This window comes from Curtobacterium sp. BNK-1 (assembly GCF_048685235.1).
GTDB lineage: Bacteria > Pseudomonadota > Gammaproteobacteria > Enterobacterales > Enterobacteriaceae > Pantoea > Pantoea agglomerans.
Genome location: NZ_JBLQTJ010000001.1, coordinates 1 through 57,671, shown reverse-complemented (window position 1 = coordinate 57,671; position 57,671 = coordinate 1). Strand labels below are relative to the sequence as shown.

45 protein-coding genes, 1 tRNA gene, 3 rRNA genes and 1 riboswitch (1 of these 50 running past the window's edge) are annotated in these 57,671 nt (G+C 56.0%); of the genes, 18 read left to right on the top strand and 31 right to left on the bottom strand.

The features are described from left to right. Positions 1-396, bottom strand: partial view of an AraC family transcriptional regulator gene (locus tag ACMGGP_RS00245; RefSeq protein ID WP_010252176.1) — the 5' end (the start) only. It extends 432 nt beyond the left edge of the window; 396 of the gene's 828 nt are visible here — the first part of the coding sequence; it begins with the start codon at positions 394-396; its stop codon lies off the left edge, out of view. 120 nt (positions 397-516) lie between these two features. Between ACMGGP_RS00245 and ACMGGP_RS00240 the strand changes: the two genes are divergently transcribed. Then, entirely contained in the window at positions 517-1,038 is a 522-nt protein-coding gene (locus ACMGGP_RS00240; protein ID WP_033759724.1) for an isochorismatase family protein, read from the top strand. 71 nt (positions 1,039-1,109) lie between these two features. Here the strand turns inward: ACMGGP_RS00240 and ssb1 are convergent, their stop codons facing one another. Beyond that, positions 1,110-1,673, bottom strand: a complete 564-nt coding sequence (ssb1, locus tag ACMGGP_RS00235; RefSeq protein ID WP_010252180.1) for a single-stranded DNA-binding protein SSB1 — start codon at positions 1,671-1,673, stop codon at positions 1,110-1,112. A 224-nt stretch (positions 1,674-1,897) separates the two neighbouring features. Between ssb1 and uvrA the strand changes: the two genes are divergently transcribed. Both uvrA and ACMGGP_RS00225 read left to right on the top strand, forming a co-directional pair. Further along, on the top strand, positions 1,898-4,726 hold the full coding sequence (gene uvrA / locus ACMGGP_RS00230) for an excinuclease ABC subunit UvrA (protein ID WP_010252182.1): 2,829 nt from the start codon (positions 1,898-1,900) through the stop codon (positions 4,724-4,726). Positions 4,727-4,959: 233 nt separating this feature from the next. Beyond that, complete coding sequence (locus tag ACMGGP_RS00225; RefSeq protein ID WP_010252184.1) at positions 4,960-6,024, top strand: NAD(P)-dependent alcohol dehydrogenase; 1,065 nt, start codon at positions 4,960-4,962, stop codon at positions 6,022-6,024. 52 nt (positions 6,025-6,076) lie between these two features. Here the strand turns inward: ACMGGP_RS00225 and ACMGGP_RS00220 are convergent, their stop codons facing one another. The 6 genes from ACMGGP_RS00220 to dnaB all read right to left on the bottom strand — a co-directional run bounded on the left by ACMGGP_RS00220 (position 6,077) and on the right by dnaB (position 11,046). Further along, positions 6,077-6,400 (bottom strand): MmcQ/YjbR family DNA-binding protein, encoded by a 324-nt coding sequence (locus ACMGGP_RS00220; RefSeq protein ID WP_010252186.1) that lies wholly within the window; start codon positions 6,398-6,400, stop codon positions 6,077-6,079. After that, on the bottom strand, positions 6,400-6,819 hold the full coding sequence (locus tag ACMGGP_RS00215) for a secondary thiamine-phosphate synthase enzyme YjbQ (protein ID WP_187495787.1): 420 nt from the start codon (positions 6,817-6,819) through the stop codon (positions 6,400-6,402). Before ACMGGP_RS00215 ends, ACMGGP_RS00220 begins: the two co-directional genes overlap by 1 nt. A gap of 121 nt (positions 6,820-6,940) precedes the next feature. Continuing rightward, the gene (locus ACMGGP_RS00210; protein ID WP_498798707.1) at positions 6,941-8,134 is read right to left on the bottom strand and encodes an amino acid aminotransferase; all 1,194 of its coding nucleotides are present in this window, start codon (positions 8,132-8,134) and stop codon (positions 6,941-6,943) included. 40 nt (positions 8,135-8,174) lie between these two features. Further along, a complete protein-coding gene (locus ACMGGP_RS00205) occupies positions 8,175-8,789 on the bottom strand; it encodes a YitT family protein (protein WP_010672216.1) in 615 nt (204 codons plus the stop codon). A 240-nt stretch (positions 8,790-9,029) separates the two neighbouring features. Next, positions 9,030-9,509: an Lrp/AsnC family transcriptional regulator gene (locus ACMGGP_RS00200; RefSeq protein ID WP_010252196.1), complete on the bottom strand. Its 480-nt coding sequence runs from the start codon at positions 9,507-9,509 to the stop codon at positions 9,030-9,032. Positions 9,510-9,639: 130 nt separating this feature from the next. Beyond that, positions 9,640-11,046 carry a replicative DNA helicase gene (dnaB, locus tag ACMGGP_RS00195; protein WP_010252197.1) on the bottom strand — a complete coding sequence of 469 codons (1,407 nt, stop codon included), beginning with the start codon at positions 11,044-11,046 and terminating at the stop codon, positions 9,640-9,642. 96 nt (positions 11,047-11,142) lie between these two features. Between dnaB and ACMGGP_RS00190 the strand changes: the two genes are divergently transcribed. Continuing rightward, positions 11,143-12,126, top strand: a complete 984-nt coding sequence (locus ACMGGP_RS00190; protein ID WP_033770836.1) for a quinone oxidoreductase — start codon at positions 11,143-11,145, stop codon at positions 12,124-12,126. Positions 12,127-12,336: 210 nt separating this feature from the next. On the opposite strand, the gene pspG is transcribed toward ACMGGP_RS00190, so the two are convergent. From pspG to ACMGGP_RS00175, 3 genes are all read right to left on the bottom strand, one after another. Beyond that, positions 12,337-12,603, bottom strand: a complete 267-nt coding sequence (pspG, locus tag ACMGGP_RS00185; protein ID WP_010252199.1) for an envelope stress response protein PspG — start codon at positions 12,601-12,603, stop codon at positions 12,337-12,339. A 179-nt stretch (positions 12,604-12,782) separates the two neighbouring features. Beyond that, positions 12,783-13,775 carry a tRNA dihydrouridine(20/20a) synthase DusA gene (gene dusA, locus ACMGGP_RS00180; protein ID WP_010252200.1) on the bottom strand — a complete coding sequence of 331 codons (993 nt, stop codon included), beginning with the start codon at positions 13,773-13,775 and terminating at the stop codon, positions 12,783-12,785. A 107-nt stretch (positions 13,776-13,882) separates the two neighbouring features. After that, positions 13,883-15,133 carry a conjugal transfer protein TraF gene (locus ACMGGP_RS00175; protein WP_498798026.1) on the bottom strand — a complete coding sequence of 417 codons (1,251 nt, stop codon included), beginning with the start codon at positions 15,131-15,133 and terminating at the stop codon, positions 13,883-13,885. Between the two features lie 449 nt (positions 15,134-15,582). On the opposite strand from ACMGGP_RS00175, the gene zur reads away from it, so the two are divergent. Beyond that, positions 15,583-16,104 carry a zinc uptake transcriptional repressor Zur gene (gene zur, locus ACMGGP_RS00170; protein ID WP_010252202.1) on the top strand — a complete coding sequence of 174 codons (522 nt, stop codon included), beginning with the start codon at positions 15,583-15,585 and terminating at the stop codon, positions 16,102-16,104. A 73-nt stretch (positions 16,105-16,177) separates the two neighbouring features. On the opposite strand, the gene ACMGGP_RS00165 is transcribed toward zur, so the two are convergent. The 4 genes from ACMGGP_RS00165 to ACMGGP_RS00150 all read right to left on the bottom strand — a co-directional run bounded on the left by ACMGGP_RS00165 (position 16,178) and on the right by ACMGGP_RS00150 (position 19,069). After that, complete coding sequence (locus ACMGGP_RS00165) at positions 16,178-16,390, bottom strand: CsbD family protein (RefSeq protein WP_010672212.1); 213 nt, start codon at positions 16,388-16,390, stop codon at positions 16,178-16,180. Between the two features lie 167 nt (positions 16,391-16,557). Next, positions 16,558-17,880 (bottom strand): MATE family efflux transporter DinF, encoded by a 1,323-nt coding sequence (gene dinF, locus ACMGGP_RS00160; protein ID WP_498798025.1) that lies wholly within the window; start codon positions 17,878-17,880, stop codon positions 16,558-16,560. A 100-nt stretch (positions 17,881-17,980) separates the two neighbouring features. Beyond that, on the bottom strand, positions 17,981-18,595 hold the full coding sequence (lexA, locus tag ACMGGP_RS00155) for a transcriptional repressor LexA (RefSeq protein ID WP_010252231.1): 615 nt from the start codon (positions 18,593-18,595) through the stop codon (positions 17,981-17,983). Between the two features lie 105 nt (positions 18,596-18,700). Then, entirely contained in the window at positions 18,701-19,069 is a 369-nt protein-coding gene (locus ACMGGP_RS00150; protein WP_010252234.1) for a diacylglycerol kinase, read from the bottom strand. 119 nt (positions 19,070-19,188) lie between these two features. Between ACMGGP_RS00150 and plsB the strand changes: the two genes are divergently transcribed. Further along, positions 19,189-21,621, top strand: a complete 2,433-nt coding sequence (gene plsB, locus ACMGGP_RS00145) for a glycerol-3-phosphate 1-O-acyltransferase PlsB (protein ID WP_022625215.1) — start codon at positions 19,189-19,191, stop codon at positions 21,619-21,621. Between the two features lie 63 nt (positions 21,622-21,684). On the opposite strand, the gene ubiA is transcribed toward plsB, so the two are convergent. The 4 genes from ubiA to ACMGGP_RS00125 form a co-directional block, all read right to left on the bottom strand. Continuing rightward, positions 21,685-22,569: a 4-hydroxybenzoate octaprenyltransferase gene (gene ubiA, locus ACMGGP_RS00140; protein ID WP_022625214.1), complete on the bottom strand. Its 885-nt coding sequence runs from the start codon at positions 22,567-22,569 to the stop codon at positions 21,685-21,687. Between the two features lie 10 nt (positions 22,570-22,579). Further along, positions 22,580-23,092 (bottom strand): chorismate lyase, encoded by a 513-nt coding sequence (gene ubiC, locus ACMGGP_RS00135; protein ID WP_010252243.1) that lies wholly within the window; start codon positions 23,090-23,092, stop codon positions 22,580-22,582. Positions 23,093-23,178: 86 nt separating this feature from the next. Continuing rightward, positions 23,179-23,589, bottom strand: a complete 411-nt coding sequence (psiE, locus tag ACMGGP_RS00130) for a phosphate-starvation-inducible protein PsiE (protein WP_010252246.1) — start codon at positions 23,587-23,589, stop codon at positions 23,179-23,181. A gap of 71 nt (positions 23,590-23,660) precedes the next feature. Next, positions 23,661-24,368 (bottom strand): UTRA domain-containing protein, encoded by a 708-nt coding sequence (locus tag ACMGGP_RS00125; RefSeq protein ID WP_022625213.1) that lies wholly within the window; start codon positions 24,366-24,368, stop codon positions 23,661-23,663. A 206-nt stretch (positions 24,369-24,574) separates the two neighbouring features. Here ACMGGP_RS00125 and ACMGGP_RS00120 point away from each other — a divergent pair, with 206 nt between their 5' ends. The 6 genes from ACMGGP_RS00120 (at position 24,575) to ACMGGP_RS00095 (ending at position 30,837) form a co-directional block, all read left to right on the top strand. Then, on the top strand, positions 24,575-25,636 hold the full coding sequence (locus ACMGGP_RS00120) for an ABC transporter substrate-binding protein (RefSeq protein ID WP_010252250.1): 1,062 nt from the start codon (positions 24,575-24,577) through the stop codon (positions 25,634-25,636). A gap of 20 nt (positions 25,637-25,656) precedes the next feature. Beyond that, the gene (locus ACMGGP_RS00115) at positions 25,657-26,469 is read left to right on the top strand and encodes an alkaline phosphatase family protein (RefSeq protein ID WP_498798024.1); all 813 of its coding nucleotides are present in this window, start codon (positions 25,657-25,659) and stop codon (positions 26,467-26,469) included. Continuing rightward, on the top strand, positions 26,466-27,311 hold the full coding sequence (locus tag ACMGGP_RS00110; RefSeq protein WP_498798023.1) for an ABC transporter permease: 846 nt from the start codon (positions 26,466-26,468) through the stop codon (positions 27,309-27,311). Before ACMGGP_RS00115 ends, ACMGGP_RS00110 begins: the two co-directional genes overlap by 4 nt. Before the next feature lie 11 nt (positions 27,312-27,322). Next, on the top strand, positions 27,323-28,108 hold the full coding sequence (locus ACMGGP_RS00105; RefSeq protein ID WP_498798022.1) for an ABC transporter permease: 786 nt from the start codon (positions 27,323-27,325) through the stop codon (positions 28,106-28,108). A 2-nt stretch (positions 28,109-28,110) separates the two neighbouring features. Next, complete coding sequence (locus ACMGGP_RS00100; RefSeq protein WP_498798021.1) at positions 28,111-29,103, top strand: ABC transporter ATP-binding protein; 993 nt, start codon at positions 28,111-28,113, stop codon at positions 29,101-29,103. Positions 29,104-29,211: 108 nt separating this feature from the next. After that, a complete protein-coding gene (locus ACMGGP_RS00095; RefSeq protein ID WP_010672204.1) occupies positions 29,212-30,837 on the top strand; it encodes a Na/Pi cotransporter family protein in 1,626 nt (541 codons plus the stop codon). A 95-nt stretch (positions 30,838-30,932) separates the two neighbouring features. On the opposite strand, the gene panS is transcribed toward ACMGGP_RS00095, so the two are convergent. From panS to lysC, 3 genes are all read right to left on the bottom strand, one after another. Beyond that, positions 30,933-31,850 carry a ketopantoate/pantoate/pantothenate transporter PanS gene (panS, locus tag ACMGGP_RS00090; protein ID WP_010252655.1) on the bottom strand — a complete coding sequence of 306 codons (918 nt, stop codon included), beginning with the start codon at positions 31,848-31,850 and terminating at the stop codon, positions 30,933-30,935. A 183-nt stretch (positions 31,851-32,033) separates the two neighbouring features. Next, the gene (aqpZ, locus tag ACMGGP_RS00085) at positions 32,034-32,726 is read right to left on the bottom strand and encodes an aquaporin Z (protein WP_010672203.1); all 693 of its coding nucleotides are present in this window, start codon (positions 32,724-32,726) and stop codon (positions 32,034-32,036) included. 240 nt (positions 32,727-32,966) lie between these two features. Further along, entirely contained in the window at positions 32,967-34,319 is a 1,353-nt protein-coding gene (lysC, locus tag ACMGGP_RS00080) for a lysine-sensitive aspartokinase 3 (RefSeq protein ID WP_022625207.1), read from the bottom strand. Positions 34,320-34,432: 113 nt separating this feature from the next. Continuing rightward, a riboswitch (Lysine riboswitch) is annotated at positions 34,433-34,625 on the bottom strand. Between the two features lie 391 nt (positions 34,626-35,016). Between lysC and pgi the strand changes: the two genes are divergently transcribed. From pgi to ACMGGP_RS00055, 5 genes are all read left to right on the top strand, one after another. Beyond that, positions 35,017-36,663 (top strand): glucose-6-phosphate isomerase, encoded by a 1,647-nt coding sequence (gene pgi / locus ACMGGP_RS00075; RefSeq protein WP_498798020.1) that lies wholly within the window; start codon positions 35,017-35,019, stop codon positions 36,661-36,663. A gap of 565 nt (positions 36,664-37,228) precedes the next feature. After that, the gene (gene yjbE, locus ACMGGP_RS00070; RefSeq protein WP_010252668.1) at positions 37,229-37,477 is read left to right on the top strand and encodes an exopolysaccharide production protein YjbE; all 249 of its coding nucleotides are present in this window, start codon (positions 37,229-37,231) and stop codon (positions 37,475-37,477) included. 197 nt (positions 37,478-37,674) lie between these two features. Beyond that, entirely contained in the window at positions 37,675-38,322 is a 648-nt protein-coding gene (locus ACMGGP_RS00065) for a YjbF family lipoprotein (protein ID WP_010672200.1), read from the top strand. Further along, positions 38,319-39,062 carry a capsule biosynthesis GfcC family protein gene (locus tag ACMGGP_RS00060; RefSeq protein WP_010252675.1) on the top strand — a complete coding sequence of 248 codons (744 nt, stop codon included), beginning with the start codon at positions 38,319-38,321 and terminating at the stop codon, positions 39,060-39,062. Before ACMGGP_RS00065 ends, ACMGGP_RS00060 begins: the two co-directional genes overlap by 4 nt. Then, positions 39,062-41,152: a YjbH domain-containing protein gene (locus tag ACMGGP_RS00055; RefSeq protein ID WP_498798019.1), complete on the top strand. Its 2,091-nt coding sequence runs from the start codon at positions 39,062-39,064 to the stop codon at positions 41,150-41,152. The genes ACMGGP_RS00060 and ACMGGP_RS00055 overlap by 1 nt, the downstream gene beginning before the upstream one ends. Positions 41,153-41,438: 286 nt before the next feature. On the opposite strand, the gene metH is transcribed toward ACMGGP_RS00055, so the two are convergent. Then, entirely contained in the window at positions 41,439-45,170 is a 3,732-nt protein-coding gene (gene metH, locus ACMGGP_RS00050) for a methionine synthase (RefSeq protein WP_498798018.1), read from the bottom strand. 143 nt (positions 45,171-45,313) lie between these two features. Here metH and iclR point away from each other — a divergent pair, with 143 nt between their 5' ends. After that, a complete protein-coding gene (gene iclR / locus ACMGGP_RS00045; RefSeq protein ID WP_022625201.1) occupies positions 45,314-46,144 on the top strand; it encodes a glyoxylate bypass operon transcriptional repressor IclR in 831 nt (276 codons plus the stop codon). On the opposite strand, the gene aceK is transcribed toward iclR, so the two are convergent. The 8 genes from aceK to ACMGGP_RS00005 form a co-directional block, all read right to left on the bottom strand. After that, the gene (gene aceK, locus ACMGGP_RS00040; protein WP_010252686.1) at positions 46,119-47,867 is read right to left on the bottom strand and encodes a bifunctional isocitrate dehydrogenase kinase/phosphatase; all 1,749 of its coding nucleotides are present in this window, start codon (positions 47,865-47,867) and stop codon (positions 46,119-46,121) included. The genes iclR and aceK overlap by 26 nt on opposite strands. Before the next feature lie 62 nt (positions 47,868-47,929). Further along, positions 47,930-49,231, bottom strand: coding sequence for an isocitrate lyase (gene aceA / locus ACMGGP_RS00035; protein ID WP_346463171.1), 1,302 nt, complete (start codon positions 49,229-49,231; stop codon positions 47,930-47,932). Between the two features lie 17 nt (positions 49,232-49,248). After that, positions 49,249-50,847 (bottom strand): malate synthase A, encoded by a 1,599-nt coding sequence (gene aceB / locus ACMGGP_RS00030; RefSeq protein WP_346445767.1) that lies wholly within the window; start codon positions 50,845-50,847, stop codon positions 49,249-49,251. 263 nt (positions 50,848-51,110) lie between these two features. After that, positions 51,111-52,040, bottom strand: coding sequence for a homoserine O-acetyltransferase MetA (gene metA / locus ACMGGP_RS00025; protein WP_010252696.1), 930 nt, complete (start codon positions 52,038-52,040; stop codon positions 51,111-51,113). A 179-nt stretch (positions 52,041-52,219) separates the two neighbouring features. Continuing rightward, a 5S ribosomal RNA gene (rrf, locus tag ACMGGP_RS00020) occupies positions 52,220-52,335 on the bottom strand. Between the two features lie 211 nt (positions 52,336-52,546). After that, positions 52,547-55,455 (bottom strand): 23S ribosomal RNA (locus tag ACMGGP_RS00015). A gap of 212 nt (positions 55,456-55,667) precedes the next feature. Next, positions 55,668-55,743, bottom strand: a tRNA-Glu gene (locus ACMGGP_RS00010). 86 nt (positions 55,744-55,829) lie between these two features. Next, a 16S ribosomal RNA gene (locus ACMGGP_RS00005) occupies positions 55,830-57,369 on the bottom strand. The 16S, 23S and 5S rRNA genes sit together here with 1 tRNA gene alongside, the layout of an rRNA operon. Between the last annotated feature and the right edge of the window lie 302 nt (positions 57,370-57,671).

Sequence of the window (57,671 nt, the reverse complement as noted above, 5' to 3'; positions counted from 1 at the left end):
CAGCGTGCGGGAGAGCGGCCGCGCCACGCGCGGATCGGTCAACAGCGCCTCGTTGAACCACCAGCCGCGATCGCCGGTCAGTTCATCCATCAGCTGCGGCTGAATGTAGATCATCTGGTAGCGCCAGCCCTCTTCACACGCTGACTCACCGGTATGCAGCTCATCCGGATTCATCATGACCAGCGAGTTCTCCGGCGCAGTATATTCGGTGCCGCGGTAGCGAAAGCGTTGCGCGCCCGCTTCAATGGTGCCGATACCAAAGGCTTCATGGGTATGGGGTTCAAATGCGTAGCGGGAGATGTGGGCCTGATAGAGTTCCACACCGGGCAGCTCGGCGAGTTGCTGAAACCGGGCGCGGTCTTTCTCACAGGGAAAACTCGCCGGAACACCTTCCACTTCTCTCTCCTTATTTAACCAGTCGGTTTAGCATGCCTGTGACAGGGGGGAAAATGCAAAAGATTGCTTTCCGCAATGCCTCAGGTAACACTGCTTTTTTCAAACCAGATGGGATTAAGCATGGCACAGCGGGTAGTCGTGGTCATTGATATGCAGAATGGCGTCTTCAGCACGCCACGCTTCGACACAGCGGGAAGGATTGCACAGATTAACCGGCTGACCGAACGCGCCGATATCACAATATTTATCCAGCACCGCGAAGGCGAGATGTGCGAGGGTAATGCGGCTTTCGAGCTGCTGCCAGAAATCGCTCAGCCTGCTGGCGCACACTATGTGACCAAAACTGCCTGCGACAGCTTCTGGCACACCGACCTGGCCACGCTGTTAAAGAGGCTGGCGGTAGAGGAATTTGTGGTGTGCGGTTGTGCCACTGACTACTGCCTGGATACCACAATAAAAGTCGGTGCCAGTGCGGGCTATGCGATTACCGTTGCCGCCGATGCGCACACCACGGCAGATCGCCGCTGGGTCAGCGCCGAAGCACTGATTAACCAGCACAATGATGTGTGGGCCTCACTGCTGATCCCCGGCAACGTGCCACGTGTGCTGAGCACGGAGGCGATTCTGGCGGAATGGTCGTAGCTGGCCGCCAGACGCCGCGCATAAAAAAAGCCCGCAAAGCGGGCTTTTTTTGTACTCTCTGGCCAACGGAATCAGAACGGAATATCGTCGTCGAAATCCATTGGTGGTTCGTTGTTGTTGCTGGCCGGCGCGCTCTGTGGCTGCGGCTGCGGACGGGACTGCGCGCCACCACTGAACTGGTTATTGTTGCCCTGCGGCTGCTGCGGCTGACCCCAGCCATTGTTGTTGCCACCGCCCTGCGCGCCACCACCGGCTGGAGCGCCTGCACCGGCATTACCGCCCTGCTGACGGCCACCCAGCATCTGCATGGTACCACCAACGTTAACCACGACTTCGGTGGTGTAACGTTCCTGGCCACCCTGATCCTGCCATTTACGGGTGCGCAGCTGGCCTTCGATATAGACCTGCGACCCTTTTTTCAGGTATTCACCCGCGACTTCAGCCAGTTTGCCAAACAGCACCACACGGTGCCACTCAGTGATCTCTTTGTTTTCACCGGTCTGCTTGTCGCGCCAGCTTTCCGACGTAGCCAGCGTAATGTTGGCAACAGCGCCACCATTTGGCATATAACGTACTTCCGGATCCTGACCCAGATTCCCGACAAGAATCACTTTGTTAACGCCACGACTGGCCATGTTGCTGTCTCCCGATGAGTTAATGCATACAGTCTAATCTATCAATTCTAACACGTCCTGCGGTCTGTTTCCCACTTTCGAGCGGGGTTCCAGTTTTAATACTCTGCGCGCCAGAGGCTAAGAGTACTGGATATTTATTCAGTCTATTTTTTGTGCCATAATGACACGTTTATTCTGGCCGTGTCGGCAAGGCGCGGTGAGTGCTGCTAATCCGGGAAAGGTGAATGGATAAGATCGAAGTTCGTGGTGCCCGCACCCATAATTTGAAAAACATCAACCTGACCATCCCACGCGACAAACTCATTGTGGTAACCGGCCTGTCAGGTTCCGGTAAATCCTCACTGGCGTTTGATACGCTGTATGCGGAAGGTCAGCGCCGCTATGTGGAGTCGCTCTCTGCGTATGCGCGCCAGTTTCTTTCGTTAATGGAGAAGCCGGACGTCGATCATATCGAAGGTTTGTCGCCCGCCATTTCCATTGAACAAAAATCCACCTCGCACAACCCACGCTCGACCGTGGGAACCATCACCGAGATCCATGATTACCTGCGTCTGCTGTTTGCCCGCGTTGGCGAACCGCGCTGCCCGGATCATGATGTGCCGCTGGCGGCGCAGACCGTCAGCCAGATGGTCGATCAGGTGCTCTCCCAGCCGGAAGGCCGTCGCCTGATGCTGCTGGCGCCGGTGGTGAAAGATCGTAAGGGTGAGCACACCAAAACGCTGGAGAATCTGGCGACGCAAGGTTATATCCGTGCGCGTATTGATGGCGAAGTGTGTGACCTCTCCGATCCGCCAAAACTCGAGCTGCAGAAGAAGCACACCATTGAAGTGGTGATTGACCGCTTTAAAGTGCGTGAAGATCTCGCGACCCGCCTGGCGGAATCGTTTGAGACCACGCTGGAGCTCTCCGGCGGGACGGCCATCGTGGCGGACATGGATGACAGCGCCGCAGAAGAGCTGCTCTTCTCGGCTAACTTCGCCTGCCCGATCTGTGGTTACAGCATGAGCGAGCTGGAGCCGCGCCTGTTCTCGTTTAACAACCCGGCGGGCGCCTGTCCGACCTGTGACGGCCTTGGCGTACAGCAATATTTTGATCCTGACCGCGTGGTGCAGAATCCTGAACTCTCGCTGGCGGGCGGTGCAATCCGCGGCTGGGATCGCCGCAATTTCTACTACTTCCAGATGCTGCGTTCGCTGGCGGAACACCTCGATTTTGATATCGAAGCGTCGTTCGGCAGCCTGCCAGAAAACGTACAGAAAGTGATTCTGTACGGATCAGGCAAAGAGAGCATCGAATTCAAGTACATCAACGATCGCGGCGACACCTCGGTACGCCGTCATCCGTTTGAAGGCGTACTCAATAACATGGAGCGCCGCTATAAAGAGACCGAGTCTTCAGCGGTACGCGAAGAGCTGGCGAAATTTATCAGCAACCGCGCCTGTGCCAGCTGTGAAGGAACCCGTCTGCGTCGTGAAGCGCGTCATGTCTTCGTGGAGAACACCACGCTGCCGACCATCTCTGAGATGAGCATCGGCCATGCGATGTCCTTCTTTGAAAACATGAAACTCAGCGGCCAGCGTGCGCAGATCGCCGAGAAAATTTTGAAAGAGATTGGCGATCGCCTGAGCTTCCTGGTCAACGTCGGCCTGAACTATCTTTCGATGTCGCGTTCCGCCGAGACCCTGTCCGGTGGTGAAGCACAGCGTATCCGTCTGGCCAGCCAGATCGGTGCCGGTCTGGTCGGCGTGATGTATGTGCTGGATGAGCCTTCAATCGGCCTGCACCAGCGCGACAACGAACGCCTGCTCGGCACCCTGATTCATCTGCGCGACCTCGGTAACACGGTGATCGTGGTTGAGCATGATGAAGATGCGATTCGTGCCGCTGACCATGTGATCGATATCGGTCCGGGTGCGGGCGTACATGGCGGCCAGGTGGTGGCTGAAGGCACGGTTGATCAGATCATGGCGCAGGAAGCGTCACTGACCGGCCAGTTCCTGAGCGGCAAGCGTGGCATTGCAGTGCCAGAGGAGCGCGTCAAAGGCGACCCGGCCAAAGTCCTGAAGATTACTGGCGCACGCGGCAACAACCTCAAGGATGTCACGCTGACGCTGCCGGTCGGGCTGTTCACCTGTATTACCGGTGTTTCCGGCTCGGGTAAATCGACCCTGATCAACGATACGCTCTTCCCGATTGCCCAGCGGGCACTGAACGGCGCGACCATCGCCGAACCGGCACCTTACCGTGACGTGGCGGGACTGGAGCACTTCGACAAAGTAATCGACATCGACCAGAGCCCGATTGGTCGTACACCGCGCTCCAACCCGGCCACCTACACCGGCATCTTCACTCCGGTGCGTGAACTGTTTGCGGGCGTGCCGGAAGCGCGTTCGCGCGGCTACAATCCGGGCCGCTTCAGCTTTAACGTGCGTGGCGGACGCTGTGAAGCCTGTCAGGGCGATGGCGTGCTGAAAGTCGAAATGCACTTCCTGCCGGACATTTATGTGCCGTGCGATCAGTGCAAAGGCAAACGCTATAACCGTGAAACGCTGGAAGTGAAGTACAAAGGCAAGAGCATTCACGAAGTGCTGGAAATGACCATCGAAGAGGCACGTGAGTTCTTCGATGCGGTGCCGGCGCTGGCGCGTAAGTTGCAGACGCTGATCGATGTGGGTCTCACCTACATCCGCCTCGGTCAGTCCGCGACCACTCTTTCCGGCGGTGAAGCCCAGCGCGTGAAGCTGGCGCGTGAGCTGTCGAAGCGTGGCACCGGTCAGACACTCTACATTCTGGATGAGCCGACCACCGGCCTGCACTTTGCCGATATCCAGCAGCTGCTGGAAGTGCTGCATAAGCTGCGCGATCAGGGCAACACCATCGTGGTGATTGAGCACAACCTGGATGTGGTCAAAACTGCAGACTGGATTGTCGACCTGGGTCCGGAAGGCGGCAGCGGCGGCGGTGAAATCCTGGTGGCTGGTACGCCAGAAACCGTGGCGGAGTGTGAGAAATCACATACCGCGCGCTTCCTGAAGCCACTGTTACAGAAGTAATTCTGTCAGGCCCGCCGCGTGCGGGCCTTTTACTCTCCCCTGTCGATTCAGCCAGAAAATTGCAGAATCAGGCAAGATTCAGACATGTATAGGCGTATACGCTTTTCCCCACGCTGACTATCCTTAAGCGGTTCCTCTTTGGCACGCCCCTGGCGTCGCCCTGTTTTCGCAGCACATCAACGCTGCTGCACTTCATCGAATAACACTCACGACACATCGAAACTGGAGACACCATGAATATTACGCATGCGTATGCTGCTCAGGATGCAAAATCCAAACTGGCACCGTTCGATTTTAAGCCGCGTGAGCTGCGCGCCCATGACGTTCAGCTTGAGGTGCTGTTCTGTGGCGTTTGCCACTCAGACCTGCATCAGGCCCGTAATGAGTGGAAAAACACCATTTTTCCCGTGGTTCCGGGTCATGAAATTGTCGGTCGCGTCACGGCCGTTGGCCCGCAGACGCAGAAATACAAAGTCGGCGATCTGGTCGGCGTAGGCTGCATGGTCGATTCGTGCCGCAGCTGTCCGAGCTGTCAGCAGGGTCTGGAACAGTATTGTGAAAACGGCTTTGTTGGCACCTATAACGGTGAAGATCGTGAAACCGGCGCCATTACCTACGGCGGTTACTCAACGTCGATGGTGGTTGATGAGAGCTTTGTGCTGCGCATTCCCGAGAACCTCGAGCTGGCGGGCGTGGCACCGCTGCTGTGTGCCGGTATCACCACTTACTCGCCGCTGCGCCACTGGAATGTCGGCCCGGGCAAGAAAGTGGGTATCGTAGGCTTAGGCGGCCTGGGCCATATGGGCGTGAAAATCGCCCATGCCATGGGCGCACATGTGGTGCTGTTCACCACCTCGCCTTCCAAAATTGAAGATGGCAAACGTCTGGGTGCCGATGAAGTCGTGATCTCCAAAGATGCGGAGCAGATGGCGCAGCACGCCAACAGCTTCGACTTCATTCTGAATACCGTGGCGGCTCAGCACGATCTCAACCCCTTCATCACCCTGCTGAAGCTGGATGGCAACATGACGCTGGTGGGTGCACCGGAGCACGATCACCCGGCACCACAGGTATTTAACCTGATCTTCAAGCGTCGCAGCATCGCCGGTTCACTGATCGGCGGTATCGCAGAGACCCAGGAGATGCTCGATTTCTGTGGTGAGCACGGCATTACGTCAGACATTGAACTGATCGCGATGGACCAGATCAATGAAGCCTATGAGCGCATGCTGAAAAGCGATGTGAAATACCGCTTCGTTATCGACATCAATACCCTGCGCGAACAGCCTGCCGCGTAACCCGCTGCCTCTGAAACCCTCTTGCTCAGGTAAGAGGGTTTTTTATTGCCGTTTAGCGGGCCGTTGCAACCTGCTGGAATGAGGCATCGACCAGATAGTAGATCTGCGAATCTTTCAGCGAACCGTCCAGGAACAGCGTGCTCCAGTGTGACTTGTTCAGATGCTCGCTGGGAATAATATCGCTATGCTCTTCGCGCAGTAATTCGGCCAGCGCAGGCGTCGATTTCAGCGAGACCGCTGGCCGCCCTTTCGCCTCATGTACCATCGCAAACAGCACGCCGTTGCTTTTAATCTGCGTGGCTTTCCAGTCACTGTGGACGCTCTGCTCCGCGCCCGGCTTACTCATGCAATAGGTCAGTAAGTCTGAGTTATTCATTACGATTCCCCTTGTAAAGTGGCGACAATCCGCCTGGCACCGCCCTCAATGCGATGCTCGCCCAGCCAGATACCCTGCCAGGTGCCCAGCACCAGACGTCCCCGCTGAACCGGTAATAACAACGAAACCCCTAAGATCGACGATTTGATGTGCGCCGGCATATCATCACGCCCTTCGTAATCGTGCTGATAAGGCGCATTCTCCGGCACGTGCCGCATGAAATGCTGCTCCATGTCGCTGCGCACCGTCGGGTCGCAATTCTCATTTAAGGTTAACGACGCCGAAGTGTGCTGCAACAGCAGATGCAGCACACCGGTTTTGATATCACGCAGTCCGGAGAGCGAGTTCACGATCTCATCGGTGACCAGATGAAACCCGCGCGGCTTCGCGCTCAGCGTAATAGTTTGTTGATGCCACATAGCTTATTCCTGAAACGGTTACCCCGTTTAAGTGTGCAGCATGTCGCCGAAAGGTAAACCCTGACCCATAAAAAAACCGCCAGAGAGCACCCTGGCGGTTTTTTTTACAGCCTGGCGGCCGTTACATCACGGCAGCAAACGCTTCAGCCACCTGATGCACATTTTTGCTGTTCAGACCGGCCACACACATGCGGCCGCTGCCCACCAGATAGATGCCAAATTCGTTGCGCAGACGATCGACCTGCTGTGCACTCAGGCCGGTGTAGCTGAACATGCCACGCTGCTTCAGCAGGTAGTCGAAGTTGTTACCTGGCAGAGCGGTGCTCAGCACGTCCACCAGCGACTGACGCATGTCCAGAATGCGTAAGCGCATCGCTTCCACTTCAGCCAGCCAGCTGGCTTTCAACTCGTCATCGTTGAGTACGCGCGCGACAACCTGCGCACCGAAATTCGGCGGGCTGGAGTAGTTGCGGCGAACCGTGGCTTTTAACTGGCCCAGCACACGCGCTGACTCTTCGGCGCTGTCACAGACGATAGAGAGACCGCCCACGCGCTCGCCATAGAGCGAGAAAATTTTGGAGAAGGAGTTGCTCACCAGGGCTGGCAGGCCCGCCGCCGCGACCGCGCGCAGCGCATAGGCATCCTGCTGCATGCCGGCACCAAAGCCCTGATAGGCGATATCCAGGAAAGGAATCAGCTGCTGTGCTTTCAGCACCTCAACGGTCTGATCCCACTGCGCATCAGTCAGGTCAGCACCGGTCGGGTTATGACAGCAGGGATGCAGCAGCACGACGCTCTGCGCTGGCAGGGTTTTCAGGGTGCTGATAAAGGCATCAAACCGCACGCCGTGGGTCTCTGCGTCATACCAGGGATAGGTATTTACCTCAAAACCTGCACCATTAAAAATCGCGACGTGGTTCTCCCAGGTCGGATCGCTGACCCAGACCGCAGACTGCGGGAAGTAGCCCTTAAGGAAATCCGCGCCCACTTTCAGCGCGCCAGAACCGCCCAGCGTCTGAATAGAGGCGATACGGCCCGCGTTTAACACCGGATGATCGGCACCAAACAGCAGCGGTGCAATCGCACTACGGTAGCTGTTCAGCCCTTCCATTGGCAGATAGAGCGATGCCTGATGCGGCTCAGCATAGATCTGCTCTTCGGCAGCGGCTACAGCCTTCAGCTGCGGGATGATGCCCTTTTCGTCGTAATAGAGGCCGATACTCAGGTTAACTTTGTGTTCGCGTGGGTCTTGTTTGAAGGCTTCCATCAACGACAGAATCGGATCGCCAGCATAGGCATCAACGTTTTGAAACACGGTGTAGGTCTCCATGATTGGTCCAGAGGGAAGATGCGGATTAAACCCGATAGCGTCCCGGACGGTGGTTCATTGCAATAATCAGATTCAGGATCACCGCACCCGCAATCGACGCGAGCAGGATGGGGCCACTCACCACAAACAGTGACGCCAGCACGACGCAGGTATCGACCACCATTTGCAGCTTCCCCGCGCGGATCCCAAAGCGATCCTGTAGCCACAGCGCCAGAATATTGATGCCGCCCAGGCTCGCCTTATGACGAAATAACACTATAAACCCGATTCCCATGATGACGTTACCGAACAGTGTCGCATAGAAGGGGTTAAGGTCAGAAAAGTGGACGAACAGCGGGTGCAGCTGGGTAAACAGCGACACCAGACCGACGGCGCAGAAGGTTTTCAGCGTAAATTCCCAGCCCATGCGTTTTACCGCCAGCCAGTAAAAAGGGATATTGATCAGGAAGAACGCGCTGCCGAACGAAAGCGGCGACAGGTAGCTGATCAGAAAGGCGATGCCTGCGGTGCTGCCGGTCAGCGCCCCCGCCTGTTTCAGCATAATGACGCCGAACGAGACCATCAGGGTGCCAAGCACCATCGCCAGCGCATCTTCAATGCGCGAATGCGGGACGCGGGAGGGTTCTGCGATGTTATCCATGGGGTTTTCTCAGGGCAAATGATGCGGTTTCGATGCAAAAAACGCACCATCGCCACAGCACTGAACTGCTGTAAACCGGGTGCCAGCGATATCCCATTGATATCTAAGGCGCTTTAAAACAGAACTTTGTGCATAAATGCCGGCTGATACCGTCAACCTATGCGTTAAAGTCCGTTTCTATGCACACTCTTCGCATTAATTGCCGCAAGTGTGCACCAAAATCGCACAGCGCGCACCTTTTTAGCGCGTCTTCTGCTCAGGCAGCATCATCAGCCCGTTCTCTTTCATGCGTCCCAGCACTACCGAGGTTTTCACATGGGAAACGCTCTGGTGGCCCGCGACTAACTGGCTGATTAACGCACTAAGGGAATTGAGATCGGCCACCGCCACTTTAAGCAGATAGTCCGCATCGCCGGTGGTTTTATAGGCATCCACGATCGCCTGCTCCTGCTCCACCATCCGGTGAAAGCTCTCGACATATTCTGCGGTGTGGTTAATTAAGCGCACCTCAATCAATCCCACCATACCAAGCCCGATGGCATCGGGCGACAGCCGGGCATGATAACCCAGGATCAGATTAGCCTGTTCCAAATTGATACGACGGCGGGAACATTGTGAGGCGGAAAGGCCGACCAGATCGCTGAGTTCCTGATTGGTCAGACGGCCGTTGGATTGTAATAAAGTCAGGATTTTAAGGTCGTAATCGTCTACGTGAGTCATTCCGTTTCCACATCGGTGCCAGGCGTCGCTTTGTTACAGATAACCCGATAACCCGAGAGGTTGTCCAACACTATTTTGTGATGATGGGGGCTGTCATGCACAGATCGTGCATGACAGCACAAACCGGGGATCATTCGTCGTCGTATTGCGGGCCAGCGTAGTTGTCGAAGCGTGACCACTGACCGTTAAAGGTCAGGCGTACCGTACCGATCGGGCCGTTACGCTGTTTACCCAGAATGATCTCCGCGATCCCTTTAAGATCGCTGTTTTCGTGGTAAACCTCATCGCGATAGATAAACATGATCAAATCCGCATCCTGCTCGATCGAGCCCGATTCACGCAGATCCGAGTTGACCGGACGTTTATCGGCTCGCTGCTCCAGCGAGCGGTTAAGCTGCGACAGCGCCACAACCGGCACGTTCAACTCTTTGGCCAGCGCTTTCAGCGAGCGGGAGATCTCAGCAATTTCCAGCGTACGGTTGTCCGACAGCGACGGCACGCGCATCAGCTGCAAATAGTCGATCATGATCATGCTTAATCCACCGTTTTCACGGTAGATACGCCGGGCGCGCGAACGCACTTCGGTGGGCGTCAGGCCGGAAGAGTCATCAATGTACATGTTCTTCTTCTCCAGCAGGATGCCCATGGTGCCGGAAATACGCGCCCAGTCCTCATCATCCAGCTGCCCGGTACGAATGCGGGTCTGATCGACGCGGGAGAGTGACGCCAGCATACGCATCATGATCTGCTCGCTGGGCATCTCCAGACTGAAGATCAGCACTGGTTTTTCCTGCAGCATGGCGGCGTTTTCGCACAGGTTCATCGCAAAGGTGGTTTTACCCATCGAAGGACGTGCTGCGACAATAATCAGATCAGAACCCTGCAGGCCCGCGGTCTTTTTATTCAGATCCTGATAGCCGGTATCGACGCCGGTGACGCCATCGTGCGGTGTCTGATAGAGCGATTCGATACGGGAAACGGTCGATTCCAGAATCTGCTCAATGTTTTTCGGGCCAGCATCCTTATCCGCGCGCGCTTCCGCAATTTTAAAGACGTTCGACTCCGCGAAGTCGAGCAGCTCTTCGCTGTTACGCCCCTGCGGATCATAACCGGCATCTGCAATCTGGTTAGCGACGGCGATCATCTCACGCACCACCGCGCGTTCGCGCACGATGTCAGCATAGGCGCCGATGTTCGCCGCGCTCGGGGTGTTTTTCGCCAGTTCCGCCAGATAGGCGAAGCCGCCCGCCATCTCCAGTTCGCCACGGGTTTCCAGCGATTCGGAGAGCGTAATCAGGTCAATAGGTTTGCTGTTTTCCAGCAGCCGCTGCATCTCTGAAAAAATCAGCCGATGCGAGCGGTTGAAAAAATCATTCGCGACGACGCGCTCAGAGACATTGTCCCAGCGCTCGTTATCCAGCATTAACCCACCGAGCACCGACTGCTCCGCTTCCAGCGAATGCGGGGGCATTTTCACGCCTGCGAGCTGGCGATCCTGCGTTTCGTTCGATTTGTTGGTGGGTTTATTTCCTGCCATAGTGAATGCATTACCGATCTTCTGTGGGGACGCGCAAGTATACCTTAGTTGGGGTGCGTGCCTCACCCTCATGATGAAACAATCACAGGAGTCAGAATGGCAAAGCGTATTCAGTTCAGCGCACATGGCGGCCCGGACGTTTTAGAGTGGACAGATTTTGAACCTGCTGACCCGGCCGAACATGAAGTGCAGGTAGAACATCGCGCTATCGGGATTAATTACATCGATACCTATGTTCGCAGCGGGCTTTATCCGGTCGCCGCTTTTCCCTCTGGCCTGGGTACAGAAGCCGCAGGCGTGGTGTCGCGGGTTGGACGTGGCGTGACATTATTTAAGCCCGGCGATCGCGTGGTCTACTGTCTGGCGTCGATGGGGGCCTATAGCGAAGTGCACAACGTGGCGGAAGATCGCCTGATGCATCTCCCGGAGGCGATCAGCTTTGAGCAGGGCGCAGCCAGCTACCTGAAAGGGCTGACCACACAATATCTGCTGCGCCAGACCTATAAAATCAGCGCCGGTGAGACCTTCCTGTTTCATGCCGCAGCGGGCGGCGTCGGGTTAATTGCCTGTCAGTGGGCAAAAGCGCTGGGTGCCCATTTGATTGGCACAGTCGGGTCAGCAGAAAAGGCAGCGATGGCGAAAAAGGCCGGCGCCTGGGCGACGGTTAACTACCGCGAAGAGAATATTGCGCAACGCGTCAGCGAACTGACCGACGGGAAAAAAGTGGGCGTAGTTTATGACTCAGTGGGCAAAGATACCTGGGAAGCATCGCTGGACTCATTGCGCCGTCATGGGCTGATGGTCAGTTTTGGCAATGCTTCGGGTCCGGTGACCGGGATTGATCTCGGCATTCTGAATAAGAAAGGCTCGCTGTTTGTGACCCGCCCTTCACTGTTTGGCTATATCACCAACCGCCAGGAGCTGGAAACCGCCAGTGCCGAGCTTTTCTCGCTGCTGGCGAGTGGCGCAATTAAAGTTGATGTGCCGGAGCAGCAGAAGTTTGCGCTGAAAGAGGCCAGCAAAGCGCACCAGATGCTGGAGAGCCGCGCCACGCAGGGATCCTGTCTCTTAATTCCATAGTAGTGAGCAACAAAAAGGGCCTCCCGCGGGAAGCCCTTCTCTTTTTTTATTTTTTGTTCGCGCTGGTGTAGGGACAGCGGCGATGAATTAGTGTCGAGTCGATGGCACATCGATTTGACGACAGGCATCCTGCCAGAAAACATAAGTAAAAAATATGTTTAATTGCAGATCAGCCCCGACCAATCTCTCACACTGTGATCTTCACCGCATTTAGCGCCAGCCTTTGCGGTCTAACCTGTTGATCTTACGCCGCAGCTTGCGACGTGCTCGCTCATCGCTGTCGCCAAAAAAGGCACGATGCAGCCAGACCGCAATCACCGCCAGCACCAGCCACGGCAACACTTTAATAACAATTGCAAACAGTCCACCGACAAACATCACGATGGTTGCGACCACCAGTGCCGCCAGCACGCCTAACAGCGAAACGCCGGTCAGCAACAGCATCAGGAAAAACCCTAATACGAATAAAATTTCCACGTCAGCGCTCCTTTTTGAGATTGATTGTTATAGCTATTACAAAAAACGTGCCAACAGTTAACTCATTGATTTTATTCTGATAAGAGATAAACAGAAGAGCGCAACCTGGTGAGAAAAACCACATAGTGGCGTAAAAAAACCAGCAAACAGAGCTGGTTTTTTCGGGTTCAGATGAGGCGTCAGGCTTCCTGCGGGATTTTATCGGCGACCAGCGCAAGCGCCGCCTCCAGCACACGGACATCGGCACCGGGTTTGTGGGCATTTTCACTCAGGTGGCGTCGCCACTGGCGGGCGCCCGGAATCCCCTGGAACAGACCCAGCATATGGCGCGTGACATGTCCCAGATACGTCCCCTTTGCCAGTTCCGCTTCAATATAGGGATACATGGCGCGCACCACTTCAACCGGGTTCGCCGCCGGATGCTGACGACCAAACAATGTCTGATCGACCTGCGCCAGAATGCCGGGGTTTTGGTAGGCTTCACGTCCCATCATCACGCCGTCAAGGTGTTGCAGATGGGTCAGTGCCTCTTCCAGGGTTTTCACGCCGCCATTGAGGGCGATGGTCAGTTGCGGAAAATCGCGTTTCAGCTGATAGACGCGGGGATAGTCCAGCGGTGGAATCTCGCGGTTCTCTTTCGGGCTGAGGCCGGAGAGCCAGGCTTTACGCGCATGAATGATAAATGTCTCACACTCACCGCGTCCCGCCACGGTGCCGATAAAATCGGTCAGGAATTCATAGCTGTCCAGCTCATCGATACCAATGCGGGTTTTCACCGTGACCGGAATTGAAACCACGTCGCGCATCGCTTTAACGGCATCTGCGACCAGATTCGCCTCGGCCATCAGGCAGGCGCCGAAACGGCCATTCTGCACCCGATCAGAGGGACAGCCGACATTAAGATTCACTTCATCGTAGCCGCGCTGCTCTGCCAGCTTCGCGCACTGCGCCAGTGCCGCCGGATCGCTACCGCCAAGCTGCAACGCGACCGGATGCTCAGCCTCACTGTAAGCCAGGTAATCCCCTTTGCCATGAATGATTGCACCCGTGGTCACCATTTCGGTGTAGAGCAGCGTGTCACCGGTCAACTGGCGATGAAAATAGCGACAGTGACGATCGGTCCAGTCGAGCATAGGGGCGATAGAGAAACGTTGCGAAGAGAAATTAGGCATGAAGCGCAGACAATCCGGTAATTAAGGGGTGATGGAATTCTGTGCAAGGATAACACAAGGGCGGGCGATAGTGCATCGCCCGCCCCCGAACAGTCTGAATAACGCGCTTAGAAGTTAAAGCCCAGCTGCATCATCGCGCCCCAGGTGTTGTTAGCACCTACAGAGCCCGCCAGATCCAGATGGACGGCTTTGTTAAACGGTGACAGACCAAAACCGGCCGTAGCGACATTTTCGTCATTAGAACGCATGTCCGCACGATAACCTGCACGCAGCTGCAGCCAGTCAAGTACGCGGTATTCCGCGCCCACTGCCGCATACTGGCTGTTATCCTGAGTTTTGAAGCGTTTGGTTTCAGTCAGATCCACATCGCCCGTCACGGTAAACGGACCTTTATCCCAGGCCAGACCGGTGGTGACCAGCGGGCGAATCTGGTAGGTGTCGCGGAAACCATTGACCTCTTTGGTCTGCAGATCGCGAGAAACCAGGTTCTGTCCGGTTACACCCAGCGTCCAGTTTTCAGCAAAGGTGGTCGCCAGACCGGCATCAACGTTAAAGCCGGTGTCGGTGCTGCGATACTGGCTGTTATTGATGTCACTTTTGTCGTAGTTGTAAATGCTGGCGGTGTAGTTATAGAGCCAGGTTTTCTGCACTTTCGGTGTGACGCCTACCGATACTGGCTGACCAGCGATGGTGAACTCATGCGCCACTGCAACACCATAATCGGTGACCAGCGCCGCCAAGCCATTCGCGCTGGAGCGCAGGTTATTTTGATCGCCAGGACGAGGAAGCACTGTGCCGTTAGCCACACCGCGCAGATAGTCGATATCGCTCTGGACCACATTGGCACGCACGTGCGCTGAGCCATAGGCTTTGGTGATAAAGGCGAAAGGCAGCGTCTCGTCAGGGATAGTGACGGCCAGGGCAACCCCGGCGTTACCGTCCGCTTTGTTGCCGCGTAAATCACTTAGCTGGTTGGCGACATCGCCTGAGGCGGCGCGCACTTCAGGATAGCCACGCAGATAATCAGCGAAGGTTAAATTACTGAGCACGTCGCGGTAGCGATCAACGGTATCGGTGATGTCATCCACTTTGTCGATCAGATGATCTTTGTCGGTGACCTGAATACCGGCTGAAGGGAAAATAATGCTGACGCTATCGTCGGGTTTGGCACGCGTCATTAATGCCGGGTTCGCCAGCACTGCGGAGCCATAAAGAGAAGATGCTACGCCGGTGCCGCCCATGGCGTCATTACGTGCATCATACCAGGTCCCTGCCGCCATGGCGGAAGAAGAAAGGAAAAGCGCGGTCGTTACAGCTGTGTAGATTAGCGCTGAACGTTGAGCGGATTTTTTCACCATTTGCCTGCCATCACCTGAGAAATTGCCATTGAAACATTCAATGACTGAATAGTTTGTTAGCCCTATTGTGAACCCTGGCTAACGCGTTATTGCTGTGAATTCAAAGGAAACAGTGTCTTAATTCAAAGGATTGGACGTTTTCCAATCAAAAAACCGTTGTAATTGTTCAAACTGCATTGGGATATTTCAAATAATGCCAGACTTTTCTTAAGTCTTTCTGAACATTACTTCTTAACTCAGTGAGATGCAAAGCAAAATGCCAACAAATTCCGCTTCAGGTTGATTCGGAATGGATCTGATTTGTCGTCAGATTTGAGATAGAAGACGGCTTAAATTCTGATTCTGCTGCTTTATCAGGCAAATGATGCTGTTTTTCAGACGAAAACCAACCTCAGCGCCGCGAAACTATGTGTGATAAAATAACATCACTTATCCAGCGGAGAATTTTCATGACAAACATGACGTCGCAGCAAATTTTGATTCAGGCCGAAAAGATGTGCCTGCAGCGCGGTGTGCGTCTGACTTCGCAGCGTGCTGAAGTGTTGCGCCTGATGGCCGAGCAGCCTGGCTCGATCAGCGCCTACGATCTGCTGGATCAACTCCGGGTCAGCGAGCCGCAGGCCAAGCCTCCCACGGTTTACCGGGCGCTCGATTTCCTGCTGGAGCAGGGTTTCATTCATCGGGTGGAATCCAACAACAGCTACGTCATGTGTCATCATTTTGAGGCACCAGCACATACATCGGTGATGCTGGTCTGTGACCGCTGTGCCGCCGTTACAGAGAAACAGGCGCAGGGCGTAGAGAAGATTATTGCTGGTCTGGCAGGTGAAGCGCAGTTTGCATTACGCCACAGCGTGATTGAAGCGCATGGTTTATGTGAAAATTGTGCTGCGGTTGAAGCCTGTACGCACCATGAAAGCTGCGAGCATGACCATCAGGATGAGGGTAAAAAGCGGGGGAAACGCGGGTAATCGGCACATCCTTGTGCTGTTCCGGTGAGGGCCCACCGGAACGCATTCAGCTGATTATCAACCTATTGTCTGATTACCAGCGGTGATCTTTGTTCTGACCTTCCCAGGCGGTTACTTCGCGCTCGGCTTCATCTTTGGTAGAGCCGTAACGCTCCTGGATTTTACCGACCAGCTGATCGCGTTTACCTTCGATAACCTGCATATCATCGTCGGTCAGCTTGCCCCATTTCTCTTTCATTTTGCCTTTGAACTGCTTCCAGTTGCCGCTTGCTTCGTCTTTATTCATGGCAGACCTCCAATCCTCGGGTTTTAATGATTATCTTGCTACTTAACAAAATAACGATACAAAGCGCTGGTTAACTGCGCTGCATAGAGTTAATTGTAGTAGCCAATTTATTAACCGTGGAATAATACAGAATAATCCGTATCGGCTTGCGTGCAGCCACGGCTGACTCAGGCATCAAACCAGCTGTTCTGACGCCAGTGCTTACGCCAGATGAGCCACAGCGACAGGCCGCGCAGCGCCAGGAAAACTGTGACTGCCAGCCAAAGACCATGGTTACCCAGTACCGGTACGCTAAGCAGCGTCAGAAAATAGCCTGCTGCGGCAACTACCATGCTGTTACGCATCTCACGCCCGCGCGTCGCCCCGATGAACATGCCATCCAGCAGATAACACCAGACACCGATCAGCGGCATAATCATCTGCCAGACCAGATAGCGGTCCGCTGTCTGCTGGAGTGACTGAAGAGAGGTCAGCAGGGTAACGATCTGCGGGCCAAAAATGGCATAGATCAGCGAAAAGAACAGCGCCACCACCACCGCCTGCCGACAGGCAGAGTGCCAGACGCGCAGGAGCTTGCTGCCATCTTTTGCACCATGCGCCTCACCCGCAAAAACTTCAACCGCATAGGCAAAGCCATCCAGCGCGTAGGCAGTAAAAGTGATGAACATCAGTAATACTGCGTTAACCGCTACTACATCCGGACCCAGCCGGGCACCCAGTACGGTCAGCGAGGCGAAACAGAGCTGCAGCATCAGAGATCGCAGCATGATGTCCCGGTTCAGTCGCAGCAGTCGGCCGCTGTCACCGCGCCAGCTCTGCTTCAGCAGGCTAAGCGTAATTCCGCGCAGTTTTAACACCCGCCAGACCATGATGCTGCCGACACCCAGCGTAATGTATTCCGCCAGCGCCGTGGCGGTTGCCGCCCCCGCGACCCCCCAGTGCAGCCCCATCACCAGCCAGAGATCGAGCACGATGTTAACCAGGTTGCCCACGACCAGCAGGATCACCGGCGCGCGTGCATACTGCACGCCCAGCAGCCAGCCCAGAATGACCAGGTTTGCCAGCGTGGCAGGCGCACTGAGCCAGCGAATCTGAATAAACAGTGCCGCCTGTTCGAGTACATCTGGATTGCCGCCAACCAGATGGGTCGACAGCTGAATAATCGGATAACGCAAAGCGATGAACAGTACGCCCGCCAGCAGCGCAATGATCAGCGGCTGAGTCAGCGCGCGTGCCAGCGCCATTTTATCGCCCGCGCCAAATGCCTGCGCCGTAAGGCCAGTGGTACTCATTCGAAGGAAAAGCAGCAGCATAAAGAGGAAGCTGGTCACTGTAGTCCCGACCGCAACCCCGCCAAGATAGACAGGGCTGTCGAGATGACCAATTACTGCAGTATCGACCACTCCCAGTAAGGGAACGGTGATATTTGAAAGGATCATCGGCAGCGCAAGCCGCCAGAGATTTTTATCGGTTGCCGTAATAAAGCGCATTCGCCGTTCCGTGCTCAGTGTCGCTGCGCAAAAGAGGCAGCGACAAAATTAGGGCAGACAGAATAGCATCAGAGAAGGCGAATGCACGCTGGCAGAAGAATCAGAGCCACTCGCCGTTGCGCACCACGCCAACAGCCAGACCTTCTATGGTCAGTGACTGCGCACGGGTATCGACAACAATCGGGTCAAAATCGCTGTTTTCCGGCAGCAGATGCACGATAGCACCCTGCTTTTTCCAGCGCTTAACGGTGACTTCATCATCAATGCGGGCAACCACAACCTGGCCGTTACGCACATCCTGGGTTTTATGCACCGCGAGCAGGTCGCCATCCATAATCCCGATATCTTTCATCGACATTCCGCTGACGCGCAGCAGGAAGTCAGCAGACGGCTTAAACAGGCCCGGATCGACCTTGTAGTGGGTTTCGATATGTTCCTGCGCCATGATCGGCTCACCGGCAGCAACCCGGCCAATCAGCGGTAGCCCTTCTGAGGCTTCTTCTTCCATTAACAGTCGAATGCCGCGCGATGCACCGGAAACGATCTCGATGACGCCTTTGCGCGCCAGCGCTTTCAGATGCTCTTCTGCCGCGTTCGGCGAACGGAAGCCCAGCTGCGCGGCGATCTCGGCACGCGTAGGCGGCATGCCCGTTGAAGAAATATGGTCGCGAATCAGGTCATAGACCTGCTGCTGCCTGCTGGTTAATGCTTTCATCCCGCCCCCTGGTTGTTTATACAGTCGCTGTGAGTATATACAGGTATTGGTGAAATGGAAACCGATTGTCAGGGAAAACGCGCCCTCAGACGCGTTATGGAAGGCTTATCGCAAATGTGTCCAGAGCAGCGCGATCCAGACGAAGAGTGCCAGTAAGATGCTGATCAGCACCGCCGCCGAGCCCATGTCTTTTGCCCGGCCCGCCAGCGGATGATGCTCCTGACCGATGCGGTCGACCACTGCTTCAATGGCGCTATTGAGGATTTCAACAATGACCACCAGCACCACCGCCCCAATCATGAGGATGCGGGAGACCACATCGACATCCAGCCAGCACGCGATAACAATAGCGGCCAGCGCAGCCAGCGCTTCCTGCCGAAACGCCGCTTCATGTTGCCAGGCGGCACGCAGTCCCTGCCATGAGTAACCTGCAGCTTTTACTATTCTGATAAGTCCGGTGGCATTATTTGCCATGATGTGGGAACCCTTTCATCGGATTGACGTCAATGTCTGGGCTGCGTGCAATTGGCACCACCACAGATCTTCGCTGCGCTTTCTGGTATGCTTGCGGCGCTTTGCTAACAAGAGGCTTCATGTTGTCTATGTCAGGTTGGCGTAAACTCTATTACAAACTGCTTAATTTACCACTGTCGTTTTTGGTAAAAAGTAAGGCCATTCCGGCCGATCCCGTGTCTGAACATGGTCTGGATCCGACCCGACCTATTATGTATGTTTTGCCTTACGATTCGAAGGCCGACTTACTGACTTTACGCGCACAGTGTCTGCGGCATCATCTGCCCGACCCGCTCACTCCGCTGGAGATTGATGGTTCTCTGCTGCCGCGCCACGTCTTTATCCACAATGGCCCTCGCGTCTTCCCCTATTTTGTGCCCAGCGTTGAATCCGTGAAAATTTTTCACGATTACCTGGACCTGCATCGCAATAACCCTAAGCTGGATATTCAGATGCTGCCGGTCACGGTGATGTTTGGCCGCGCACCAGGACGTGAAGTCCAGGGCGAAGCAACGCCACACCTGCGGGTGCTGAACGGGGTGCAGAAGTTTTTTGCGGTGATCTGGCACGGGCGCGACAGTTTTGTCCGCTTCTCGCCGACGGTGTCGCTGCGCCGCATGGCAACTGAACACGGTACGGATCAGTCGATCGCCCAGAAGCTGGCTCGTGTGGCGCGCATTCATTTTGCCCGCCAGCGGCTGGCGGCGATTGGCCCGCGCTTGCCGGCGCGTCAGGATCTGTTTACTCGTCTGCTGCAATCCAAAGCGATTGAAAAAGCAGTAGAAGATGAAGCTCGCAGCAAAAAAATCTCCCATGAGAAAGCGCAGCAGAATGCCGTCGAGATGATGGAGGAGATTGCGGCAAACTTCTCCTATGAAGCCATCCGCGTAACTGACCGCGTGATGGGCTGGCTCTGGAGTCGGCTCTATCAGGGCATCAACGTCAATGGCGGAGAAAAAGTTCGCCAGCTGGCGCAGGATGGCCACGAGATTGTCTATGTGCCGTGCCATCGCAGCCACATGGATTATCTGCTGCTCTCCTATGTGCTCTATCATCAGGGTCTGGTGCCGCCGCACATCGCAGCCGGTATCAATCTCAACTTCTGGCCAGCCGGCCCGATTTTCCGTCGCCTGGGCGCTTTCTTTATTCGTCGTACCTTTAAAGGCAACAAGCTCTACGCCACGGTATTCCGCGAATATCTCGGCGAGCTATTCACCCGCGGCTATTCGGTTGAGTACTTTGTCGAAGGTGGCCGTTCACGAACCGGTCGCCTGCTGGACCCTAAAACGGGCACCTTAGCCATGACGCTGCAGGCGATGCTGCGCGGCGGAAATCGCCCCATCACGCTGGTGCCGATCTATATCGGCTATGAGCACGTGATGGAAGTGGGCACTTACGCTAAAGAGCTGCGCGGCGCGGCGAAAGAGAAAGAGGGCTTCATGCAGATGGTGCGCGGCTTACGCAAGCTGCGCAATCTCGGTCAGGGTTACGTGAACTTTGGCGAACCCCTGCCGCTGGTCAACTATCTCAATAAGCGGGTGCCGGAATGGCGCGATGCCATCGATCCGATTGAGCCACAGCGTCCCAGCTGGTTAACCCCAACCGTCAACGATATTGCTGCCAGCCTGATGGTGCGTATCAATGAAGCGGGCGCGGCTAACGCCATGAACCTCTGTGTCACCGCCCTGCTGGCGTCACGTCAGCGCTCACTAACCCGTGAACAGCTGATTGAACAACTGGAGTGCTATACCCAGTTGCTGCGCAACGTGCCTTACTCGCCAAATGCGACCGTACCCGATCTTTCAGCGGAAGCGCTGCTGGATCACGCCATGGGTATGAATAAGTTTGAGAGTGAAAAGGATAGCATTGGCGACATCATCATTCTGCCGCGTGAGCAGGCGGTGCTGATGACCTACTATCGCAACAATATTCATCATATGCTGGTGATGCCGTCGCTGATTGCCGCCATTGTTCAGCAACATCAGACGCTGAGCGAAGCAGAACTGCTGCGTCAGGTGAGCCTGATCTACCCGATGCTGAAGAGTGAGCTGTTCCTGCGCTGGCAGACCGATGAGCTGCCGCAACTGCTGACCGAACTGAGTCAGGAGCTGGCGCGTCAGGGCCTGATTACGCTCGAAGCTGGCGAATTGCGCTTTTCCTCAGCGCGCTATCGCACGCTGCAACTGCTGGCCGCCGGTGTGCGTGAAACACTGCAGCGCTATGCTATTACGTTCTCCATTCTCAGCGCCAAGCCGACGATTAACCGCGGCACGCTGGAAAAAGAGAGCCGGACGCTGGCACAGCGTCTGTCGGTGCTGCACGGTATCAATGCTCCGGAATTCTTCGACAAAGCGGTCTTTACCTCACTGGTTCTGACCCTGCGCGATGAAGGGTATATCAGCGACAGCGGTGATGCCGATGTTGCGCAGACTCTGGCGACCTGGCATATGCTGGCAGACCTGGTCACCAGCGATGTCCGTATGACGATTGAAACCGCTGTGGCGCACGACTGACCCCAGCGCGCATAGTAAAAAGGCGACCTCATGAGGTCGCCTTTTTTGTGCCTGAATCCCCTGTCAGAACAGCTGGCTGAACGGCGGGGTATTCATCAGTACACCGAGGAACAGCACCATCCCAACATAGTTATTATTGAGAAAAGCCTGGAAACAGGGTTGCCGCTCGCGTCCGGCGATCAGCTTCTGTTGATAAACAAACAGCGCGGCGGCCAGTAATAGCGTCCAGTAGAAGGCGCTGTTCAGATGTAGCATGAGGCCAACCAGCGCCATCAGCAGCAGCGTCGCCAGTTGCAGCAGACCAATGATTAGCTTGTCGAAACGGCCAAAGAGAATCGCGGTCGACTTCACGCCAATCTTCAGGTCATCATCCCGATCCACCATCGCATACTGAGTGTCATAGGCGACCGTCCAGCAGATGTTGGCGATGAATACCAGCCAGCAGACCAGAGGTAAGGACTCACTAACTGCGGACCATGCCATGGGAATGGCCCAGCCAAAGGCGGCACCCAGCACTACCTGCGGCAGGTGGGTATAACGCTTCATAAAGGGATAGACCCAGGCCAGCGCCAGCCCCACCACGGAGAGCATAATCGTCATCATGTTCATGGTCAGTACCAGCGCAAAAGCCGCCAGAGCCAGTATCACGAACAGCAGCTTAGCCTCTTTTGCACTCACCGCGCCGCTGGCCAGTGGCCGATGCTTCGTACGTTCGACATGACCGTCTACTTTGCGATCGGCGTAGTCATTGATCACACAACCGGCTGCACGCATCACGATGACCCCGGCAACAAACACCGCCAGCACCGGCAGCGGCGGAATCGCCATGTCAGCCAGCCATAATGCCCAGAGCGTTGGCCACATCAGCAGCAGCGTACCGATCGGCTTATCGATACGCATCAGGCGCGTGTAGGCCCGCCATTTATTTATACTTAAGCTATTTTGCACCACAGGATCCTCAGACCAGATCGCGATAGAGCGGCGATGCCGGTAAAAATAGTTCAGTCAGCAGCAGCGGTTTGCCGGAGAGACGCAGGCGTGAACGTCGTCCCCACAATCCCTCCACCTGCCCCGGCTCAATAAAATCGCGGGTCAGCGTTGAAGAGGAGAAGAGATAGCGACCCAGCGGCCGGGTGCCCAGCTGCTGCAGCATCGCTTCTGGCCCGTTAAGGGTGCTTTCCGGCACCAGCGTACGGCCAGCCAGCCAGGGCTGATCGTCGCCGAACAGCAACACTTCACGCAGCCAGAAGCGTTGATCGTCTGGCAACAAGCCCTTTTCATCACCCAACTCGCTGGCGTCGATAAAGCCTTCACGCAGCGGCTGAACCGTGACCCGCTGACAATGTTGTTCAAAACGGCGCGTCATTGAATCCTCCTCCATCAGCCAGTCGAGCAATGGCGGCGCAAGGGTTGCCTGCGACGGAGAAAGCCAGTTGAGCGCACGTAATAAGCTGAGCGCGTCTTGCGACATAGCACCACTCCCAATAATTTTCAGGACGCTAGTTTAGCGCAGAGACGCGATGCGAACACCTGCCGTCATGACAGACGGCAGGGAGATTACTCGCGTTTCAGGCGGTTGCTGTTTGCCAGCCACAGAGTGATTACCAGAATCAGAATCGCCGCAGAGTAACAGAGCGTATCGAAGGGATTTTTATGGTCGACGATAATCAGGCGGATAATTGCCGTGATACCGATATAGACAAAATAGCGCAGCGGAAAGTGATATCCCGACTGAAAGTACTTAACAATCAAAGCAATAAATTCGAAGTAGAGGAAATAAATGACAATCCCCTCAATCAACAGATAGGAGGATGACTGCTCGCTGGTGTTAAACAGCACGTTTGCCAGATGGATAGTTTCTTTGCCTAAAAAGACGATCAGGATGATCGCCAGACTCAGCAGACCCAGATTCAGCACCCATTGCAGTACCGTTGCAAGGTGGCGGGCCAAAGGATTTTTGTCACTCATGTTGCGCCTTAAAAAAGGAGTTGTTAGCGCGCGGTATCATGCGCGAGTGTGACGCAAATCACAATAACTCCTCAGGCCTCCACATCAACACAGAGCGCATCGTAACGCCAGTATTCACAGTCGCAATCAATCACCTCTTTTTGCTGGTTGCGATTGATGCGGGTGATCAACAAACCGGGGCTGCCCGGTGCCACATTCAGCATGGGTGCGGCGACCTCCGGCAGCGGGCCGGGCAGGATGGTGAAGCGCGCGCCGCCGTAACGAATGCCGTAGCGCTGGTCATAGAGATCGGTCAGTGAGCGGGTCAAATCTTCATCAAGCAGACCAGGAAAAAAACGCGGATTGAGGTAGTGTTCAACATAGAGCACCGCGCGCCCGTCGATGCGCCGCAGGCGGCGGATGCAGTAAACCGACGAACCGGAGGCCAGCCGCAGCGCTGTCGCCACGCTGTCGTGTGCCGCGACCTGTTCGGCGGCGATGACCTCGGTAGCCGCCTGCCGTCCCTGCTCCATTGCCATGGCATGAAAGTGGCTGTGATGCAGCGGGTTATAGATCAGCCGCGGCGGTGCGATAAACCAGCCGCGACGCAGTTCCCGGTAGATCATCCCCTGGGCTTCCAGCTTGCCCAATGCTTCCCGAAGGGTAATCCGGGTCGTGCTGAACGCTTCGCTTAAGGCACGCTCCGCCGGCAGTCGCCCGGCGCTGAACTCTCCGGCCTGAATACGCGTCAGCAGGACGCTGGCGATCGCATCCGCCGTTTTGAGTGCTATCGACTCCACAACAGTAGCCTCATTTTGGTGCGACTCCGCACTCTTACTGTTCAGGTAAACGCGCCTGTGACAGGCGAACGGGTCACATCTTTCATCGCCCATCCCCCGCACAGCGCCGCCCTGTCATAAATCGTTCATATACAGGGGCTACATTGGCTCGGTTCTTGCTGGACTAGACCAGCCAGGCCCATCAACTTACACCCGGAGCAACTGAGATGAAAGCGTTTATCGCCTCTGTAGTAGCCAGTGCTGTAGTGCTCACCCTGCCCGTTGCGCAGGCCGCCGATAACGACCTTGCCGCACTGGAAAAAGCGGCACGCAGTGAAGGCCAGGTCAACAGCGTCGGGATGCCGGATAGCTGGGCTAACTGGAAAGATACCTGGAACGACATCAGCAGCAAATATGGCCTTAAGCACAGCGATACCGATATGTCATCGGCGCAGGAGCTGGCGAAATTCGATGCAGAAAAAGAGAACGCCAGCGCTGACATCGGTGACGTGGGTGCCGCCTTTGGCCCGATCGCTGTCGCTAAAGGTGTGACCCAGCCCTATAAACCCACTCACTGGGATCAGATTCCGGCCTGGGCTAAAGATAAAGATGGCCACTGGGCGCTGGCCTATACCGGCACCATCGCCTTCCTGATCGACAAGCAGCAGGTTAAAGATATCCCCCACAGCTGGGCCGATCTGAAAAAAGGTAAGTATGTGGTTACTATCGGTGACGTCGGCGTGGCAGCTCAGGCGGCTAACGGCGTACTGGCGGCAAACTACGCCTTAGGTGGCGATGAGAAGAACCTGAAACCGGCGCTGGCTTTCTTTGCCGATCTGGCCAAACAGGGTCGTCTTGGCGTTACCGATCCGGTGATTGCCAATATCGAAAAAGGCGAAGTGCAGATGGCGGTGGTGTGGGACTTTAACGCCCTTAACTACCGGGACCAGATCGACAAAAACCGCTACGAAGTGGTGATCCCGTCTGATGGCTCCGTGACCTCCGGCTACACCACCGTCATCAACAAATATGCGAAACACCCTAACGCCGCAAAACTGACGCGCGAATATATCTTCTCAGACCAGGGACAGATCAATCTGGCGAAAGGCTATGCCCGTCCGATTCGTGCCGAGCATCTGACGCTGCCAGCGGACGTCCAGGCTCGCCTGCTGCCGCAATCTGAATATAAAAATGCCCGTCCGGTGAAGGATCAGGCTGCCTGGGATAAATCGTCGAAAATGCTGCCGCGCCTGTGGCAGGAAAACGTCATCATCAACATGCAGCAGTAATTCGCGGCAGGGAGAACGGAATGAAGACCATTTTGGTAGTGCTGGACGGCCTGAGCAATCAGGTCGCACAACATGCAATGGGTTACCTGCATGCCGAATGTTCGCAGGGCAACGGATTTTATTACCGTATGACCTGTGAGTTACCCTCGCTGTCACGCCCGCTTTATGAGTGCATTCTGACCGGTGTTCCGCCGGTCAGAAGCGGCATTATTCATAATGGCGTCAGCCGGTTAAGCCGCGAGCGTAGCATCTTTCACTTTGCGCGAGCGGCGGGACTGACGACTGCGGCGGCGGCCTACCACTGGGTGAGTGAGCTTTATAACCAAACGCCGTTCGTTCCGGCGCGCGATCGTCACACTGACGCGCCGGACCTGCCCATTCAGTATGGCCATTTTTATTCTGACGATAGCTATCCCGACTCGCATCTGTTTGAAGATGCAGAAAGCCTGCGGCTGCGTCACGATCCCGATTTTCTGCTAATCCACCCGATGAATATCGACGATGCCGGTCATAAATCGGGCCTCTCCTCGCCACAGTACCGCAACCGGGCACGCATCGCCGACGGCCTGCTGTCGCAGTGGATGCCCTTGTGGCTGGCTGAGGGCTATCAGGTGATGGTGACCGCCGATCACGGCATGAATGACGATCGCTCCCACGGCGGCATTCTGCCGGAAGAGACCACGGTGCCGCTGTTTGTCTTTGGCCGGGCTTTCTCGCTGCAGCCTGACCTGGCACCGCAGCAGACCGATCTGTGCGGCACGCTGTGTGAACTGCTTGAGGTGGCGCATGACAAGCCGGTCTGTCGCGGCCTGCTGGCGGAGTCGAAGAGATGAGAGGAAAAGGAGTCGCGCTGCTGCTGCTGTTACCGTTCACCCTGTTCTGGGTCGCCTTTCAGCTGGCACCGCTGTTGTGGATCGCCATTAGCAGCTTCTGGAGTGAGATGAACAGCCAGTGGGGCTGGGATAACTATCAGGACATTCTCACCTCGCCCTTCTACCAGCAGGCGTTTCGTTTTTCGCTGGATATCTCACTCTGGTCAAGCGTCTACGGCTTACTGATTGCACTGGTCACCGGCTATTCACTGCATCAGCTCGGCGGCGGGCGACTGCAGCGCTTTCTCATCGCTTTTACCAACATGACCAGCAACTTTGCCGGTGTCCCGCTGGCGTTTGCCTTTGTGATTCTGCTGGGGCTGAACGGCTGCCTGACATTGCTGTTGCGCCATTATGGTCTGATTGAGAGCTTCAGACTCTTCTCGCGCAACGGCATGGTGCTGGTCTACACCTGGTTCCAGATCCCGCTGGGCGTGCTGCTGCTCTACCCGGCGTTCGACGGGCTGAAAAAAGAGTGGCAGGAGTCCGCTGCGCTGCTGGGTGCCAGCCGCTGGCACTACTGGTGGCATATCGGCCTGCCGATTCTGTTTCCGGCGCTGCTCGGGACCTTTGTGATCCTGCTGGCGAATGCGCTGGGCGCTTACGCCACGATTTATGCCCTGACCACGGGTAATTTCAACGTGGTGCCGGTGCGTATTGCCGCGCTGGTCTCCGGCGATATCTCGCTGGATCCCAACACCGGTAGCGCGCTGGCGATGCTGCTGGTGGCGATTATGGCGCTGATCACCCTGGTGCAGCAGTATCTGGTGCGCCGTAGCTATCTCAATGCGAAACAGCCATGAAAGGAGCCGCCATGTCACGTGCTGAGCACCTCTATCACCGGATAATGGTCGGGTTACTCTTTACCCTGCTGGCACTGCCTTTACTGGCCACACTGCTTTATGCACTGTCGTCCGACTGGAGTAACACCATTCTGCCACAGGGCTATAGCCTGAAGTGGTTCATCCAGCTCTGGAGCGACCCGCGATTTCTGACGGCGCTGGGCCATTCGCTGCTGATTTGCCTGGGTTCGCTTCTGTTCTCGCTGGTGCTGGTGCTGCCTGCCATGTTTGTAATCGCTTACTATTTTCCTCGACTGGATGCGGTGATGAACGTCCTGATCCTGATGCCTTTCGCCGTGCCGCCGGTGGTGTCGTCAGTGGGATTACTGCAACTCTACTCTTCGTCACCGCTGATGCTGACCGGCACGCCGTGGATCTTAATCGGCTGTTATTTCACTATCGCGTTGCCCTTTATCTACCGGGCGCTGGCGAACAATATGCAGGCGATCAACCTCAAAGAGCTGATTGATGCCGCGCAGTTGCTGGGTGCCAGCACCTGGCAGGCGGCGCTGTGGGTCGTGCTGCCCAACCTGCGCAAAGGGATGCTGATTGCCGTGCTGCTCTCTTTCTCCTTCCTGATTGGCGAATTTGTCTTCGCTAACCTGCTGGTCGGCAACCGCTATGAAACCCTGCAGGTTTACCTCTTCAACATGCGTAACGGCAGCGGTCACTTCACCAGCGCGCTGGTGATCTCCTACTTCTTTGTGGTGCTGCTGGTTACCTGGCTGGCCAACGCCCTGAATCCCGAACGAGGCTGAATATGAGTTACCTTGAGGTCAGAGAGCTGAACAAGTCCTATGGACCCACGCCCATTTTTGAGCAAATCGATTTCAGCGCCGCTGAAGGGGAATTTGTCACCCTGCTCGGCCCCAGCGGCTGCGGTAAATCGACGCTGCTGCGTTGTCTGGCGGGATTAACCGGCGTCGACAGCGGTGAAATCAGGCTGGAGGGCAAAGATATCGTACCGCTGACCCCACAGAAGCGCGCCATCGGTATGGTGTTTCAGAGCTATGCGCTGTTTCCCAACATGACGGTAGAGAAGAACGTCGCATTTGGCCTGAAGATGCAGAAACTGCCCGAAGCGCAGATTCGCCAGCGGGTGCTGGAGGTGCTGGAGCTGGTTGAACTCAATGATTACGCGCGCCGTTATCCGCACCAGTTGTCAGGCGGGCAGTGCCAGCGCGTAGCACTGGCTCGTTCGCTGGTGACGCGTCCGCGTCTGCTGCTGCTGGATGAACCGCTGTCGGCGCTGGATGCGCGTATTCGCCGCCATCTGCGCGATCAAATCCGGCGCATCCAGCGCGAGCTGAATCTCACCACCCTGTTCGTCACCCACGATCAGGAGGAAGCGCTGACGCTCTCCGATCGTATCGTGCTGATGAACCGGGGCAAAATCGTGCAGAATGGCGATGCCGAAGCGCTCTATACCCAACCGGTCGATCTCTTCGCCGCCGGATTTATTGGCAACTACAACCTGCTGAGCGCTGAGCAGGCGACGCGACTGACCGGTCAGCCTTTCCACAGCCAGGTGGCCATTCGCCCGGAATCAATGCTGTTCACCGCGCCGGGCCAGGGCATTCCTGCGGAAATCCTCAGCCACAGCCTGCTGGGCAACGTGATCCGCTATCGTATCCGGGCGCATGATGTGGAACTTTCGGTTGATGTGCTTAACCGATCGGCGGCGGATTTGCATCCCGCTGGCAGGAAGATTGGTCTACAATTGGAGATGTCGACTTTGCGCCAGGTGGCTTAAAACACAGGAAAAAATCACGCATAGCACGGCAATCCCCTTCACAGATTGCTCTCTTCCGTCAGGCTGGCAGTCTGTGCTTTGAGCCTGACATTCGAGGAGCGACACCACGTGTTAACCCTGCTTAATTTACTCTCTGCGGTGGCCCTGCTGGTCTGGGGCACGCATATCGTACGAACCGGCATCATGCGGGTCTACGGTGCCGATCTGCGCCGCGTCCTGAGCCGCAGCATAGAAAAAAAACCGATGGCGTTTCTGGCGGGCATTGGCGTGACCACGCTGGTGCAGAGCAGCAACGCCACCACGCTGCTGGTGACCTCTTTTGTGGCGCAGAATCTGGTCAGCCTGACGCCCGCGCTGGTGGTGATTCTTGGCGCGGATGTCGGCACCGCGATTATGGCGCGTATCCTGACGTTTGATCTCTCCTGGCTCTCACCGCTGTTTATCTTCTTTGGCGTGGTGTTCTTCCTCAGCCGCAAGCAGACCCGTGCGGGTCAGTTAGGCCGGGCCAGTATTGGCCTGGGCCTGATATTGCTGGCGCTGCAGCTGATTGTCGAAGCGGCTCGCCCGATTACCCAGGCTGCCGGTGTCCAGGTGCTTTTCTCCAGCCTGACCGGCGACGTGATGCTCGATGCGCTGCTGGGTGCGGTGTTCGCCATCATCAGCTACTCCAGCCTGGCCGCGGTGCTGATCACCGCGACGCTCACCGCCACCGGCGTGATTTCATTCAAGGTGGCGCTCTGTCTGGTGATTGGTGCCAATCTCGGTAGCGGCCTGCTGGCGATGATCAACGCCAGCGGCTCGAATGCTGCGGGCAAGCGCGTGGCGCTCGGCAGCCTGCTGTTCAAGCTGATCGGCTGTGTGTTCATCCTGCCGTTTGTCGATATTGTGGCGGAGTGGCTGGATAAGCTGCCGGTCAACGATGAAGAGTTAGTGATTTTCTTCCATGTGTTTTACAACCTGATCCGCTGCGTGGCGATGGTGCCGTTTGCTGACCTGATGGCGCGCCTCTGTCGCCGTATGATCGCCGACGACGTGGATAACGCGCTGCACCTCAAGCCGAAGCACCTCGATCGCAGCGCGCTGGATACGCCGGCGCTGGCGCTGGTGAATGCCGCCCGCGAAGCGTTACGCATGGGCGACGTGCTGGAGCAGATGCTGGAGGCGTTTAATAAGGTGGTACATGGCGAATCCCGCGAGGAACGCACGGTGCGCAGGCTGGATGATGATGTCGATGTGCTCTATACCGCCATCAAACTCTATCTGGCGCGGATGCCAAAAGAGGACCTCCCCGAAGAGGACTCACGTCGCTGGGGCGAAATCATTGAAATGTCACTAAATCTGGAGCAGGCCGGGGACATCATTGAGCGGATGAGCGGCGATGTCGCTGACAAGTCACTGGCAGCGGGCCGCGCGTTCTCTGCCGAGGGATTAAAAGAGCTGCAGGAGCTGCATGAGCTGCTGATCGCTAACCTCAGAATGAGTCTGTCGGTGTTTCTGTCACACGATATCACCAGTGCTAAACGTCTGCGCCGCGCTAAACATCGCTTCCGTCTGATGATCCGCCGCTACTCTCATGCGCATGTTGACCGCCTGCACCAGAAGAACGTGCAGAGTATTGAGACCAGTTCGCTGCATCTCGGTTTACTGGGCGACATGAAGCGCCTGAATTCACTGTTTTGTAGTGTGGCCTACACGGTGCTGGAACAGCCCGACGATGAACGTGACTATGAATAAAACTGAGTGGAGTGAATAACCTGCCGCGCCGGAACGACGATCGTCCGGCGCGGCAGCAGTGAGATGCGGCGCAGTGCAATAATGCGCCGCCACTGTTACTTCTTCTTAATCGGCTTCCCTGACCAGTAACCCGCCAGCAGTGAACCTGACAGGTTGTGCCACACCGAGAACAGCGCGCCTGGCAATGCCGCCAGTGGTGAGAAGTAGAGTTTTCCCAGCGTCGCCGCCAGACCGGAGTTTTGCATGCCGACCTCAAGCGCCAGGGTACGGCAGGTTGACTCATCGAAGCCAAACAGCTTACCGCCCCAGTAGCCGCCAAGCAGGCCAATCGCGTTATGCAGGATCACCGCCGCGATCACCATCAGACCCACCGATCCAATAAAGGCCTGACTGCCCGCCACCACCGCACTGATGATCAGCAGAATACAGACCATCGAAAACGCAGGCAGCCAGGGTTCCACCCGGCGAACCACGCTGTTCATGCTGTGATGAATGATCAGTCCCAGGGAGATGGGGATCACGACGATCTTCACGATGCTCAGCAGCATGCCAGCCACATCAACCTGAATGTGGGTATCAACATAAAAGCGGGTTAACAGCGGCGTGGCGAATACACCCACCAGCGCAGAGACTGACGAGATCGTCACCGACAGCGCCACATCCCCCTTCGCCAGATAGATCATGACGTTGCTGGCGGTGCCGCTGGCAACTGAGCCGACCAGAATCATACCGGCAGCCAGATCGGGCGGCATATGAAACAGTTTTGCCAGTCCCCAGGCGGCTAACGGCATCACCAGATAGTGCAGAAAGGTTCCGGCAATCACCGGCGCAGGTCGGGTCAGGACCCGTTTAAAATCGTCGATATTCAGGGTCACACCCATGCCGAACATAATCAGCATCAGCAGATAAGTGACCCAGGGTCCGATGCCGAGAAACGTACCTGGAGAGTAATAAGCGGCGACAGACAACAGCACGGCCCAGAGCGGGAACAGGCGGGTTAACGTGGCGAGCATAGCCAGACTTCCTTATAAGAATGTTATGTTTTATGCAGATTTGCCATAGAGAGTCATCATGCAGGAACGACTGCCGTGACGAAGGCGGGATCATAACATTTCATTATCATGGCGTAAGGCGAAGATGGGGCGAGGCGGCAAAATGCGGATCGACTGCTGCCGATCCGCTGCATATCGAAGAAATTACGCTGCTTTTTCCTCTAAACCGCGGTAGATCAAACCACCAATCACGGCACCGATAATCGGCATTAACCAGAACATCCACAGCTGAGAGATCGCCCAGTCACCCTGGAACAGGGCTGCCGCGGTGCTGCGTGCCGGGTTAACCGAGGTATTGGTTACCGGAATGCTGATCAGGTGGATCAGGGTTAACGCCAGGCCGATCGCAATAGGTGCAAAGCCTTTCGGCGCGCGCTCGCTGGTGGCACCCATAATCACAATCAGGAAGATAGCGGTCATCACCCCTTCGGCGATCATACCTGACTGCAGGCTGAAGCCGCCCGGCGAGTGTTCACCGTAGCCATTCGCCGCAAAGCCGCTGGCCGCTGCACTGAAGTCGCCTTTACCGCTGGCGATCAGATAGAGCACCGCGCCAGCGGCAATGCCGCCAGCCAGTTGCGCGATGATGTAAGGGATAGCCTGAGACGCGGGAAAACGTCCGCCTGCCACTAATCCCAGGGTCACCGCCGGGTTAAAGTGCCCGCCTGAGATGTGACCGACCGCATACGCCATGACCAGCACGCTCAGCCCGAAAGCCAGCGCCACGCCCATGAAGCCAATGCCCAGCTCCGGGAACGCAGCTGACAGCACGGCACTTCCACAACCGCCGGCCACCAGCACGAAGGTACCCAGCGCCTCTGCGACTAACCTTTTCATGATATTTCCTAAATTTGGGTGAATTAATTCAGCGGCGGGATTATAAATCTGCGGAAAGGGAGCGCAATGCAGGTGCACGAAATGCGCAGAGAAAGGGGTTGCCATTTGGCAATAACAGAATGTAACTTTCTGTATTAAGGGGATTTATCGGAAGTCGCGTGCCGGGGAGTAATGAGGGAGATATGAACCATTCTTGCCGTTTTTCAGGCCGCACTGACGCGGCCTGAATGGCAGAGAAGTTTACTCGAACAGATTACGATGCAGCGTACGTACCACGCTTTCCGCATCGTTGCCCGGTACCAGGAAGCAGAGGTTGTAGCTGCTGGCACCGTAGCAAATCATCCGCAGGTTGAACGGGTCGAGCACACCAAACACCTCTTTGCCGACGCCGCACGCTTTTGACAGCTGGTTGCCGATAATCGCCACCAGCGCCAGATCTTCTTCCACTTCAACCCGGCACAGCGACGAGAGTTCAGTCAGTAAAGCCTGGGTCAGCAGGCTGGCACTGGTTGAGGTCGATCCGGTGGTGTCGAGCGTCAGTGCCACGCTCACTTCGGAGGTGGTGATCAGGTCAACCGAGACGTTATGACGCGCCAGAATATTGAAGAGTTCGGCAAGGAAACCAAACGTATGCAGCATGTTAAGGCTGTGCAGCGTTAACAGCGTCTGCTTACGGCGTAGCGCAAGCGCCCGAAACAGCGGCGGGTTGCGGGTTTCATTGCAGACGCGGGTCCCACCGGCTGCCGGATCCTTACTGGAACCGACAAATACCGGAATACCCCGGCGTACAGCGGGAAGCAGCGTCGCCGGGTGCAGCACTTTCGCACCGAACGTCGCCATTTCAGCGGCTTCTTCAAAAGTAATTTCATCAATACGCTTCGCCGTCGGCACCACGCGCGGGTCGGTGGTGTAGATGCCCGGTACATCCGTCCAGATATCCACACGCGCCGCGTTCAGCGCTTCGCCCAGCAGCGCGGCGGTGTAATCACTGCCGCCGCGACCCAGGGTGGTGGTGCGCCCTTCGCTTTCACTGCCGATGAAACCCTGAGTAATGACCAATGCCTGCTCAATGCGCGGCTGTAACTGCGCCGTCGCCTGCTCCGCCAGCACCTGTACATCCGGTACTGCCCGGCCAAAATGATCGTCGGTACGCATTACCTTGCGGACATCGAACCACTCCGCATTAACCTGGCGTTCACGCAGAATTTCCACAAACAGCAGTGATGACATCAGCTCACCGTGGCTGACCAGTTCATCGGTCAGGGCATTCGAGGTGGCCAGTGAGGCGGCTTCGGAAAGCATGCTGATATTGTCGATCATCCGATCGATTTCATCGCGGATCACTTCCGGACGCTGCAGGCGATCAACAATGGCGTACTGGATACGGCGGATATCATCAAGCAGCACAGCGCGCTGGGGAGCCTGCTGGCCTTCAGCCAGCGCAACCAGCAGATTAGTAATGCCCGCCGAAGCAGAGAGCACCACCAGACGCGTGCTGGCGTCCTGCAACACCACATCGGCGCTGCGGTTCATCGCTTCAAAATCGGCTACGCTGGTGCCGCCGAATTTTGCCACTATCAGTGTTTGAGACATGTAGGACCTCGTGTCAGGTTATCTTGTTCTCGCCGATGAAAGGGTCGAGAAACATTCTTTCAGCCAGGCACAAGGAAAGAGCAGAAACGGGCGGACAAGATCGGATAGACGAGTCACCCAGAAGCGCCCCACCTTGCGAAACGTCGACTGCAGACGTTTCTGGTGACAACCCAGAGGATTCAGCCCCTGTAGCCGACAGGCAGCACACCGCGTGCTGACCCACCTCGGCGTCGCTCCCCATCATGTGTTTTCACCGGATACGGTTCCTCCAACACACTGCCTGGGCGACGCGCCTCTTCTGGCTTGCGCACAGGTGCGCAAGTAGGCGCATAGATCTAGCCTTTTCTGGACCTGCTGTCAATGTCAGCGATGCCCGGAGCGCCGCATCAGAAAACAAATGACTCTGCGTCGCAGCGGCTACAGTGCTTAATGGGTTCAGCCCATGCAGCAATCCCTGATACGGCACAACGTTTTGCGCAGACTTTCGCGTCACACTTTACCGCGCGTTGCCTCTGCGGTCCGCTGGCTGTTCGCGCCAGTGAATGCTGGCGATAAACAGCGGCGTTCAGATCGCCTGTCCGGCGCGCGCTGACAAAATTTTTCCTTTCAGTTACAACTGTGGTCATACTGAAACGCTAAACGGGCATGATGTGCCTCCGATGGAATGACGGTTCTTAATATCAACAAGAGTGTTGCCATGAAAAATATCAATCCGACACAAACCGCAGCCTGGAAAGCGCTGCAACAGCATTTTGAGCAGATGAAGTCGGTAGAAATTGCCGATCTGTTCGCCCAGGATGCCGATCGTTTTGCCAAATTCTCTGCCACCTTTGATGATCAGATGCTGGTGGATTTCTCCAAAAACCGCATCACCCAGGAAACCCTCGATAAGTTACAGGCGCTGGCCAAAGAGACCGACCTGAGCGGTGCCATTAAGTCTATGTTCTCGGGTGAGAAGATTAACCGCACCGAAGATCGTGCGGTGCTGCACGTCGCGCTGCGTAACCGGAGTAACACGCCGATTCTGGTGGATGGCAAAGATGTGATGCCAGAGGTCAACGCGGTGCTGGATAAGATGAAAGGGTTCTCTGAGCGCATCATCAGCGGCGAATGGAAAGGCTATACCGGTAAAGCGATCACCGACGTGGTGAATATCGGTATCGGCGGCTCTGACCTCGGCCCGTTTATGGTGACTGAAGCGCTGCGCCCGTACAAAAACCATCTGAACATGCATTTTGTCTCTAACGTTGACGGCACCCACATCGCCGAAACGCTGAAAGACCTCAGCCCGGAAACCACCCTGTTCCTGGTGGCATCGAAAACCTTCACCACCCAGGAAACCATGACCAACGCCCACAGCGCGCGCGACTGGTTCCTGAAAACGGCAGGCGACCAGCAGCACGTAGCGAAACACTTTGCTGCGCTGTCGACCAACGCCAAAGCGGTGGGCGAATTTGGTATCGACACCAACAACATGTTTGAATTCTGGGACTGGGTTGGCGGCCGCTATTCACTGTGGTCAGCGATCGGCCTGTCGATCATTCTCTCGATTGGTTTCGATAACTTCGAGCAGCTGCTGAGCGGCGCACATGCCATGGACCAGCACTTCGCCTCTGCGCCGGCTGAGCAGAACCTGCCGGTGCTGCTGGCACTGATTGGCATCTGGTACAACAATTTCTTTGGTGCTGAAACCGAAGCGATTCTGCCTTACGACCAGTACATGCACCGCTTTGCCGCCTATTTCCAGCAGGGCAATATGGAGTCAAACGGCAAGTATGTGGATCGTGCCGGTCATCCGGTGGACTACCAGACTGGCCCCATCATCTGGGGCGAACCTGGCACCAACGGTCAGCACGCGTTTTATCAGCTGATCCACCAGGGTACCAAGCTGGTTCCGTGCGACTTTATTGCGCCGGCCATTACCCATAATGCGCTCGCGGATCACCATCCGAAGCTGCTCTCTAACTTCTTTGCCCAGACTGAAGCGCTGGCGTTTGGTAAGTCATGGGACGTTGTAGAGAAAGAGTTTACCGATGCCGGTAAATCTGCAGAGTCTGTAGCCCATATCGTGCCGTTCAAGGTGTTTGAAGGTAACCGCCCGACTAACTCCATCCTGCTGCGTGAGATTACCCCTTACAGCCTGGGCGCGCTGATTGCCCTGTATGAGCACAAAATCTTCACTCAGGGTGCCATCCTGAATATCTTCACTTTCGATCAGTGGGGTGTGGAATTAGGTAAGCAGCTGGCGAACCGTATTCTGCCGGAACTGGAAAACGAGGACGAAGTTACCACTCACGACAGCTCCACTAATGCCTTAATTAACCGCTATAAATCCTGGCGTTAATCGGCGTTAATTTCATCGGGCGGCCACTTTGCCGCCCTTTTTTTGACTGTTTTTACATCTGAATGGGCTGTTTATATCGTTGGAGAGCATGGGTTGTCAGGGAAAAGTCTTAAAATAACCTAAGATAATTCTGAACATCGATGCGCTGAACGGGCCAGCATAAAGTATAAAATGGTCCTGAAATCGGGTAATCTCTATTGTTAGCTATTGATTCATAATCATATTCAGTTTCAGCAATCCTGAGTAAATTCTGATTATTCTTATTCCGTACCAGATATTAATAAAAAAGAACATTACGCTTTGCAATTGATTCGCCAGCAGCGAAATATCTGGCATCAGCCCGAAATATTCCGATATAAAAAGTAGTTATCCCCAATCCAGCTAATTAAATCACGCGCCCACCCCGCTATTCACCCTGGTTTTTCCGGTGCTGAACTCTGGTATTTTGTTGCCCTATACTGAACGCGCCCGCAATGGGACTGTCTGTCGATTTTGCCGCAGTCTGACTGCGTTGCAACCTCAGCGGACAGAGATCCTTCATTCACTCAATGCAGGAAACGCTGTTATGAAAAAAACTATGGTTGCCGGTGCAGCCTTGATCTTCGTTGCCGTCTCTTCCAGCGCATTTGCTGCGCCGGAAGAAGCTGGTACCGCAGCTGGCGCGCAGGCGGGAGCAATCTCTGCTGGCACGTCGACCGCTGTGGGTATCGGTGCACTTGGCGCGCTGGTCGGGCTCGGCATTGCCGCTTCTGGCGGTGGTGACGGTGCAAATACCGGTACAACAACCACGACCACGACGAGCACCACTCGTTGATGGATGCCCGACCCCCGTCTGATTGCTGATCTGCAGCAAACGGGCAGAGGCTGAACCACTGACTTCGGTGAGTGAGGACGCTGAGCCACGTAACCTGTATTTCTGCAGCCGGAACGGGACGGGCAGAGCACCTTTAAACATAACCACACGCCTGTGTGGTTATTTTTTACTTTGGCATGACTTATCAGGGACACACAGTGCGCCAACTTCCTCTGCTGCTCGCTTGCCTGCTGCTGCAGGCCTGTACACAAACGCAAAAAGGTCTTGAACAGACTCTGCTGCTTGCGGTTAACGGTCCGGACGACGTGACCGTTACCGATCAACAGGTCAACAATCTTCCCTATGCCAGTCTCTATGCTCGCCTGAATGAAGGTCCGCGCATTTTTGTAGTGCTCGGCTACAACGAGAAAGGTCAGCAGAAATGGGTGACACAGGATCAGGCGATGCTGGTGACACAGCATGGCCGCCTGGTTAAAACCCTGGGCTTGCCGGATAACCTGCTGAGCGTCAGCAATCTGCAACAGGATCCGCTCGCTGACAGCCTGCATATCAGCAACGGTGCAGGCTGGACCCGCATCGTGCAGTGGACCGAACAGGGCAAGGTTCGCGGCGCGACTGTGCGTTCAACCTTCCAGCGCGGCACCGACGAAGTCCTGACCGTGGCGGGCAACCGCATTCCGTGCCGCGTCTGGCATGAGCAGGTGAGCATCGACAGCAGTAACCGCGAGTGGGAAAACACCTTCTGGATCGATAACAGCAGCGGCGATGTGGTGCAGGCCCATCAGATGCTGGCGGCAGACGCCTTCCCTGTAGATATCACTATTCTGAAGCCGGCGAAATCATGAAAAAAATCACTTTTTTGCTGGCCGGGCTGAGCCTGTTCAGCGCCGCAGAAGCGCAGGCAACTGCGCAGGTTATCGTTCATGCACCGCACAACGGCGGTCAGGCTGAGCTGAGCCAGGTCGCGGATCTCTCCCAGCTGGTGACTCTGCCTCCACTGCAGGTCAACACTGACTGGCGTGCGACCTTTATTGCCGAGCGCGGCGCCAGCGCAGTGGCACAGCAGCACTATCAACAGACGCTGGGCGCGTTACGTGCCTGGCGTGCCGACAGCAGCGGCGATCGGGCGGCGGCCATTGATGAAGTGATCCGCCAGCTGAGCGCCATCAAAGTAGCAGGTCGCCAGTTCACGTCGCTCGACCCGGACTGGATCCGTCTGCATCCGGCTGACAACCGTCGGCTGGAAGGCAGCTATGACCTCTATCTGCAGGCCCCCTCAGATTCTGTACTGCTGCTCGGCGCGCTGAGCGGCGCAGGCAAAGTGAGCTGGCAGCCGGGTAAATCAGTACGCGACTATCTGGATGGTCATGACGCACTCTCCGGGGCAGAACGCAATTTTGTCACCGTGATTGCACCTTCAGGCGCCACACAGCAGGTGCCGGTTGCCTACTGGAATCATCGCCACGCGGAAGTGGAGCCAGGCAGCATTATCTGGCTCGGCTTTTCGTCATGGAGCCTGCCAGGCAGCTATGAAGATCTTAATGAACGCATCCTTTCCGTACTGACTCACCGGATACCAGACTGATGAAAAAACGTTATCTCTTCAACCTGTTGGCTGTTTCCGTGGCGGCAGCCTGTCAGGCGCAGGCTGACACCTGGCCCGAGCCGGTGGGCCCTTCACAATCCGATTTCGGCGGCGTGGGTCTGATGCAGGTGCCGACGGCGCGCATGGCCAAAGAGGGCGAGTTCAGCCTCAACGCACGCGACAACGATCAGTACCGATACTACTCCGCGTCACTGCAGCTCTTTCCCTGGCTGGAGACCACGGTGCGGTATACCGACGTGCGTACCCGTCAGTACAGTGCGGTCTCAGAATTCAGCGGCACGCAGAGCTATAAAGATAAAGCCTTCGACCTGAAACTCCGTCTGTGGCAGGAGGGCTTCTGGCTGCCGGAAGTGGCGGTGGGCACCCGCGATCTGGGCGGTACCGGTCTGTTCGACAGCGAATACCTGGTGGCGACCAAAGCATGGGGACCGTTCGACTTTACCCTGGGGCTTGGCTGGGGCTATCTCGGCAACAGCGGCACCGTGAAGAACCCCTTCTGCTCATACAGCGACAGCTATTGCCAGCGTCCGCAGGTGGGCGAAGCGGGTTCAATCAACGGCTCGCAGATGTTCCACGGCCCGACGGCGCTGTTTGGCGGCGTGGAGTATCAGACGCCCTGGCAGCCGCTGCGCCTTAAAATGGAGTATGAGGGCAACGACTACCAGAATGACTTTGCTGGTCGCCTTGAGCAGCGCAGCAAGCTCAACGTCGGCGCGATTTATCGCGTGACCGACTGGGCTGACATCAACGCCAGCTACGAACGCGGTAACACCTTTATGTTTGGTGTCACCATTCGCACCAACTTCAACGATCTGCGTCAGGCGCACATCGACAGTGAGAAGCCTTCCTACAATCCGCAGCCGCAACCTAAGTTGCTGGAGCCGACGGTGGTGGGCACTCAGTTGACCGATCTGAAATACAATGCCGGTCTCGATGGTCCGCGTATTCAGACTCAGGGTCACACGATCTATGTGTCAGGCGAGCAGACGAAGTATCGCGATACCCGTGAAGGGGTAGATCGTGCGAACCGCATCATCATGAACCACCTGCCTGACGGTATCGACACCATCAATGTCACCGAGTCGCGCTTTAACATGCCACAGGTGACGACTGAGACGCAGGTCGCCAGCCTGCGTAACAATCTGGAAGGCTATCCGCTGGGCCATGAGCAGCCACTGCAACAGACCCGCAAAGAACCGGTCGATCCGGGTAGCACCGAGCAGGGTATGTTTATCCGTCAGGATCGCCTGAACTACAGCCTCTCTCCGGTACTGAATCAGTCGGTGGGCGGCCCGGAAAGCTTCTACATGTATCAGGTCGGCGTAATGGCTAACGCTGATTACTGGCTGACGGATCACCTGCTGGTGGGCGGTAGTCTGTTTGGTAACCTCGCCAACAACTACGACAAGTTCAACTACAACGGCGCACCGGCGGACTCTTCGCTGCCGCGCGTGCGTACCCATATCCGCGACTACGTTGAGAACAACGTCTACGTTAACGATCTGCAGGCGAACTATATGGGCCACCTCGGTAACGGCTTCTATGGTCAGGTTTACGGCGGGTACCTGGAGACGATGTATGGCGGCGTGGGCGGCGAGCTGCTCTATCGTCCGGTCGATGCGAACTGGGCGGTGGGCGTCGATGCCAACTATGTCCGTCAGCGTGACTGGGACAACATGATGCAGTTTAACCGCTATAAAGCCTCAACCGGCAACCTGACGGGTTACTGGCGTCCATGGTTCATGCAGGATGTACTGGTGAAAACCAGCGTCGGTCAGTATCTGGCGAAAGATAAAGGTGTGACGGTCGATGTGTCGAAGCGCTTCGACAGCGGCGTGATGGTGGGTGTCTATGCCACCAAAACCAACGTCTCGTCTGAAGAGTATGGCGAAGGCGACTTCACCAAAGGCTTCTATATTTCTATCCCAATGGATCTGTTCACCGTGACGCCAACGCGCGGTCGCGCGCAGGTGAACTGGGTGCCGCTGACGCGTGATGGCGGTCAGATGCTGGGTCGCAAGTACCAGCTGTATGATCTGACGTCCGATCGCGACGCGCGCTTTAACTAAGCAGATGGCGGCCTCAGGGCCGTTTCATGCGGTTAACAGAAAGCAGGCTCAGGGAGCATACGCCTGAAGCAAAGCATAGCAATGAGATCGCGCCTGCTCAGGGAACCCGGTCAGATCGGAAAGGCGCTAATGCCATCCCTGGCCGCTCGGCCCGCGCCGTCCCTGGCGCGGGACGCTTTCCTCCTCTGACCGGGTTCCCTGCGCGTTGAGTTTCTTCATTGCTGCCAGATTTAACCGGAGCTGGATTTGTCAGCAGTCTGAAGCGGCCCTCAGGCCGCTTTTTTATTTAGTCCGCGTCGTAGCCGAGATTCGGCGCCAGCCAGCGCTCAACTTCCGTTAACGACATCCCTTTGCGTACCGCATAATCTTCCACCTGGTCACGCTGGATCTGCGCTACGGCGAAATAGCGGCTGTCAGGATGGCTGAAGTACCAGCCAGAGACTGACGCGCCCGGCCACATGGCAAAGGATTCGGTGAGCTTCATGCCGGTCTGTTCTTCCACCGCCAGCAGACGCCAGATGGCGGCTTTCTCAGTGTGCTCCGGGCAGGCCGGATAGCCTGGCGCCGGACGTATCCCCTGATAATTTTCCCGAATCAGCTCTTCATTGCTGAGATTTTCGTTGGGCGCGAAGCCCCAGATCACCTTACGTACCCGCTCGTGCAGATATTCGGCAAAGGCTTCCGCCAGACGGTCAGCCAGCGCTTTCACCATGATCTTGTTGTAGTCGTCATGCTGACGATCGTACGCCTCCGCCAGCGCATCCTCTTCCAGCCCGCCGGTCACCGCGAAGGCACCGAGATAGTCCGCTTTGCCGCTCGATTTCGGGGCCACAAAATCCGCCAGACAGTAGTTGGCGAAGTCGGTTTTTTCGGTCTGCTGGCGTAAGTGATGACTCACACACAAAATCTCATCACGCCGCTCATCACTGTAGAGATGAATATCATCGCCGACACGGTTAGCCGGAAAAATACCGACCACGCCACGTGGCTTCAGCAGCGACTGCTGGCTTAATCTGTCGAGCATCGCATTGGCATCGGCAAACAGACGCTGCGCCTCTTCACCCACCACCTCATCCTCCATGATGCGGGGATATTTGCCCGCCAGCGACCAGGTCATAAAGAATGGCGTCCAGTCGATGTAGTTGCGCAGCGTTTCAATGCTGGCCTCCACCTGGCTGACCCCGGGACGATGCGGCACGGGTGGCGTGTAACTCTCCCAGTCAATTGAGGTGGCGTTATCGCGCGCCGCCTGCAGCGAGACCGGCGGCGTGCGCGGCTTTTTGCGTGCATGCTGAATGCGCACGGTCTCGTACTCTTTGCGGGTTCGGGCGACGAAATCCTCTTTTAAGGTAGCGGAAAGCAGCGACGACACCACGCCAACGGTACGTGAGGCGTTCTGCACGTAGACCGTCGGGCCGCTGTAATGCTGCTCAATTTTGACAGCGGTATGCGCCTTCGAGGTGGTCGCGCCGCCAATCAGCAGCGGTAAGGTAAAGCCCTGACGCTCCATCTCTTTCGCCATGTTGACCATCTCATCCAGCGACGGCGTAATCAGGCCTGATAAGCCGATGATGTCCGCATTCACTTCGCGCGCCGTTTTGAGAATTTTTTCACCCGGCACCATCACGCCAAGGTCAATGATTTCGTAGTTATTACACTGCAGCACCACGCCGACAATATTTTTCCCGATGTCGTGCACGTCGCCTTTGACCGTGGCCAGCACGATTTTACCGTTGCTGCGCCCCGCCTCTTTGCTGGCTTCGATAAAGGGTTCCAGATACGCCACCGCCTGCTTCATCACGCGCGCCGATTTCACCACCTGCGGCAGGAACATCTTGCCCTCACCGAACAGGTCACCGACCACGTTCATGCCGGACATCAGCGGGCCTTCAATCACCTCTATCGGCCGTGGTACCTGCTGGCGCGCCTCTTCGGTATCCTGCTCGATAAACTCGGTGATCCCCTTGACCAGCGAATACTCCAGCCGTTTCACCACGTCCCAGCTGCGCCATTCCGCGAGCTGTTTTTCCTGCGAGCCATCGCTTTTGCCGCCACGGTATTTCTCCGCCAGCGCCAGCAGCCGCTCGGTGCCATCATCCCGCCGGTTAAGAATCACATCCTCTACCGCCTCGCGCAGTTCTGCCGGCAAATCATCATAAATCGCCAGCTGGCCTGCGTTGACGATGCCCATATCCATGCCTTTACGGATGGCGTAATAGAGAAAGACGGCATGTATCGCTTCACGCACCGGATCGTTGCCACGGAATGAAAACGATACGTTGGAGACGCCGCCGGAGATCATCGCATGGGGCAGCTCGCGCTTGATATCTTCGCAGGCACCAATGAAATCCATGGCGTAGTTGTTGTGTTCGTCGATGCCGGTGGCGACCGCAAAGATGTTGGGGTCGAAGATTATATCTTCCGGCGGGAAGCCGACCTGTTCGGTGAGGATCCGGTAAGCACGGCGGCAGATCTCAATTTTTCGGGCGCGGGTATCCGCCTGACCCACTTCGTCAAACGCCATGACCACCATCGCCGCGCCGTAACGCCGGACCTGACGGGCATGATGGATAAAGGCCGCTTCACCCTCTTTCATCGAAATTGAGTTCACGATCCCTTTGCCCTGAATGCACTGCAACCCTTTCTCAATCACCTCCCATTTTGAGGAGTCGATCATGATCGGCACGCGGGCAATATCGGGTTCGCCAGCAATCAGATTCAGAAAGCGTACCATCGCCGCCTCGGCGTCGAGCATGCCTTCATCCATGTTGATATCGATGATCTGCGCGCCGCTCTGCACCTGCTGCAGCGCCACTTCCAGCGCTTCGTTATACTTCTCTTCTTTGATCAGCCGTTTAAATTTTGCCGAGCCGGTGACGTTGGTGCGCTCACCGACGTTAACAAACAGTGACTCTGCGGTGATGTTAAGCGGCTCCAGACCGGAGAGACGGCAGGCCACCGGGATCGTCGGCAACTGACGCGGTGCGACGCCTTCAACCGCCGCCACCATGGCAGCGATATGTTGCGGTGTGGTGCCACAGCAGCCGCCAATAATGTTCAGGAATCCGGCGGTGGCCCATTCACCAATCTGCTGCGCCATCAGTTCCGCATCCAGATCGTATTCGCCAAAGGCATTGGGCAGACCGGCGTTGGGATGGGCGGTCACGTAGCCTTCAGCGATGCGCGACAGTTCCGCCACATACTGACGAAGTTCGTCGGGTCCCAGTGCGCAGTTCAGGCCAAAAGAGAGCGGTTCGGCGTGACGCAGCGAGTTGTAAAAAGCTTCGGTGGTCTGGCCGGAGAGCGTTCGGCCGGAGGCGTCGGTGATAGTGCCGGAGATCATCAGCGGCAGCGCCACGCCAAGCGCTTCCATCTCGGTCTGCACCGCATAGATAGCCGCCTTGGCATTCAGCGTATCGAACACCGTTTCAATCATGATGATGTCGGAACCGCCCTCCACCAGCGCGCGGGTCGATTCGCGGTACGCCTCCACCAGCTGATTAAAAGTAACGTTACGGTAGGCAGGATCGTTGACGTCGGGTGAGATCGAGCAGGTGCGGTTGGTCGGGCCGAGCACACCCGCAACATAACGCGGACGATCCGGCGTTTTCGCCGTCCACGCATCGGCGCAGGCTCGCGCCAGGCGGGCCGCTTCAAAATTGATCTCCGCCGATAAACTTTCCATCTGGTAATCCACCATCGCAATCGACGTGGCGTTAAAGGTGTTGGTTTCGAGGATATCCGCACCCGCCGCCAGATAGGCGTCGTGGATCTCGCGGATCACCGCCGGTTTACTCAGCACCAGCAGATCGTTGTTGCCTTTGAGATCGCAAGGCCAGTCAGCAAAACGGCTGCCGCGATAATCCTCTTCTTCCAGCTTATAGCTCTGGATCATGGTGCCCATACCACCATCCAGCACCATAATGCGTTGTGCGAGCTGCTGTTTTAACGCGTCGATTTTATTGCTCACTGTTGCCCCATTCACGTCAGTCTGCTGGCGGAAAAGCCCGTTTTTCATTCTGGCACAAGCTGGTCAGGCGACAAAGTAACCTCGACTGAGAGATTTTCAGCTCACGGCTGTACAGGTCTGACCAGAAAACCAGCGTTTGCAATGCGTGTGATTAAAACGAAAATGATTTCCACAATGTAAAAGGAGAAACAATGATGGCAACCCCGGTTCCTGTTAAGCGCGGCAAGAAACCCCGTGGCACCCCTGTCGCCGCACCCGCGGGCGGTCAGGTGCAATCGCTGACCCGCGGCCTGACGCTGCTGGAGCTGATTGCTGACTCACATGGCAGCGTAGCGCTGACCGAGCTGGCTCAGCAGGCGGGTTTGCCTAACTCCACCACGCATCGCCTGCTCAGCACCATGCAGCAGCAGGGTTTTGTCCGGCAGGTGGGCGATCTCGGGCTGTGGACGATCGGCGCACACGCCTTCGTGGTCGGCAGCAGTTTCCTGCAGAGCCGTAACCTGCTGGCGCTGGTACACCCGGTGCTGCGTAGCCTGATGGAGCAGTCCGGTGAAACGGTGAATCTGGCGGTGCTGGATCTCAGCGATCACCAGGCGGTGATCATTGATCAGGTGCAGTGTACCCAGCTGATGCGAATGTCCGCGCCGATTGGCGGCAAGCTGCCGATGCATGCGTCTGGCGCAGGTAAAGCGTTTCTGGCCCACCTGGGCGATGAGCAGGTCACCGCCCTGCTCCATCAGAAAGGATTACATTACTACACGCCGAAAACCCTGATGTCGCCGCAGAGTCTGAAAGAGAATCTGGCGCTGGTGCGCAAAGCGGGCTTCTCGTTTGATGATGAAGAGCATGCGCTTGGACTACGCTGTGTCGCCGCGCCGATCTATGACGAACATGGCGAGGCGTTTGCCGCGCTCTCCATCTCCGGCCCCATCGCCCGCATGACAGACGATCGGATTACTGAATTAGGTGCACTGGTCATCCGCGAAGCGCGCCAGGTTACGCTGGCGTACAGCGGTCGTTAACTTTATCTGCGCCGTAGCAGACGCTGAAACGCTGCGTCTGCCGCCAGGCGATCACCTCTTCCACATGACCCTGGGCGATGCGCTGCTGCTGCGCGCGCCACCAGCGGGCGTCGAATATCTCCGGATGCAGTTGCAACAGCAATGCGCCGGTAGCGGCTTCACTGCATAACGCATAGCGGAAGGTTTCCGGGAAGACATCGTCCGGCCCGACGCTGTACCAGGGCTCGGCGCTGAGTTCATCCTCCTCATAGCGCGCCGCGGGCACATCCCGGAAGTGCAGCTCCTGCATCGGGCGAATCTCATCGTAATCGTAAAAAATCACCCGGCCATGGCGCGTGATGCCGAAGTTTTTAAACAGCATGTCTCCGGGAAAGATATTGGCCGCCGCCAGCTGTCGGATGGCATTGCCATACTCTTCAATCGCGTGACGCCGCTCTGCGGCATTCGCCTGGGCCAGGTAGAGATTAAGCGGCTGCATACGGCGCTCCAGCCACAGGTGACGAATAATCAGGCGATCGCCTTCGATATGCAGCTTCTCCGCCACGCAGGCGTGGAGTTCTGCCAGCAGCGCCGGTGAGATGCGCGACAGCGGCAGCGCAAACTGCTCGAACTCCTGCGTATCCGCCATACGTCCCACGCGATCGTGCTCTTTGACCTGCTGATAACAGGCGCGGACCTGCGCTTCCGTCACCTCTTTTTGCGGCGCGAAGCGATCCCTGATGACCTTGAACACCCAGTCAAAGCCCGGCAGCGTGAAGACCAGCATCACCATGCCGCGCACGCCGGGTGCGATCTCAAAGGCCGTCTCATTCTCTGCCAGCGCCTGAAGATACTCGCGATAGCTCTCGGTTTTACCGTGCTTCTGGCAGCCAATCGCCATATAGCGCTCCGCCAGGGTTTTGCCAGGCAGAATCGGTTGCAGCCAGGCGACCAGCGCCGCAGGCACCGGCGCATAAACCATGAAATAGGCGCGGGCAAAACCAAAGACAATGCTGGCGTCATTCACATCGGTCAGACAGGTGTCGATCCACAGTTCGCCCGTTTCACTGCGCTGGATCGGCAGCAGACAGGGCAAGATGCCTTCCGGCAGATGCAGCCGCGCCACCAGCCAGGCGGTTTTGTTACGATAGAAGAGTTCACTGTTAACCTCGAGCCAGCCCTGGTTCAGCCGGGGAAAATGCGACTGCAGGTGGCGGACAATCCAGCCGACGTCGCGAGCGCGCTGCTGCCACGGCAACGTCAGCGGTAAATCGCTCAACACCTGATCCACCAGTGCCAGCCAGCCCCGCTCCGGCTGATAACGGCGCGATAACGGGCGCAAAGGTGTGACCGGTGCGGTCAGGGATTGAGAGCTGAAGATAAACAGCCGGTCAGGCTGCAGATCGGCATGTCCATGTAACCGGCAGTAGACAGAATTAAAGAAGCTTTCGGCAATTTCATGCCGTGGATAGCCGGGCAGCAGGCTTTGATAGTGGTCCTTAACCCGCAGCCAGAACATCTCATCCCAGCTGGCCGCACCGTTCAGCACCCGCAGTTGATCGGCAACCAGGCTGACGTGATGGTCATAGAGATGAATACGGGCCTTCATGGCATGCTGCACCGCCTGCCATTCCGCCTGCTCAAACCGCTGCTGTGCGCCAGCAGTGATGTCGAGAAAGCGACCATACTGTGCATCAAAACCCTGCAGGATAGTGTGGGCGATCAATGATTCGCGTGGCGGCATAATCAGCTCCGGTAAACGCCCGCCCGCGGTTTGCGGACGGGGAATCAGTCAGAGGAAAAGGGTCAGAACTGATGCTCTTCGGTCGAACCGGTGAGCGCGGTGACCGAGGACTTACCGCCCTGAATGATATTGGTTACCTGATCAAAATAGCCGGTGCCCACCTCTTGCTGATGCGAAGAGAAGCTGTAACCGCGATCGCGGGCAGCGAACTCAGGCTGCTGAACCTTTTCAACATAGTGACGCATCCCTTCGCCCTGGGCGTAGGCGTGGGCCAGATCAAACATGTTGAACCACATGCTGTGGATGCCCGCCAGCGTGATGAACTGGAAGCGATAGCCCATGTCGCTGAGCGCCTGCTGAAACTTCGCGATGGTGCGATCGTCGAGGTTCTTCTTCCAGTTGAACGACGGTGAACAGTTGTAGGCCAGCAGCTTGCCGGGGAAACGCGCATGAATGGCGTCGGCAAAGCGCTGCGCCATCGCCAGATCCGGCGTTGAGGTTTCACACCACAGGATGTCAGCATAAGGTGCATAGGCCAGCCCGCGACTGATCGCCTGTTCAATGCCGGCGTGGGTGCGGAAGAAGCCTTCTGCCGTCCGGTCGCCCTGGATAAAGGGACGATCGTATTCATCGCAGTCTGAGGTAATCAGATCGGCGGCGTCGGCATCAGTTCGTGCCAGCAGCACGGTTGGCACGCCCATCACATCGGCAGCCAGCCGTGCCGCCACCAGTTTCTGAATGGCTTCCTGAGTCGGTACCAGAACTTTGCCGCCCATGTGACCGCATTTTTTTACCGCCGCCAGCTGATCTTCGAAGTGGACCGCCGCCGCGCCCGCCTGAATCATCGCCTTCATCAGCTCATACGCATTCAGCACGCCGCCAAAACCGGCTTCAGCATCGGCCACAATTGGCAGGAAGAAATCGGTGTGCCGGCTGTCCCCCGCTTCAATGCCGCTGGACCACTGAATCTGATCGGCGCGCTGAAAGGTCTGATTAATGCGCGTCACCACTTCCGGCACCGAGTTCACCGGGTAGAGCGACTGATCGGGATACATCTGGCCCGCCACGTTGGCATCCGCCGCTACCTGCCAGCCAGAAAGGTAGATCGCTTCGATGCCCGCTTTGGCCTGCTGCAGTGCCTGCCCGCCGCTCAGCGCACCCAGGCTATTGATATACCCTTTCTTTGCCTCGCCATTCAGCAACGCCCATAATTTTTCCGCACCGTGCTCTGCCAGCGTACAGGCGGGCAAGACCGAGCCGCGCAGATTGACGACCTCTGCTGCGCTGTAAGGGCGGGTAATGCCCTGCCAGCGAGTGGTCTGCCAGAGTTGTTCCAGTTGATCGATTTGTTGAGTACGTGTCATGGCAATAGCTCCTCTGTTCAGGGGATCAGGCGATAGCCTGGCAGGGTAAGAAAGGAAACCAGCTCGCGCTCGGTGGTGATCTGAGCCATCAACTGCGCTGCGTCGTCATAGCGACCGGCGCTGAAGTGGGCTTCGCCCAGCGCGTTTTGCAGCAGATGCAGCTCTTCGTTAAGCCAGCGCAGAAACAGTTCAGCTGTGACCTGCTGGCCGTTGTTCAGCATTTGCTGATGACGAATCCATTGCCAGATTGAGGTGCGTGCGATCTCAGCGGTGGCGGCATCCTCCATCAGTCCGTCAATCGGGACACAGCCGTTACCGCTGATCCACGCCTCAAGGTATTGCAGCGCAACACGGATGTTGGCGCGCATACCGGCTTCGGTGCGCTCACCCTGACAGGGCGCCAGCAACTGCTCCGCTGTGATCGGCGCATCCTCTTCCCGCATGACCTGCAGCTGGTTTGGCCGGTCGCCCAGCGCAGCGTTGAAGACCGCCATCGCGGTATCTGCCAGACCAGGATGAGCAATCCAGGTGCCGTCATGCCCGTTACCTGCCTCCCGCTGCTTATCTTCCGTCACGCGCTGCAGTACCCAGGCATTGCGCGTGGGATCTTTAGCGGGGATCAGCGCTGACATCCCGCCCATCGCAAAAGCCCCCCGCCGATGACAGGTTTTAATCAGCAGTCGCGAATAAGCGTCCAGAAACGGCTGAGACATGGTGACGGACTGGCGATCCGGCAGCACGCGATCCGCATGCTGTTTCAGGGTTTTGATATAGCTGAAGATGTAATCCCAGCGGCCACAGTTGAGGCCAACAATGTGATCGCGCAGATTCCACAGGATCTCATCCATCTGAAACACGGCGGGTAAGGTTTCGATCAGGACAGTGGCTTTGATCGTGCCACGCGGCAGATCAAACTGATCCTCGCTGAAACTGAAGATCTCACGCCACCAGGCGATCTCCTGCCAGCTCTCGGTTTTCGGCAGATAGAAATAAGGCCCGCTGCCTTTGGCCAGTAACGGCCGGACGTTGTGGAAGAAATAGAGCGCGAAATCAAACAGCCCGCCCGGAATTGCCTTCCCCTGCCAGCTGACATGTTTTTCTGACAGATGCAGACCGCGCACCCGGCACATCAGCACCGCAGGGGTAGCGCCGAGCTGATAAATTTTGCCCTTGTCGCTGGTATAACTCAGGGTGCCCTGTACTGCTTCGCGCAGTGTCAGCTGCCCTTCAATCAACTTCGACCACTCCGGAGACAGCGAATCCTCAAAGTCGGCCATAAAGACTTTAACGTTTGAGTTCAGGGCGTTAATCACCATTTTCCGATCGGGTGGGCCGGTGATCTCGACCCGACGATCTTCTAAATCTGCCGGAATAGATTGAATACACCATTCACTGGCCCTTATGGAAGCCGTTTCCATATCGAAGTCTGGCAGATAGCCCTGGTCATATTGCTGCTGACGCTGCTGGCGAGCCGATAACAGTACTTCGCGTTGCGGTGCAAAGCGTGCGACCAGCGTCTCTAAAAAAGAAACAGCCTCGGGCGTTAACAGTTGCTGTTCTGCATGGCTAAAGGGCTGGCTGAAAATCAGGGTATGGCTGATCACTGAGTCTGTCATGCTGGCGTTCTCCTGTATTCAAAGGATCGAAAGCAGCGGATCCACACGGTGTTTATTTTGTGAGCTACAGGATCAGAGCATAAGCATTTATTTTTTTAAATCAAAAACTATTTCCATTTTTAAATACAAATTAACCTATCCTGATGTTTTATCTGCAATAAAACTTTAATCCATTAAAGGAAACGCTTTCAGTTAACGTTTTAAAGGCGAAAAAAAACCGTGTTGCCATCGGCTAACACGGTTCAGTTGATCTTCAGACGGGACTATTCCAGGGTTGGGTTCATGTGACGCAGATCGAACGGCGTGATCTGGTAAACGTAGTAGTTGAGCCAGTTCGAGAACAGCAGATTGCCGTGACTGCGCCAGGTGGCGCGGGGTGGCAATACCGGATTATCCTGCGGGAAATAGTTATAAGGGACTTCCGGATTTACCCCCGCTTCATAATCGCGATGATACTCACCAGACAACGTCAGGGCATCATATTCCGGGTGACCGGTAACAAACACCAGACGTTTGTCTTTACTCGCCATCAGATAGGCACCGGTTTGTTCCGATTCAGCAAACAGCTCAAGATCGGTGTAATCCGTTATCAAATGAGTGGGAAAATCAGCATAGCGTGAGTGCGGTGCGAGGAAATTATCATCAAAACCGCGGGTCAGTAACGCATGGGGATGCAGTATCTGATGCTCATAGACGCCAGACAGTTTGTTATGCCGGGTTTGCTTGGGAATGCCATACAGAATGTTAAGCGCGGCCTGAACCGCCCAACAGACAAACAGGGTTGAGGTGACATGCTCATTTGCCCAGTGCAGAACGCGCTGAATCTGTGGCCAGTAAGCGACATCATTAAAATCAACCAGCCCGAGTGGTGCACCTGTCACGATTAAGCCATCGTAGTTATCATGCTGGATATCTTCAAAATTGCAGTAGAAGTTGTTGAGGTGCTCAGTGGGCGTATTGCGTGACTCGCGGCTGTCGATGCGCAGCAGCTGAATATCGATCTGTAAGGGCGAGTTGGAAAGCAGACGCAGAAACTGATTCTCCGTTTCGATCTTTTTCGGCATCAGATTCAGTATGAGCACTTTAAGCGGGCGGATCTCCTGAACACTGGCGCGCGACGATGTCATCACAAAGACATTTTCGTCACGCAAAAAATTCACTGCCGGTAATTCGTCGGGAACCCTGATTGGCATAACCTGCTCACCTCTTACAACCATATAAACGTTTAGACATCCAGATGCCTAACATTAGCCTGATCGTTGTAAGATGTCGAGGTTTGATGCAGAAAATGAAAATGTTTCAGCTTAACGTGGCAAAGTGCAGACGTAAAAAAGCCCCGCACTTCCGTGCGGGGCTTTTTTACTTATTTAATGCCTGGCAGTTCCCTACTCTCGCATGGGGAGACCCCACACTACCATCGGCGCTACGGCGTTTCACTTCTGAGTTCGGCATGGGGTCAGGTGGGACCACCGCGCTAAAGCCGCCAGGCAAATTCTTTGTGCTCTGTCCTGTGTCTTTTGTGCTGATGCTGCGTTGGCCGCCCTCGCGCTACTCCGTCACATACTTCAGTATGCTCCTTCGTATCGCCCGGTTGCCGCCTTGCCTCAGCGCAAAATCCTTCGGACTTCAGTCCGCAGGACACAACTGTATCCGGTTAACAAGCTGAAAATCTGTCTCTCAAAAACGCCTCTGGCGTTGTAAGGTTAAGCCTCACGGGTCATTAGTACCGGTTAGCTCAACGCATCGCTGCGCTTACACACCCGGCCTATCAACGTCGTAGTCTTCAACGTCCCTTCAGGACTCTCAAGGAGTCAGGGAGAACTCATCTCGGGGCAAGTTTCGTGCTTAGATGCTTTCAGCACTTATCTTTTCCGCACTTAGCTACCGGGCAATGCCATTGGCATGACAACCCGAACACCAGTGGTGCGTTCACTCCGGTCCTCTCGTACTAGGAGCAACCCCCCTCAATTCTCCAGCGCCCACGGCAGATAGGGACCGAACTGTCTCACGACGTTCTAAACCCAGCTCGCGTACCACTTTAAACGGCGAACAGCCGTACCCTTGGGACCTACTTCAGCCCCAGGATGTGATGAGCCGACATCGAGGTGCCAAACACCGCCGTCGATATGAACTCTTGGGCGGTATCAGCCTGTTATCCCCGGAGTACCTTTTATCCGTTGAGCGATGGCCCTTCCATTCAGAACCACCGGATCACTATGACCTGCTTTCGCACCTGCTCGAGCCGTCACTCTCGCAGTCAAGCCAGCTTATGCCATTGCACTAACCTCACGATGTCCGACCGTGATTAGCTGACCTTCGTGCTCCTCCGTTACTCTTTAGGAGGAGACCGCCCCAGTCAAACTACCCACCAGACACTGTCCGCAGCCCGGATCACGGGCCTACGTTAGAACATCAAACATTAAAGGGTGGTATTTCAAGGTTGGCTCCACGCAGACTGGCGTCCGCGCTTCAAAGCCTCCCACCTATCCTACACATCAAGGCTCAATGTTCAGTGTCAAGCTGTAGTAAAGGTTCACGGGGTCTTTCCGTCTTGCCGCGGGTACACTGCATCTTCACAGCGAGTTCAATTTCACTGAGTCTCGGGTGGAGACAGCCTGGCCATCATTACGCCATTCGTGCAGGTCGGAACTTACCCGACAAGGAATTTCGCTACCTTAGGACCGTTATAGTTACGGCCGCCGTTTACCGGGGCTTCGATCAAGAGCTTCTCCTTACGGATAACCCCATCAATTAACCTTCCGGCACCGGGCAGGCGTCACACCGTATACGTCCACTTTCGTGTTTGCACAGTGCTGTGTTTTTAATAAACAGTTGCAGCCAGCTGGTATCTTCGACTGGCTTCGGCTCGGGGAGCAGGTCCCTCCACCTACGCGCCAGCGTGCCTTCTCCCGAAGTTACGGCACCATTTTGCCTAGTTCCTTCACCCGAGTTCTCTCAAGCGCCTTGGTATTCTCTACCTGACCACCTGTGTCGGTTTGGGGTACGATTCTGTGTTACCTGATGCTTAGAGGCTTTTCCTGGAAGCTGGGCATTTATCACTTCAGCACCGTAGTGCCTCGTCGTCACGCCTCAGCGTTAATAAGGGACCGGATTTACCTGGACCCTCCGCCTACACGCTTAAACCGGGACAACCGTCGCCCGGCCGATATAGCCTTCTCCGTCCCCCCTTCGCAGTAACACCGAGTACAGGAATATTAACCTGTTTCCCATCGACTACGCCTTTCGGCCTCGCCTTAGGGGTCGACTCACCCTGCTCCGATTAACGTTGAACAGGAACCCTTGGTCTTCCGGCGAGCGGGCTTTTCACCCGCTTTATCGTTACTTATGTCAGCATTCGCACTTCTGATACCTCCAGCATGCCTCACAGCACACCTTCGACGGCTTACAGAACGCTCCCCTACCCAACAACGCCTAAGCGTCGCTGCCGCAGCTTCGGTGCATGGTTTAGCCCCGTTACATCTTCCGCGCAGGCCGACTCGACCAGTGAGCTATTACGCTTTCTTTAAATGATGGCTGCTTCTAAGCCAACATCCTGGCTGTCTGTGCCTTCCCACATCGTTTCCCACTTAACCATGACTTTGGGACCTTAGCTGGCGGTCTGGGTTGTTTCCCTCTTCACGACGGACGTTAGCACCCGCCGTGTGTCTCCCGTGATAACATTCTTCGGTATTCGCAGTTTGCATCGGGTTGGTAAGCCGGGATGGCCCCCTAGCCGAAACAGTGCTCTACCCCCGAAGATGAGTTCACGAGGCGCTACCTAAATAGCTTTCGGGGAGAACCAGCTATCTCCCGGTTTGATTGGCCTTTCACCCCCAGCCACAGGTCATCCGCTAATTTTTCAACATTAGTCGGTTCGGTCCTCCAGTTAGTGTTACCCAACCTTCAACCTGCCCATGGCTAGATCACCGGGTTTCGGGTCTATACCCTGCAACTTAACGCCCAGTTAAGACTCGGTTTCCCTGCGGCTCCCCTATACGGTTAACCTTGCTACAGAATATAAGTCGCTGACCCATTATACAAAAGGTACGCAGTCACCCCCATAAAGAAGGCTCCCACTGCTTGTACGTACACGGTTTCAGGTTCTGTTTCACTCCCCTCGCCGGGGTTCTTTTCGCCTTTCCCTCACGGTACTGGTTCACTATCGGTCAGTCAGGAGTATTTAGCCTTGGAGGATGGTCCCCCCATATTCAGACAGGATACCACGTGTCCCGCCTTACTCATCGAGCTCACAGCTTGTGTGTTTTTGTGTACGGGAGTATCACCCTGTACCCTGCGACTTTCCAGACGCTTCCACTAACACACAAGCTGATTCAGGCTCTGGGCTGCTCCCCGTTCGCTCGCCGCTACTGGGGGAATCTCGGTTGATTTCTTTTCCTCGGGGTACTTAGATGTTTCAGTTCCCCCGGTTCGCCTTGCAGCACTATGTATTCATGCTGCAATGATGCACAGAGTGCACCGGGTTTCCCCATTCGGACATCGACGGCTGTAGCGGTTCATATCACCTTACCGTCGCTTTACGCAGATTAGCACGTCCTTCATCGCCTCTGACTGCCTGGGCATCCACCGTGTACGCTTAGTCGCTTAACCTCACAACCCACAGGCGTTTTTCAACGCTGCGAATTGCAAGCATTTGAGAGACTCGAACGCATCGCCAAGTCATTCCTTATTACGGAGGAATGACGCGCTGCGTCGTTTCAATTTTCAGCTTGTTCCGGATTGTTAAAGAGCAATATCTTAAACATGACTCGTAAGTCATCTTTAAGATATGTGGGTAACATCTTTCACCTGTCACCAAGCTTTGGCGTCCCCTAGGGGATTCGAACCCCTGTTACCGCCGTGAAAGGGCGGTGTCCTGGGCCTCTAGACGAAGGGGACAATTAAGTCTGTCTTCGAAAGACACTTTGCTCGTTATTTTCTATCAGACAATCTGTGTGGACACTGCGCGGGAAGGTATCTTCAGGTAAGGAGGTGATCCAACCGCAGGTTCCCCTACGGTTACCTTGTTACGACTTCACCCCAGTCATGAATCACAAAGTGGTAAGCGCCCTCCCGAAGGTTAAGCTACCTACTTCTTTTGCAACCCACTCCCATGGTGTGACGGGCGGTGTGTACAAGGCCCGGGAACGTATTCACCGTGGCATTCTGATCCACGATTACTAGCGATTCCGACTTCACGGAGTCGAGTTGCAGACTCCGATCCGGACTACGACGCACTTTGTGAGGTCCGCTTGCTCTCGCGAGGTCGCTTCTCTTTGTATGCGCCATTGTAGCACGTGTGTAGCCCTACTCGTAAGGGCCATGATGACTTGACGTCATCCCCACCTTCCTCCGGTTTATCACCGGCAGTCTCCTTTGAGTTCCCGACCGAATCGCTGGCAACAAAGGATAAGGGTTGCGCTCGTTGCGGGACTTAACCCAACATTTCACAACACGAGCTGACGACAGCCATGCAGCACCTGTCTCACGGTTCCCGAAGGCACTAAGGCATCTCTGCCAAATTCCGTGGATGTCAAGAGTAGGTAAGGTTCTTCGCGTTGCATCGAATTAAACCACATGCTCCACCGCTTGTGCGGGCCCCCGTCAATTCATTTGAGTTTTAACCTTGCGGCCGTACTCCCCAGGCGGTCGACTTAACGCGTTAGCTCCGGAAGCCACTCCTCAAGGGAACAACCTCCAAGTCGACATCGTTTACGGCGTGGACTACCAGGGTATCTAATCCTGTTTGCTCCCCACGCTTTCGCACCTGAGCGTCAGTCTTTGTCCAGGGGGCCGCCTTCGCCACCGGTATTCCTCCAGATCTCTACGCATTTCACCGCTACACCTGGAATTCTACCCCCCTCTACAAGACTCAAGCCTGCCAGTTTCAAATGCAGTTCCCAGGTTAAGCCCGGGGATTTCACATCTGACTTAACAGACCGCCTGCGTGCGCTTTACGCCCAGTAATTCCGATTAACGCTTGCACCCTCCGTATTACCGCGGCTGCTGGCACGGAGTTAGCCGGTGCTTCTTCTGCGGGTAACGTCAATCGACAGGGTTATTAACCCCGTCGCCTTCCTCCCCGCTGAAAGTACTTTACAACCCGAAGGCCTTCTTCATACACGCGGCATGGCTGCATCAGGCTTGCGCCCATTGTGCAATATTCCCCACTGCTGCCTCCCGTAGGAGTCTGGACCGTGTCTCAGTTCCAGTGTGGCTGGTCATCCTCTCAGACCAGCTAGGGATCGTCGCCTAGGTGGGCCATTACCCCGCCTACTAGCTAATCCCATCTGGGTTCATCCGATAGTGAGAGGCCCGAAGGTCCCCCTCTTTGGTCTTGCGACGTTATGCGGTATTAGCCACCGTTTCCAGTGGTTATCCCCCTCTATCGGGCAGATCCCCAGACATTACTCACCCGTCCGCCACTCGTCACCCGAGAGCAAGCTCTCTGTGCTACCGTCCGACTTGCATGTGTTAGGCCTGCCGCCAGCGTTCAATCTGAGCCATGATCAAACTCTTCAATTTAAGTTTGATTTGCTTAAACAAGTTAAGCGGTGCTCATCTGTAAAACGTCATAATGAATTTCATTATGTGTTCACTCGTGAGGCTTGATATTTTTTTACGTCCGGAGACGCTGATATCAATCCTGCGAGTGCCCACACAGATTGTCTGATAAATTGTTAAAGAGCAGTGCGAACAGTGCGTTAGCGTCCTGTCGCGAGGTGGCGTATATTACGCTTTCCTCCTGCAGAGTCAACCTCTTTCTCAGAAGTTTTTCTCCGGCGGCGCAGTCTCCTGTGCCTCTCAACCCGTTTTCCGTTGCCGGT

Bases quoted from the DNA above. Each gene is read 5' to 3' on its own strand.
- ACMGGP_RS00150 (WP_010252234.1), bottom strand. From the start codon at position 19,069: ATGGCAAATAATGCCACCGGACTTATCAGAATAGTAAAAGCTGCAGGT.
- ACMGGP_RS00175 (WP_498798026.1), bottom strand. From the start codon at position 15,133: ATGGTGAAAAAATCCGCTCAACGTTCAGCGCTAATCTACACAGCTGTA.
- aqpZ (WP_010672203.1), bottom strand. From the start codon at position 32,726: ATGAAAAGGTTAGTCGCAGAGGCGCTGGGTACCTTCGTGCTGGTGGCC.
- zur (WP_010252202.1), top strand. From the start codon at position 15,583: ATGACAAACATGACGTCGCAGCAAATTTTGATTCAGGCCGAAAAGATG.
- metA (WP_010252696.1), bottom strand. From the start codon at position 52,040: ATGCCAATCAGGGTTCCCGACGAATTACCGGCAGTGAATTTTTTGCGT.
- dinF (WP_498798025.1), bottom strand. From the start codon at position 17,880: ATGCGCTTTATTACGGCAACCGATAAAAATCTCTGGCGGCTTGCGCTG.
- ACMGGP_RS00225 (WP_010252184.1), top strand. From the start codon at position 4,960: ATGAATATTACGCATGCGTATGCTGCTCAGGATGCAAAATCCAAACTG.
- pgi (WP_498798020.1), top strand. From the start codon at position 35,017: ATGAAAAATATCAATCCGACACAAACCGCAGCCTGGAAAGCGCTGCAA.
- lexA (WP_010252231.1), bottom strand. From the start codon at position 18,595: ATGAAAGCATTAACCAGCAGGCAGCAGCAGGTCTATGACCTGATTCGC.
- metH (WP_498798018.1), bottom strand. From the start codon at position 45,170: ATGAAAAACGGGCTTTTCCGCCAGCAGACTGACGTGAATGGGGCAACA.
- ACMGGP_RS00120 (WP_010252250.1), top strand. From the start codon at position 24,575: ATGAAAGCGTTTATCGCCTCTGTAGTAGCCAGTGCTGTAGTGCTCACC.
- dnaB (WP_010252197.1), bottom strand. From the start codon at position 11,046: ATGGCAGGAAATAAACCCACCAACAAATCGAACGAAACGCAGGATCGC.
- ACMGGP_RS00190 (WP_033770836.1), top strand. From the start codon at position 11,143: ATGGCAAAGCGTATTCAGTTCAGCGCACATGGCGGCCCGGACGTTTTA.
- psiE (WP_010252246.1), bottom strand. From the start codon at position 23,589: ATGAGTGACAAAAATCCTTTGGCCCGCCACCTTGCAACGGTACTGCAA.
- dusA (WP_010252200.1), bottom strand. From the start codon at position 13,775: ATGCCTAATTTCTCTTCGCAACGTTTCTCTATCGCCCCTATGCTCGAC.
- panS (WP_010252655.1), bottom strand. From the start codon at position 31,850: ATGCTCGCCACGTTAACCCGCCTGTTCCCGCTCTGGGCCGTGCTGTTG.
- aceB (WP_346445767.1), bottom strand. From the start codon at position 50,847: ATGACAGACTCAGTGATCAGCCATACCCTGATTTTCAGCCAGCCCTTT.
- iclR (WP_022625201.1), top strand. From the start codon at position 45,314: ATGATGGCAACCCCGGTTCCTGTTAAGCGCGGCAAGAAACCCCGTGGC.
- ACMGGP_RS00200 (WP_010252196.1), bottom strand. From the start codon at position 9,509: ATGACTCACGTAGACGATTACGACCTTAAAATCCTGACTTTATTACAA.
- plsB (WP_022625215.1), top strand. From the start codon at position 19,189: ATGTTGTCTATGTCAGGTTGGCGTAAACTCTATTACAAACTGCTTAAT.
- ACMGGP_RS00215 (WP_187495787.1), bottom strand. From the start codon at position 6,819: ATGTGGCATCAACAAACTATTACGCTGAGCGCGAAGCCGCGCGGGTTT.
- ACMGGP_RS00220 (WP_010252186.1), bottom strand. From the start codon at position 6,400: ATGAATAACTCAGACTTACTGACCTATTGCATGAGTAAGCCGGGCGCG.
- ssb1 (WP_010252180.1), bottom strand. From the start codon at position 1,673: ATGGCCAGTCGTGGCGTTAACAAAGTGATTCTTGTCGGGAATCTGGGT.
- ACMGGP_RS00165 (WP_010672212.1), bottom strand. From the start codon at position 16,390: ATGAATAAAGACGAAGCAAGCGGCAACTGGAAGCAGTTCAAAGGCAAA.
- ubiC (WP_010252243.1), bottom strand. From the start codon at position 23,092: ATGTCGCAAGACGCGCTCAGCTTATTACGTGCGCTCAACTGGCTTTCT.
- ACMGGP_RS00060 (WP_010252675.1), top strand. From the start codon at position 38,319: ATGAAAAAAATCACTTTTTTGCTGGCCGGGCTGAGCCTGTTCAGCGCC.
- ACMGGP_RS00055 (WP_498798019.1), top strand. From the start codon at position 39,062: ATGAAAAAACGTTATCTCTTCAACCTGTTGGCTGTTTCCGTGGCGGCA.
- yjbE (WP_010252668.1), top strand. From the start codon at position 37,229: ATGAAAAAAACTATGGTTGCCGGTGCAGCCTTGATCTTCGTTGCCGTC.
- ACMGGP_RS00240 (WP_033759724.1), top strand. From the start codon at position 517: ATGGCACAGCGGGTAGTCGTGGTCATTGATATGCAGAATGGCGTCTTC.
- ACMGGP_RS00105 (WP_498798022.1), top strand. From the start codon at position 27,323: ATGTCACGTGCTGAGCACCTCTATCACCGGATAATGGTCGGGTTACTC.
- aceA (WP_346463171.1), bottom strand. From the start codon at position 49,231: ATGACACGTACTCAACAAATCGATCAACTGGAACAACTCTGGCAGACC.
- uvrA (WP_010252182.1), top strand. From the start codon at position 1,898: ATGGATAAGATCGAAGTTCGTGGTGCCCGCACCCATAATTTGAAAAAC.
- ACMGGP_RS00110 (WP_498798023.1), top strand. From the start codon at position 26,466: ATGAGAGGAAAAGGAGTCGCGCTGCTGCTGCTGTTACCGTTCACCCTG.
- aceK (WP_010252686.1), bottom strand. From the start codon at position 47,867: ATGCCGCCACGCGAATCATTGATCGCCCACACTATCCTGCAGGGTTTT.
- ACMGGP_RS00115 (WP_498798024.1), top strand. From the start codon at position 25,657: ATGAAGACCATTTTGGTAGTGCTGGACGGCCTGAGCAATCAGGTCGCA.
- ACMGGP_RS00100 (WP_498798021.1), top strand. From the start codon at position 28,111: ATGAGTTACCTTGAGGTCAGAGAGCTGAACAAGTCCTATGGACCCACG.
- ACMGGP_RS00205 (WP_010672216.1), bottom strand. From the start codon at position 8,789: ATGGATAACATCGCAGAACCCTCCCGCGTCCCGCATTCGCGCATTGAA.
- lysC (WP_022625207.1), bottom strand. From the start codon at position 34,319: ATGTCTCAAACACTGATAGTGGCAAAATTCGGCGGCACCAGCGTAGCC.